40 protein-coding genes (1 of these 40 running past the window's edge) are annotated in these 57,671 nt (G+C 45.0%); 29 read left to right on the top strand and 11 right to left on the bottom strand.

The genetic code is table 11. The annotated features are described in order from the left end of the window. The 4 genes from HMPREF9331_RS10340 to HMPREF9331_RS10325 form a co-directional block, all read left to right on the top strand. Positions 1-1,353, top strand: partial view of a TonB-dependent receptor gene (locus HMPREF9331_RS10340; protein WP_016420888.1) — the 3' portion only. 984 nt of this gene lie to the left of the window's left edge; 1,353 of the gene's 2,337 nt are visible here — the last part of the coding sequence; its start codon lies beyond the left edge, outside the window; its stop codon occupies positions 1,351-1,353. A 12-nt stretch (positions 1,354-1,365) separates the two neighbouring features. Then, positions 1,366-2,055, top strand: coding sequence for an HmuY family protein (locus tag HMPREF9331_RS10335; protein WP_016420887.1), 690 nt, complete (start codon positions 1,366-1,368; stop codon positions 2,053-2,055). Positions 2,056-2,203: 148 nt separating this feature from the next. Beyond that, entirely contained in the window at positions 2,204-3,499 is a 1,296-nt protein-coding gene (gene hemL, locus HMPREF9331_RS10330; RefSeq protein ID WP_016420886.1) for a glutamate-1-semialdehyde 2,1-aminomutase, read from the top strand. Positions 3,500-3,853: 354 nt separating this feature from the next. Then, the gene (locus tag HMPREF9331_RS10325; RefSeq protein WP_016420885.1) at positions 3,854-4,684 is read left to right on the top strand and encodes a hypothetical protein; all 831 of its coding nucleotides are present in this window, start codon (positions 3,854-3,856) and stop codon (positions 4,682-4,684) included. 16 nt (positions 4,685-4,700) lie between these two features. Here HMPREF9331_RS10325 and HMPREF9331_RS10320 read toward each other — a convergent pair whose 3' ends face one another. From HMPREF9331_RS10320 to HMPREF9331_RS10300, 5 genes are all read right to left on the bottom strand, one after another. Then, positions 4,701-5,552, bottom strand: coding sequence for a glycerophosphodiester phosphodiesterase family protein (locus tag HMPREF9331_RS10320; RefSeq protein ID WP_016420884.1), 852 nt, complete (start codon positions 5,550-5,552; stop codon positions 4,701-4,703). A gap of 333 nt (positions 5,553-5,885) precedes the next feature. Beyond that, on the bottom strand, positions 5,886-7,133 hold the full coding sequence (gene clpX, locus HMPREF9331_RS10315) for an ATP-dependent Clp protease ATP-binding subunit ClpX (RefSeq protein WP_016420883.1): 1,248 nt from the start codon (positions 7,131-7,133) through the stop codon (positions 5,886-5,888). A 20-nt stretch (positions 7,134-7,153) separates the two neighbouring features. Further along, entirely contained in the window at positions 7,154-7,816 is a 663-nt protein-coding gene (clpP, locus tag HMPREF9331_RS10310; protein WP_009640912.1) for an ATP-dependent Clp endopeptidase proteolytic subunit ClpP, read from the bottom strand. A 10-nt stretch (positions 7,817-7,826) separates the two neighbouring features. Then, entirely contained in the window at positions 7,827-9,152 is a 1,326-nt protein-coding gene (tig, locus tag HMPREF9331_RS10305) for a trigger factor (protein ID WP_016420882.1), read from the bottom strand. 110 nt (positions 9,153-9,262) lie between these two features. After that, on the bottom strand, positions 9,263-10,417 hold the full coding sequence (locus tag HMPREF9331_RS10300; RefSeq protein WP_016420881.1) for a beta-ketoacyl synthase N-terminal-like domain-containing protein: 1,155 nt from the start codon (positions 10,415-10,417) through the stop codon (positions 9,263-9,265). A gap of 89 nt (positions 10,418-10,506) precedes the next feature. On the opposite strand from HMPREF9331_RS10300, the gene HMPREF9331_RS10295 reads away from it, so the two are divergent. Next, a complete protein-coding gene (locus tag HMPREF9331_RS10295) occupies positions 10,507-11,160 on the top strand; it encodes a YceI family protein (RefSeq protein ID WP_016420880.1) in 654 nt (217 codons plus the stop codon). Positions 11,161-11,169: 9 nt separating this feature from the next. On the opposite strand, the gene HMPREF9331_RS10290 is transcribed toward HMPREF9331_RS10295, so the two are convergent. Then, a complete protein-coding gene (locus HMPREF9331_RS10290; RefSeq protein ID WP_016420879.1) occupies positions 11,170-11,652 on the bottom strand; it encodes a hypothetical protein in 483 nt (160 codons plus the stop codon). 163 nt (positions 11,653-11,815) lie between these two features. Here HMPREF9331_RS10290 and HMPREF9331_RS10285 point away from each other — a divergent pair, with 163 nt between their 5' ends. From HMPREF9331_RS10285 to mnmG, 11 genes are all read left to right on the top strand, one after another. Further along, positions 11,816-13,171, top strand: a complete 1,356-nt coding sequence (locus HMPREF9331_RS10285; protein ID WP_016420878.1) for a porin family protein — start codon at positions 11,816-11,818, stop codon at positions 13,169-13,171. A 51-nt stretch (positions 13,172-13,222) separates the two neighbouring features. After that, positions 13,223-14,356: an imelysin family protein gene (locus tag HMPREF9331_RS10280; protein ID WP_016420877.1), complete on the top strand. Its 1,134-nt coding sequence runs from the start codon at positions 13,223-13,225 to the stop codon at positions 14,354-14,356. 89 nt (positions 14,357-14,445) lie between these two features. Beyond that, complete coding sequence (locus HMPREF9331_RS10275) at positions 14,446-15,840, top strand: di-heme oxidoreductase family protein (RefSeq protein WP_016420876.1); 1,395 nt, start codon at positions 14,446-14,448, stop codon at positions 15,838-15,840. Positions 15,841-16,016: 176 nt separating this feature from the next. Next, complete coding sequence (locus HMPREF9331_RS10270; RefSeq protein WP_016420875.1) at positions 16,017-17,603, top strand: L-lactate permease; 1,587 nt, start codon at positions 16,017-16,019, stop codon at positions 17,601-17,603. Between the two features lie 43 nt (positions 17,604-17,646). Further along, a complete protein-coding gene (locus HMPREF9331_RS10265; RefSeq protein ID WP_016420874.1) occupies positions 17,647-17,907 on the top strand; it encodes a hypothetical protein in 261 nt (86 codons plus the stop codon). A 70-nt stretch (positions 17,908-17,977) separates the two neighbouring features. Then, positions 17,978-19,783, top strand: coding sequence for a translational GTPase TypA (typA, locus tag HMPREF9331_RS10260; protein ID WP_009640896.1), 1,806 nt, complete (start codon positions 17,978-17,980; stop codon positions 19,781-19,783). Between the two features lie 83 nt (positions 19,784-19,866). Continuing rightward, on the top strand, positions 19,867-21,666 hold the full coding sequence (locus HMPREF9331_RS10255; protein WP_016420873.1) for a chloride channel protein: 1,800 nt from the start codon (positions 19,867-19,869) through the stop codon (positions 21,664-21,666). Positions 21,667-21,758: 92 nt separating this feature from the next. Then, positions 21,759-22,586, top strand: a complete 828-nt coding sequence (locus HMPREF9331_RS10250; RefSeq protein WP_172539822.1) for a prephenate dehydratase — start codon at positions 21,759-21,761, stop codon at positions 22,584-22,586. Between the two features lie 97 nt (positions 22,587-22,683). Further along, on the top strand, positions 22,684-23,445 hold the full coding sequence (locus tag HMPREF9331_RS10245; RefSeq protein ID WP_016420871.1) for an acyl-[acyl-carrier-protein] thioesterase: 762 nt from the start codon (positions 22,684-22,686) through the stop codon (positions 23,443-23,445). 25 nt (positions 23,446-23,470) lie between these two features. Next, positions 23,471-23,818, top strand: a complete 348-nt coding sequence (locus HMPREF9331_RS10240) for a four helix bundle protein (RefSeq protein WP_016420870.1) — start codon at positions 23,471-23,473, stop codon at positions 23,816-23,818. 183 nt (positions 23,819-24,001) lie between these two features. Continuing rightward, the gene (gene mnmG / locus HMPREF9331_RS10235) at positions 24,002-25,861 is read left to right on the top strand and encodes a tRNA uridine-5-carboxymethylaminomethyl(34) synthesis enzyme MnmG (RefSeq protein WP_016420869.1); all 1,860 of its coding nucleotides are present in this window, start codon (positions 24,002-24,004) and stop codon (positions 25,859-25,861) included. Positions 25,862-25,947: 86 nt separating this feature from the next. On the opposite strand, the gene HMPREF9331_RS10230 is transcribed toward mnmG, so the two are convergent. Beyond that, positions 25,948-27,438, bottom strand: coding sequence for a GH3 auxin-responsive promoter family protein (locus tag HMPREF9331_RS10230; RefSeq protein WP_016420868.1), 1,491 nt, complete (start codon positions 27,436-27,438; stop codon positions 25,948-25,950). A gap of 16 nt (positions 27,439-27,454) precedes the next feature. Continuing rightward, positions 27,455-28,324, bottom strand: a complete 870-nt coding sequence (locus tag HMPREF9331_RS10225) for a M23 family metallopeptidase (RefSeq protein WP_016420867.1) — start codon at positions 28,322-28,324, stop codon at positions 27,455-27,457. Between the two features lie 354 nt (positions 28,325-28,678). Here HMPREF9331_RS10225 and HMPREF9331_RS10220 point away from each other — a divergent pair, with 354 nt between their 5' ends. Continuing rightward, the gene (locus HMPREF9331_RS10220) at positions 28,679-29,293 is read left to right on the top strand and encodes a hypothetical protein (protein WP_016420866.1); all 615 of its coding nucleotides are present in this window, start codon (positions 28,679-28,681) and stop codon (positions 29,291-29,293) included. Between the two features lie 114 nt (positions 29,294-29,407). Continuing rightward, the gene (locus HMPREF9331_RS10215) at positions 29,408-29,977 is read left to right on the top strand and encodes an SH3 domain-containing protein (RefSeq protein ID WP_234945880.1); all 570 of its coding nucleotides are present in this window, start codon (positions 29,408-29,410) and stop codon (positions 29,975-29,977) included. 14 nt (positions 29,978-29,991) lie between these two features. On the opposite strand, the gene HMPREF9331_RS10210 is transcribed toward HMPREF9331_RS10215, so the two are convergent. Both HMPREF9331_RS10210 and HMPREF9331_RS10205 read right to left on the bottom strand, forming a co-directional pair. Then, on the bottom strand, positions 29,992-30,411 hold the full coding sequence (locus HMPREF9331_RS10210) for a hypothetical protein (RefSeq protein WP_040357458.1): 420 nt from the start codon (positions 30,409-30,411) through the stop codon (positions 29,992-29,994). A 20-nt stretch (positions 30,412-30,431) separates the two neighbouring features. Then, entirely contained in the window at positions 30,432-30,848 is a 417-nt protein-coding gene (locus HMPREF9331_RS10205) for a hypothetical protein (RefSeq protein WP_016420863.1), read from the bottom strand. 114 nt (positions 30,849-30,962) lie between these two features. Here HMPREF9331_RS10205 and HMPREF9331_RS10200 point away from each other — a divergent pair, with 114 nt between their 5' ends. The 6 genes from HMPREF9331_RS10200 to HMPREF9331_RS10175 all read left to right on the top strand — a co-directional run bounded on the left by HMPREF9331_RS10200 (position 30,963) and on the right by HMPREF9331_RS10175 (position 36,940). After that, positions 30,963-31,205 carry a Sec-independent protein translocase subunit TatA/TatB gene (locus HMPREF9331_RS10200; RefSeq protein WP_009643005.1) on the top strand — a complete coding sequence of 81 codons (243 nt, stop codon included), beginning with the start codon at positions 30,963-30,965 and terminating at the stop codon, positions 31,203-31,205. A 132-nt stretch (positions 31,206-31,337) separates the two neighbouring features. Continuing rightward, positions 31,338-32,474 carry an Mrp/NBP35 family ATP-binding protein gene (locus tag HMPREF9331_RS10195; protein ID WP_016420862.1) on the top strand — a complete coding sequence of 379 codons (1,137 nt, stop codon included), beginning with the start codon at positions 31,338-31,340 and terminating at the stop codon, positions 32,472-32,474. Between the two features lie 23 nt (positions 32,475-32,497). Then, positions 32,498-32,938, top strand: a complete 441-nt coding sequence (locus HMPREF9331_RS10190; RefSeq protein ID WP_016420861.1) for an OsmC family protein — start codon at positions 32,498-32,500, stop codon at positions 32,936-32,938. Next, the gene (gene recJ / locus HMPREF9331_RS10185) at positions 32,928-34,646 is read left to right on the top strand and encodes a single-stranded-DNA-specific exonuclease RecJ (protein ID WP_016420860.1); all 1,719 of its coding nucleotides are present in this window, start codon (positions 32,928-32,930) and stop codon (positions 34,644-34,646) included. Before HMPREF9331_RS10190 ends, recJ begins: the two co-directional genes overlap by 11 nt. A gap of 190 nt (positions 34,647-34,836) precedes the next feature. Beyond that, a complete protein-coding gene (gene ccoG / locus HMPREF9331_RS10180; protein WP_016420859.1) occupies positions 34,837-36,246 on the top strand; it encodes a cytochrome c oxidase accessory protein CcoG in 1,410 nt (469 codons plus the stop codon). 103 nt (positions 36,247-36,349) lie between these two features. Then, positions 36,350-36,940, top strand: a complete 591-nt coding sequence (locus tag HMPREF9331_RS10175; RefSeq protein WP_009643003.1) for a Uma2 family endonuclease — start codon at positions 36,350-36,352, stop codon at positions 36,938-36,940. A gap of 137 nt (positions 36,941-37,077) precedes the next feature. Here HMPREF9331_RS10175 and HMPREF9331_RS10170 read toward each other — a convergent pair whose 3' ends face one another. Next, entirely contained in the window at positions 37,078-38,307 is a 1,230-nt protein-coding gene (locus tag HMPREF9331_RS10170) for a type IX secretion system plug protein (RefSeq protein ID WP_016420858.1), read from the bottom strand. A 202-nt stretch (positions 38,308-38,509) separates the two neighbouring features. Here HMPREF9331_RS10170 and HMPREF9331_RS13565 point away from each other — a divergent pair, with 202 nt between their 5' ends. The 5 genes from HMPREF9331_RS13565 to HMPREF9331_RS10145 form a co-directional block, all read left to right on the top strand. Continuing rightward, on the top strand, positions 38,510-39,520 hold the full coding sequence (locus HMPREF9331_RS13565; RefSeq protein WP_074698822.1) for a PDDEXK nuclease domain-containing protein: 1,011 nt from the start codon (positions 38,510-38,512) through the stop codon (positions 39,518-39,520). Between the two features lie 104 nt (positions 39,521-39,624). Then, entirely contained in the window at positions 39,625-41,235 is a 1,611-nt protein-coding gene (gene pgi, locus HMPREF9331_RS10160; protein WP_016420856.1) for a glucose-6-phosphate isomerase, read from the top strand. Positions 41,236-41,326: 91 nt separating this feature from the next. Continuing rightward, positions 41,327-46,330, top strand: coding sequence for a DUF4132 domain-containing protein (locus HMPREF9331_RS10155; protein WP_016420855.1), 5,004 nt, complete (start codon positions 41,327-41,329; stop codon positions 46,328-46,330). A 293-nt stretch (positions 46,331-46,623) separates the two neighbouring features. Next, positions 46,624-51,603 carry a DUF4132 domain-containing protein gene (locus HMPREF9331_RS10150; protein ID WP_016420854.1) on the top strand — a complete coding sequence of 1,660 codons (4,980 nt, stop codon included), beginning with the start codon at positions 46,624-46,626 and terminating at the stop codon, positions 51,601-51,603. 374 nt (positions 51,604-51,977) lie between these two features. Continuing rightward, positions 51,978-57,671 (top strand): DUF11 domain-containing protein (locus HMPREF9331_RS10145; RefSeq protein WP_040357457.1); only part of this gene is annotated, 5,694 nt, incomplete at its 3' end.

Here is a 57,671-nt window from a genome sequence, read left to right as displayed (position 1 = left end):
GCCTTTCTGCGCCCTCCCATGGGTATAGAGGGAGTGGAACACTTAGCGGCTTCACAAAAGCTCTATTTTGAAACCAAGGATTTTAGCCTACAACTCTATGGGACAGGCTTTCTGATGAACTCCTATGATATGGTAAAAGACTTGTATTTCTCACAAACAAAGGATTTCACAGGGGGTGCGAAGTTCTCTTACCACTGGAAAGATTTCCTGACCCTACATGGAACTTATCATACCGATTTCTATGAGCGCTATAAGCGACATGAGCGCCGCGATGAGGATAAGAAAGTATATGATGCCAAAATTATGCAACCGAGTCTGAGGCTTACCTCTCAGTTTTTTAAAAAACATGACCTTATTCTAGGGATAGATTATTTTCAGGATGACCTCACCAGTGACCGCTTCGCTTCTCATAGGATGCTTACCCGTGGGCTTAAGGAATGGGAGTTCTTCTTCCAAGATACGTATTCCATTACCCCACAATGGCAAGTGGAAGCGGGCTTGCGAACCAATTATAGTTTGCAATTTGGACTAATGGCACTGCCCAAAGTGGCCATGAAATATACTCCTGATGAGGCACTTGCTTACCGACTTAACTATGCCAAAGGCTACCGTTCGCCCTCTATTAAGGAGTTGTTTTTCAATTGGGATCACTTGGGCATGTTCCAAATCATAGGCAATGAGATGCTACAACCCGAAAAAAACCACTATTTCTCTCTTGGAGTGGAATATGCCGTACCTGATTTCTTTATATCGGGCAACGCCTTTGTCAATCAGTTCTATGATAAGATAGAGGGTGTCTGGAAGATATATGAGTTTCAGTACAATTTCGAATATACCAATCTCACCTCTCAGCGTTTGCTTGGCTTTGATCTGCTCACCCGCTGGAAGATACTTCCTGCCCTAACGCTCAATGCCTCTTATTCGTATGTAGATGTAAGCAAAACCAATGGCTTACAAGTCAATACGACCTCCCCTCATGCTGCCACCGCAGGCCTTGAATACAAGTGGTACCGAGATGACTATGACTTATCGGCTAACCTGACAATGAGCATGATGGGCAAAAAAACCTTTGATGTACAAGACCGCATCACCATACAAGAGCGCGAGAGATCAGGTGGAGGAACTCGCATACGCCCTGTGAGTAAAGAGGCTTACTTTCGTTGCGAATTGCCTGCCTATGCCCTGTTTAACTTCAATGTACAACAGCACTTTCTTGGGCACTACAAGCTAAATATAGGCGTCAATAATGTTTTCAACTATGTGCCTTCTACCTTGGGTTCGGGAGTTACTATGTTCAATATTCCTGCTACAGCTGGCCGCAGGTGGTTTGCACAAGTAGAGATTGATTTTTAAAAAAATATGACTATGAAAAAGATATTTTTCTATATGCTTATAAGCATCCTTTCGGTCAGTTGTGTAAAATATGATGCACTCCCCTTCACAGGAAAAGTACTGCCTCGTCGCTCTGGATATATCAATGAGGTTACCAACGATTGGATATACTACAACTTACGTACTGGTGAGATATTTAACGCTTACCAAGTGAATGCAGATATCATAGAAGGAGGACAGAAAAATCGTCTAAACTGGGATTTGGCTTTCTGTGGTAATAAGCTGCGCACCAATAGTGGTACCAGTGGCAATGGGCATGGTGGAGTAGCTGATATGGGTTTTCAAGGGTACGACCGTTGGCAAAGCTCCTCACAGATACCCCATAATGTACAATGGGTGGTGGATACTAACAATGTATCTATTACCATGTCTCGGCGGGAGTGGGTGAGCTATACGGTGGCCAATAACATCACAGGGATTCCGTGGTTTGACCCCAACCGAGGCCCTCAGCAAACCACCACTACGGCCAATCCACTACTGAGTAAGGCTTTGGTGTTTTCCGGGCCACCACCTTCTTACGAACCTTCATTTCATACTTATATCGTACGTACTGCCGATGGATTGCACTATTTCAAATTGCAAATTGTCAGTTGGTATGACGAAAGCATCCAGATAGGAGACACAGGAGGGCGTATTAGTTTCTATTGTGATGAGTTAAAGTAAAACCCTGCATTCTCTCCAAAGCACTGCTAAAACAGTTCAAAATTCTTCACTATTCACTTTTCACTAATCACTAAAAAATTGTATCTTTGCAGTTGTTTTACCTGTCAGGCATTGACCATTGACAATTAACCATTAACAATTAAAAAAGATGTTATCATACAAAAGAAGCAGTGCGCTTTTTCAAGCAGCGCAACAGGTACTTCCTGGGGGGGTGAACTCTCCCGTGCGTGCCTTTAATTCAGTAGGGGGTAGCCCTGTATTTGTAGAACGAGCCCAGGGGGCCTACCTCTACGATGCCGACGGCAATAAGCTCATTGACTATATCGCCTCATGGGGGCCACTACTCTTCGGTCATGCGTATGCCCCTGTGATAGAAGCCGTTACCGAGCGAGCTAAAAAAGGCACCTCTTTCGGTATGCCTACCGAGGTAGAGACCCAGATTGCTGAAAAAGCACACTCTATGGTGCCCCATGTGGAAAAAATACGCTTTGTCAACAGCGGTACTGAGGCTTGTATGAGTGCCATTCGCTTAGCACGTGGCTATACCAAGCGGGAAAAGATTATCAAGTTTGCAGGCTGCTACCACGGCCATTCGGATTCTTTCTTGATTGCGGCAGGCAGTGGCGCCACTACCTTCGGCGTACCTAATAGCCCTGGGGTTACTCAAGGCACTGCCAAGGATACCCTACTGGCCACCTATAACGATTTGGATTCGGTAAAAGCCCTTTTCGCTGCCCACTCCCAGCAGATTGCTGCCATTATAGTAGAGCCTATCGCAGGAAATATGGGCTGTGTCTTGCCAGCAAAAGGCTTCTTGGAAGGTCTTCGCGCCCTATGTGATGAGCAGGGTGCCCTCCTTATCTTGGACGAGGTGATGACAGGCTTCCGATTGGCCAAAGGAGGTGCTCAAGAGGCATTGAATATCAAGGCAGACTTAGTTACCTTTGGTAAGGTCATCGGAGGCGGACTCCCAGTAGCGGCTTTTGCTGCCCGAGCCGAGATTATGGATCACTTAGCCCCTACAGGAGCTGTCTATCAGGCAGGTACCCTTAGCGGAAATCCATTGGCGATGAGTGCAGGACTGGCCATGCTCACCGAGATAGAAAATAGGCCAGAGGTATTCGATAGCTTAGAAAAGAAAACCGCCTACTTGCACGCAGGATTTGAAAAAGTATTTGCTCAGGCGGGTATCCCTGTACAGATCAATCGATTTGGCTCTATGTGTTCGGTATTTTTCAGTGAGACGCCTGTAACCGACTTTGCCTCCGCCCAGCGTGCCGATCATGGCCGTTTCAAGAAGTACTTCCATGCGCTTCTCTCTCGTGGTATCTACTTGCCACCTAGCGGTTACGAAAGCTACTTCCTCAACGATGCCCTCTCCTACACTGACCTTGACGCTACCATCGCCGCCCTTCAGGACGCTGTAGAAAAAGGGGAAATATAATAAACTATCGCAAGAAAACCTATACTCTAATTCATTAAGACGCAATAAATTGCGTTTCTACACAGGACTATGCTAGGCAAGGAACTGCCTTAGCCACCACCTATGTAGAGACGCAATTTATTGCGTCTACTTCCCTACCTCCAACGACTACTCCTTAATTCCTATCCCCTATCCTCACCTGTTAAATACTTAACACAATTTTTTATTGTATAAATTCTTACTTCTCGTCCTTCTTTTCCTTGACTTTGCCCCTTGTGATATCGTAATTTTGCCCCACATTTTTCAGGAGTCAGTATTCAGATGTCAGCATCTAACCACTAACCACCAACCACTGACCACTAACCACTTATAATTATGGAAGAGGCTTTATCAATACTTTGGACATACGCACGTCGCCAGCCGATAGAGAACAATGGGAAGACCATAGTGGCCACCATTAGCCAGAGCATCGCGGCTATTCGTATCATCATGCGTTTAGAAGGATGGCTGCGAAAAAATGAAGGACGGGAAAGTGAAGAACGAAGAATGATCAGTAAAGAGCGAAAAACAAAGCCAAGCCAAAATTTAGAGCTTGGATATGTGGAGGAAAAGAACAGAGTATATGAGCCATTTGCCCAACCCCAATTAGCACATGCTGCTGAGAGCTTGCAGCTCGTACCTACAAACGATAGCGCTTGTAGCGCTTCTATACTAACAGAGAACATCACTTTTGACCGATATGAGTTGCAATCTCACGCCAGTGAGAGAGCTACCAAATCTGCCAGCACCTACTTAGCAGCCCCCTCTCCTTCGGAGAGGGGGTTGGGGGAGAGGATTTCTGCACAGAGGGGGTTGGAGGAGAGGATTTCTGCACAGAGAGGTTTTGGGGAGAGGATTCGCCTCCCCTATCATGAAGTACTGTCTCGGTTTGCTAAGGTTTCCTATACGATGAGCAAGGCCCGTAAGCCTTATCATAGCAACCTAAGAGTGCAAGTGGCAGGCCTAAGTATACAAGCCACTTGTAACCAACAAAAAAAGCAGCGCCGTAACGCTGCTTGTAAGGTTAAGGAAAGCAAAAGCATATCCCCCTATGAGTACTCCTGTGCGGTAAGCCATAAGCACTCCAAAGCGGCAGCCCTCATGCTAGATAAAAACCGCATAAGACCCCCATGTGTGGCATTAATCATTAATGGCATTAATCATTGATTAGTGACATTAATCATTAAAATTTTGGTGCAAAAGGTCTATCAGTAGAGAATATCTGTATACCTTTCTGTGCCCATTCTTTGTAGAGATGGTCGCCACGGGCTTCAGCGCGCTTGTCTAAGTTACCAAGGGTACCGAGAATGGAGGGGATTCTAAGCTCATTGAGTTTTTTGTAAAGACTGTCATCAGCTAGGTGTACCCCAGTGAAAGCCACCAATTTGTCCTTGTGAATACCTGTTTCCAAGATACGATCCAGTTCGTCCTGATTGCGTACCGTAACCGAGATAAGCATCTCAGGAGCTACGCGATAGAGGGCTTTGGCTTGTTCCACATTGTAGCTGATAAGTACCACTTGCCCTTGCATCTGCTCGGCACGTACCAGTTCGGCTACCTTGCTATAGGAAATCCCCTTTTTGAAATCCAACATCAGGTAGGCATTGTGTTGCTTACACCAAGCCAATACGTCCTTTAGTAGCGGTATTTGAAAAGTGGTTTCTTTGCCAAAATCATCTTTGAGACGTTCCTTGAGTAGCGCCTCGGTGCTCATTTGGGAAACGATGCCTTGCCCTGTAGCAGTACGACCGAGTTTGTCATCGTGCATGAGCATAAGATCGCCATCCGTACTTTCAAAGATGTCTATCTCAAAGCTGTGGATACCCTTTTTGGAAAGATACTGAATCGTCTGCAAGCAGTTCTCTGGATAGCCTGCGATACCCTTGCCTGCACGGTGAGCAGAAACGATGGGTTTATCAGCAAAATAAATCTGGTTGGTAATCACGTCCTTCTGTGAGGCGATTTGCCCAGAAGAATTGTGCTTACAGCCTACTGCAAAAAGCAGTACAAAGAATAATAAAAAGGTTTTTTTCATGTTTTTTCTTAAAAATCTTATGTAATTATAGTCAAACAAAAATGGTTTACGAAAAATTAGCGTAAGCAATGTAGGGGCAAAGTCCGCGAAAGCGTAGTATGTGAGGCAATTCGCCTTCACTCATAAGGTAGCTCTTACATTATAGTCAAACAGAAATGGTTTACGAAAAATTAGATGAGCAGGTGTAGGGGCGAATGGCAATTCGCCCTTGAAAAAGAGCAAATAAAGAATTAATCTCTTGTTCTATTTATTCGCAATCTAAATATGATAGACTATAAAATAAGGATATAGAACCCTTTGTGATTCTATATCCTTACAAATATTCCTAAACTATTATGCACTAAGTAGGTGTTGGGTAAAGCCCGATTTGGTGAGTTTATCCTCAGCATAAGCACGGGTAACTACCAAGCTCTTTTCCCCTGTACCAGGTAGGGAGAACATCGCATCGGTGAGGATACTCTCACAGAGCGAACGTAATCCACGCGCACCAAGCTTGTACTCTAAGGCTTTTTCTACGATGAAATTTAGCGCATCTTCCTCAAAGGAAAGCGAGATATCATCCATACCGAAAAGTTTGATATATTGCTTGATAATAGCGTTCTTTGGCTCGGTGAGGATCATGCGGAGGGTTTCCTTATCCAGTGGGTTCATATAGGTAAGCACAGGAAGTCGGCCGATGATCTCAGGGATAAGCCCGTAATCTCTTAGATCCTTGTGAGTTACATACTGGAGTAGGTTCTTATCATCTACACGGGTCTCCTTGGAGGTATTGTAGCCCACTGCTTGGCGGTTCATACGCTTGGCGATGATCTGTTCTATACCATCAAAAGCACCTCCTGCAATAAAGAGGATATGCTCGGTATTGACTTCTATATACTTTTGGTCAGGGTGCTTACGCCCTCCCTTGGGGGGTACATTTACAATAGAGCCTTCCAAGAGTTTGAGCAAGGCGTGTTGTACCCCTTCGCCTGATACATCACGGGTGATAGAGGGATTGTCGCCTTTGCGCGCGATCTTGTCTATCTCGTCTATAAAGACAATACCGCGTTCGGCTCTATCCACATCGTAGTCAGCTGCTTGTAGCAGACGCGTGAGGATACTCTCCACGTCCTCCCCTACATAACCTGCTTCGGTAAAGACAGTGGCATCTACAATGGCCAAAGGTACATTGAGCATCTGGGCAATGGTACGTGCCATAAGGGTCTTACCTGTCCCTGTTTGCCCAACCATCACGATGTTACTTTTTTGTATTTCCACTTCATGCTCATCGCGCTCTTGTAGCAGTCGCTTGTAGTGGTTGTACACCGCTACAGAAAGCACCTTTTTAGTAGCCTCTTGCCCGATGACATATTGGTCAAGGAAGCCCTTGATTTCTGTAGGTTTCTTTAGCAAAAGGTCTTTGTTGAGCGCCATGATGGCCTTCTTCTTGTTGTTCTCTATCTCAGAACGCCAGATACTTGCCGCTTGCTCTATACAAAAATTACAGATATATACATTGCTCTCTACACCGCTGGAGACAAGGAAAACATCCTTTCCCGAATGCCTCCCACAGAAGGAACATACTTCAGTTGATGAACTCATAATATTCGAATGTTAAAGGGTTATTTTTGTCGGATAAGCACCTCGTCTATCATACCGAAGTCTTTGGCTTCGCTGGCGATCATCCAGTAATCGCGGTCTCCTGTACGGATAACCTCCTCAGTGGATTTGCCTGAGTGGCGTGCGATGATAAGGGCTAATTCCTCTTTGATTTTTAGGATCTCACGGGCGGTGATTTCTATATCACTGGCTTGCCCTTGTGCGCCTCCCAGTGGTTGGTGAATCATCACACGGGAGTGGGGTAGGGCTGAGCGCTTGCCATGAGCACCTGCACAGAGCAGTACTGCGGCCATAGAAGCGGCCATACCTGTACAGATGGTCGCTACATCGGGCTTGATGAATTGCATAGTATCATAGATACCCAAGCCTGAATACACCTCACCCCCTGGGGAGTTGATGTATATCTGGATATCCTTGCTAGCATCCACGCTTTCCAAGAAAAGCAATTGGGCTTGTATAATATTGGCTACATTCGAATTAACATCAGTACCCAAAAAGATAATTCTATCCATCATAAGACGAGAGAACACGTCCATCTGTGCTACATTCAGCTGGCGTTCTTCCACAATATAGGGAGTCATGCTGCTGACGATCGCATCGTAGTACATGCTGCTGATACCTCTATGTTGGGTAGCATATTTTTTAAATTCTTTTGAATAATCCATGTCTTGTTAATTAGTGATGGTGTTGGTGTGAATAGAACTTTTCTATAAAAGAGTCTATATCAATCTCTATTTTGTTCAAGTTGGCTTTTTCTTTGTAGAACTGTATGAGCTTGCCTCCGGTGAGTTCACGATGGATACGTTCTACTTCTGCACGTTCTTTTAGGGTATTGTTTACAAAGTTGTCCAACTCTTTCTTTCCGATTTCAAACAAGCCAAAGCGTGCCATCTGAGCGCGGATCGCATTTTCACAGAACTCGCGGATTTCATCGTAAGACACCTGTAGGTTGTTGTCCTTTATGATCTTACCTTCTATAAGTTGGTAGCGTAGGCCTTTTTCAGATTTTTCGTAGTCTTCAGCTGCTTCTTCTTCAGTGATAGGGTTTTCACTAGTGGTGCGAATCCAGCGCTTGAGGAAGTCAGCAGGAAGGTCGAACTTGGTTCTTTCCAAAAGTGCTTCAGTGGCATCGTCCAAAAGGCGTACATCGCAAGAGTGGTCAAAGTCTTCTTTGATACTCTTGGCTACCTTCTCGCGGAAAGCCTCTTCGGTAGTGGTATCAGGATATACTTTTTGGAAGAACTCCTCGTTCATCTCAGCCAGAATCTGCTCTTGGATTTTCTCTACAGTGAAAGTTACCTCTATATCTAGGTCGTGTACCTCATCATGTGGTTTATCAAGGGCTTGCATAAGCATATGTGCATCCTTGAAAAGGCCTTTCGTGGAGAGGGTAAGTTGGTCACCTACCTTTTTGCCTTTGAGTGCTTCTAAGGCTTTTTCGCCCAATTGTGCAGCGGTGAAAGTAAAGAATTTGTCTATATGTTCCGCTTCATTGAAGAAAGTACCTGAAATCTGGCTTTTCTCAGTGATGCTATCGCTCTCCTCATAACGGCCGAAGTGGCCACGGAGGTGCTCTATCTGAGTATCTATTTCCTTATCAGTTACTTTGATATCGTAGTAGTCAATAGGTTGGCTTAGGTCAATGGTAAATTCAGGTTCTAAGCCTATTTCAAAAACAAGCTTGTGGTGATCGCCGCCAAAGTTGGCATCTGAACCTTCCTCTTTAGGAATGGGCTGGCCTAGTAGCTGGAGCTTCTCCTGATCGATGAAATCATTCAAAGACTGACTGATGAGTTTGTTAAGCTCATCCATCTGTATGGCCTTTTCATATTGTTTTTTGATCATTCCCATAGGCACATGTCCTTTGCGGAAGCCTGGGACAGAAGCATTCTTACGATAGTTGTTCAGTGCTTCCTCTACCTTTCCTTGGTAGTCGGCCTTGTCAATCTCTAAGGTAATTACGGCATTAAGCGCGTCTATTTGTTCTTTGCTAATCTTCATTAGGATTGGTTTTTTTATGAAATAATTCAGCTGGCAAAAATACTACAAATATTTGGTATGTCCAAAACTTTTCTCAGAAAAATGAAAAACGGCTCTTCACTCTTCACTTTTCACTCTTCACTTATCAGCACGCTTACCGCATTGCCACCAAAGCCTGTGGCGTTGATAAGTATGTTTCTAAGTGGGCGCTCAGGGGCAGCGGGGAGGTAGGGAACAGGCAAAAAGTGCTGTTGCTGGAGCATCAGCACGGCCATTTCCATAGCCAAGGCACCACTGGCGGCAAAGGTGTGTCCGATTTTCCATTTGTTAGTGGTAAGCAGCGGCAGCTCTGTGCCAAAGACCTCTGCCAAAGCCAAGTATTCAGCCTGATCGCCCTTTAGTGTACCTGTGGCATGGGGGATAACCACATCTACCTCCTTGGGATCTATTCCTTCAAGGGCTTGCTGCATACTGCGGCGCAGTGCTTCGGCATCGGCGGAGATGGCCACCGGATGGGTGATGGGTTCACTGGCATAGCCAATGCCTCTGATGGTAGCCAAAGCGCGGGGAGAGCTGCCTTTCTCCAAGGCAAAAACAGCCGCGCCTTCGCCCAGTACCATGGTGTTTTTCTCCTTGCTTGTAAGCAAGGGTACGCTGGGATAGGCAGCTGCGGCATTGCCATAGATCTTTAGGGCTTTCATCTGGGCAAGGGTAAAGGGCGTTAGTGCTGCTTCACTACCACCGATAAGAAAGCCCTCGGCCATATCGGCATGCAGCCAAGCCACGGCATTGACCAAAGCATGTAGCGCCGTAGAGCACGTAATAGAGTGGGAGATAGCCACGCCATGCCCCTTGGCATCTTGCATCACCCACGAGGCTATGTTGCCCAAAGAGGTAGTAGGGGAGGCCAGCGGAGTGGTCTTACCTTGGGCTAAGTACTGTGCGTGATATTGCTCAAAAAGAGTCGTAGCACCACGGGAGGAACCTATATTGACGCCAAAGTCCTTATCCCTTGGCCAAAGAGCCTCACCAAGGGCTTGGCGCGCAGCATACATGGCATAGAGCACCGTGGGGTCTAAGTCCTTGTACTTAACAGAGGTCTGTTGCAAGAGGGCAATCTCTGCCAAAGCCTCACCTCCTAAAGCGCCTATAGGAAAAAGAGTGTCGCCAACGACCTTATTCTCAAGCAGGTGCCCCTCGGATAGGTAGGAACGCCACACCTCCTGGCGGGTATGTCCCAAAGGGGAAATACTTCCCATTCCTACAATGGAAATATGGGTTTGCATAATAGCTAAAAAAGTTTTAACATTTGATTGATGAAGAGCAAAATAAATAAATGCTATCTTTGCCCTTTATTTAATAAACAGAAATACGCATGAAAAAGATTGTACTCTCTTGTGCCGTTGTGCTTGCCCTTTCTTTGGCAAGTTGTAAGAACAACAATGCAAATGCAGAACAAGCCGCTGCTGCTGTAGAACAAGTGGCTGCCAATGTGGTTGCCTCTGGTACCTACACCGCAGAACCTTCTTCTGTAATAGAGTGGGTAGGAAAGAAACCTACTGGCCAACACACAGGAACTATTAGTTTGAAAAGCGGTAGCCTTACCGTAGATAATGGTAATATCACAGGTGATTTCACCATTGATATGAACTCCATTACTGTAACCGACATTACCGAAGCCGACGGTAAACTCGACCTTGAAGCACACCTCAAAGGTACAGGTAAGGAAGATGGGGCTGACCACTTCTTCAACGTAAAAACCTATCCTACTGGGACTTTCAAGCTTACTTCCTTCGACGGAACCAACGTAACTGGGGATCTTACTCTAAAGGGTAAAACCAAAACTATTTCTTTCCCTGCTACCCTTACCATTGCCGATGGTGAAGTAACCCTTGAGTCTAAGCCTTTTGAAATCAACCGTGTGGATTTCGGAGTGAATTACGCTTCTAAGTCTGTATTCGGTGACCTAAAGGACAAGTTCATCAATGACGAAATCGAACTTGTGGTAAAGGTAAAAGCAAAGAAATAATCATACGCTCTATTTGAGAAAACGATTATGCCAACTATGCTCCATGGGTGTTTCCCATGCATGTTGGTACTCATAAAGGTTGGTAACCAAGTTGTTAAAAACAATAGTTTGGTTATCCACCTTTTTTTGTTGGGCTAATTTCTTGAAATCTACCAAAGGTACATAGTAGATTTCCCCCTCATGGCGGTAACTTACATTCATTTTGTCCAAGAGCAAAAGATTGTGTTTGCGTTCCAAGTCTTGGATAAAGTGAGCCAAATCGTCCAAGGAGCAGCCGCCTATATGCTGGTTCTCATCAGCTGCAATGACGATAAAGCGGGCATAAGGAATCTCAAAGGCACACCGAACCGACTGTCCATGCGATGCCCATGAGCTAAGGTATGCCTTGAGGTCAGCACTGATCTGTGTGCGTTCCTCTTCGGTCAGCAAGCGATTACATGGATAGATCCATACCCGTGCTGTATCTTGTAAAGTGTTGAAATCAACTAACATAATGTATATTTTTGCAAAGGTACGAATTTAATCATTACAAGACGATATCATATTAATTATTTAGTATTTATCTTTTTGCAATTTTCTTTTATTTTTATTTGGATTTGTACCAAATAAAGCATATCTTTGCCTTCTCTAAGAAACACAAATTTAAATCTTTATAATGAAAAAGATACTCGCCGTTTGTTTCGGATTATGTGGCGCTAGTATGCTCTCGGCACAGGAGCAGCCCGATTATACTACACTGAAGGCACAACTCAAGGAGGAGATCCTGCGGGAACTAGACCAAAGGGACAGCGTGGTGAAAGCACTATCTCCCAGCCCTTTAAGTAAGGATCGCTTCTCCTTCTCTGGTTATGGAGCGGTGAATTACTACAAATATGGCACCTATGACTCCGACCCTTATATAAAGGATAAGATAGACCATGAGCGATTGAACCTCTATTTGGGATATCGCTTTAATGATTGGATCTCTATGCGATCAGAAGTTGAGTTTGAGCATGGGGGGACAGGAATTACTATGGAAACGGATATACAAGAAGAAGCAGGCGAATTTGAAAGAGAAGTAGAAGCAGGAGGCGAAGTGAAGCTCGAACAGATGTACTTAGATTTCCAGCTCCGCCCTTATTTCAATGTACGAGCAGGACGCGTAAAACTCCGATTGAACTTGGCACAGACACTTGATAGACCTACTTCATACTTTACCACTCATAAACCTGAAATGGAAAATGAAATACTCCCCTTGGGCTGGTATGAGAATGGAGTGCAGTTCTATGGAACTTTTGCCGAACGTTTCCGCTATGAACTCTCTGTTACTAATGGCTTAGACGCTACAGGCTTTAGTTCTCGTAATTTTGTAAAGGGCGGGCACCAATTGCGCTTTGAAATGGCCAATGCCAATGCTTTTGCATTTACAGGGCGTTTGGATTATCTCTTTGGGAATAACAAACATACCTTCGTAGGTGCAGGCTTTTATACAGGTAATAGTACACCAAACCGACCTGAAGATGATTTGTTCAAGGACGGACGAGTAACCCTCTTTACAGGACATCTCTCTTATGATGAGGGGCCATTGCGCTTTAATACCGCTTTTATCTGGGGAAATGTACAGAACTCCGATCATATTTCCAAGGCCAACGCACAACTACCAAAGGCTTTAGGTGTTAAGCGAACTCCTGTAGGAAAAGAGGCTATAGGTTTTGCCGCCGAAGCAGGTTATGAGATACTACATCTCTTTAATTTGAATACAGTGCAAAAAGTATATCCTTTCTTGCGCTATGACTATTATGACACTATGAGAAAGACACAGGGAATTATTCTCAAAAATCCTAAGTGGGAGAGAAATGCCTTTACAGTAGGAGCCAACTGGTTTGTCATTCCTCAAGTGGTAGTAAAGGCACATTATCAGTGGCGTACATTAGGTGCTGAATTTATTGACCTAAAACAAAAAGTACCTGTATATACAGGCAGAAATATAAAAGAAAATACTTTTTCAGTAGGGATTGCCTTTTCTTTCTAAGAATATAGCATATCCATTTTATCAAAGTAAAATTTCAAATAACAGAATGATATGAATTTTAAATCTTTAACACTTAGTATGCTTTCAGCAGCCTTCCTCGTAGGTTGTGGAAAAGACGACAAAAACGCTGATGAGAAAGGTAGCGTTACCGAAGCGGAAGAATTAGCCGTAATCCATGACATTGTAAACAATGTGGTGATTCCGACTTACAAAGATCTCAACGACAAAACAACTGTCTTGAAAGCCGCTCTTGATGCCCTTAGAGCTAATCCTACAGCAGAAACCCTCCAAAAAGCACGTGAGGCTTGGAGTACTGCTCGTTCTCCTTGGGAACAATCGGAGGCTTTCCTTTGGGGACCTGTCAAGAAACCAAATGACCTTGACGGGGCTATGGACGACTGGCCTTCTGATTTGGAAGGAATGCAAAAAGTAGTAGCAGCAAGTACTCCTATTACTCCTGAGGTGATTAAAGCCAATGATGATACACGTGGTTTCCACTTGATCGAGTTCCTTATTTGGGGTGAAGATGGTAACAACCCAATCAAAGCTGAGGCACTTATCGACAATGGAAGCAACAAGGCTGACCGTAAAAAAGAATACCTTGAGGCAGCTTCTGTAGATTTGAAAACAAATACACAAACCCTTTATAGCCTTTGGGAAGATGCCAATGGATTTAAAAAGGAATTTTTGAACCCAGCTTTGACAAATGATACTTATAAGTCTACTAAAAATGCCCTTTCTGAAATCGTTTCAGGACTATGGACTATTGCCGATGAGGTAGGAGCTTCTAAAATTACCAAATCATTTAACCCTAAGGAAAATAATGGTAATCCAGACCCTTCTAAGGAAGAATCTCGCTTTAGCAATAATACCCGTAAGGACTTTGCTGATAATATGCGAAGCATTCAGAATGTTTACCTAGGTAAGTTTGACTATGCAGGCAAGCAAGGTAAAGGACTTACTGACCTTATCAAAAAGTTAGACCCTCAGCTCGATGCCAAGATGAAGGCTCAAATAGAGAAAGCTATCGCTGATATCGAGGCAATCCCTGTATCTTATGCCGATGCTATTATCAATAATAGACCTGCTGTAGCTAAAGCACAAGCAACTGTATTGGAATTGCGTGAAATTATCCAAAAAGAATTAGGTAAATACTATAATGTAGTAGAGCCTAAAGAAGACTAATGAACTTAAAACCTTGAGCAGACGGCAAAAGAAGGTTTAGACTTCTTTTGTCGTTTGCTCATATAATCTATTTACAACAACCCTCAACGATGAAAATTATAAAAACACTTTTAGCAACCACACTGCTCCTCTCAGCTTGTAATATGGAAGAGAACGAGTATATCTACCCAGAGAATCTCCCTTCTTTGAGCGATCGTACTTACGCAGGAGGAGGAACAACAATCTTCAATGAGACAAGTTTTGCTTATGGTTTTCCTGCACCAGGCCTTACTCCTGAGGAAGATGATATGCACGGTGATGGGGATAGTATGTTCGAACAAACTTTTGTCCGTAATCCTGCTCCTAATTTTGGAGGATTAGGGCCTATTTTTAATAGTTCTTCTTGTTTTGATTGCCATCCAGGTGATGGGCGAGCTGCCTTTCCTGCCGATGATATGGTCAGAGCCAGAGGTTTTTTTATGAGAGTAAGTCTCCCCGGAGCAGATGAACATGGAGGGCCGTTGCCAGTACCTGGCTTTGGCACCCAAGTACAGAACCGAGCGCTTTTTGGCTATCAGCCCGAAGGACGTTTTGGCGTAACTTATCAAGATATAGTGGAAACCTTTAAGGACGGCACTCAGGTCGTGTTGAAAAAGCCGATCTATACTCTTACAGGAGTGACAGCTACAGTGCCTGCCAACATTCTGATTTCTCCTCGTACTAGTATGCCTATCTATGGTTTGGGGCTATTGGAGTTTATCCCCGAAGCAGACCTCTTAGCCGCTGAAGATATAGAGGATAAAAACAAAGACGGCATCTCTGGGAAAGTGAACCGCGTATGGGACGAGGCGAACCAACGTATGGGTATTGGTCGTTTTGGCTGGAAAGCCAATACTGCTACACTACTTGATGAAGCTGCGGGTTCTTACTTAGGTGACTTAGGAGTAACCAACCCTTATCATGGCTACCGTGTGGAATTAGGACATGGACAAGTAGGGGTTGATGATGGTTTGAACGATGATCCTGAGATGACTAAATACCAAGTAGATGCCACTGAAATGTATCTTAGAACTCTTGCTGTACCTGCTGCTCGCAATATGAATAAGGCTTCTGTGCGCAATGGCTCTCGTATCTTTGATGGTATTGGTTGTGCGGCCTGTCATACACCTAAGCAGCGTACATTGCAGGCGCCGATCAATGCTTTGGCCAACCAAACCTTCTATCCTTATACCGATATGCTCTTACATGACATGGGGGAAGACCTCGCCGATGGTCGTCCTGACTTCCTGGCCAATGGTCGTGAATGGCGTACCCGTCCGCTTTGGGGCATAGGTCTACAAGCCTTAGCAAGTGGGCACACGCACTTTATGCACGATGGTCGTGCTAAGAATATCACCGAGGCTATTCTTTGGCATGGAGGAGAAGCACTCCGTTCTAAAGAAATCTTTAAGAAACTCACCAAAAAGGAACGAGCCGACCTACTCGAATTCCTTAATTCTATCTAGTTTTCATAGGTCAGTAGTCAGGGGTCAGTTTCAAGCGCTGACCTCTGATGGCTGCCCTTTGATTACTGAAAAAAAATTTGTTTATATGTCTGAAATGTTATATATTTGCGCAAAATTAGAAAACCTTAATTAGTCATTAATCATTGACAATTAACAATTAATAATTAACAATTGATATGGATCTTTTTTTGAGCATCTTTCCTATTGTGCTACTGATTTACCTCATGGTAAAGCGCAATGCTTTTCCTTCGTATGTAGCACTCCCACTGATAGCAGGTTTGGTATATCTGCTACAGATGTTTTACTTCAAGAATGAGTTTGTACTACTCAATGCCAATATCGTTTCGGCGATTATTTCGGTATTCACCCCTATTTCGGTGATTTTCGGGGCGGTATTCTTCAACCGTATGATGGAAGCCTCTGGGGCTATGAATACGCTCCGCCAGTGGCTGGGCAACATCAGCCCGAATCCTGTAGCACAGCTGATGATTATCGGCTGGGCTTTTGCTTTTATGCTTGAAGGGGCTAGTGGCTTTGGTACCCCTGTGGCTATTGCAGCGCCTATCTTGGTAGGCTTAGGGTTTAAACCTATGCCAGTGGTCATGCTCGCTTTGGTGATGAACTCTGTACCTGTTTCTTTTGGAGCAGTCGGCACCCCTACTTGGTATGGCTTCAAAACCCTCTTGGATAGTGGAACAATTAACGGAGATGATGTTTCCAAAATAGGACAAATCACTGCGCTTGTTCACCTTATTGCAGGTTTTGTGATTCCAGTATTGGCTTTGCGCTTTATTGTTTCTTGGAAAGAAATCAAGCAAAATGCACTCTTTATTCTTATTAGTATCCTCTCTTGTACCGTTCCTTATTTCTTAATTGCCCAGTTCAATTATGAATTTCCTTCCTTAGTCGGAGGGGCTATAGGACTCTTTATCTCAGTATTGGTAGCAGGCAAGGGCATAGGATTGTCCAAAACAGCAGAGGTACAAGAAAAGCAATCTATACCAGGCAGTACCCTTATCAAGGCTTTTACGCCTACCCTTTTGCTTATTGTGATTCTGATCATCACCCGAGTAAAGCAGCTCCCTCTCAAGGCGATGCTCAACGATGCCACTGAGTGGTTCCAGTTCTCCTTGGGTGAAATGGGAGTGTTCAAAGTCAGCCGAGGATTGATCTTCTCCGTAGAAGATATCTTCCGAACTGGGGTAAGCGATAGCTATAAGCTCCTCTATACGCCTTCGCTCATTCCTTTTATAGTTACTGTGGTACTTTCCTTCTTTATATTCCGCTTGTCTTGGGATAAGTGCAAAGACATCTACCTCAAGAGTGCCTTCCAGATGCAGAAACCTTTCCTTGCCTTGGTAGGTGCTATGATTATGGTGAAACTCATGATGATTGGCGGAGAGGATTCCATGACCCAAGTCATTGGTAAGGGATTGGCCAATGCCACACAGCAGCATTGGGTGTCTTTTGCTTCCTACTTAGGGGCTTTGGGGGCATTCTTCTCGGGTTCCAATACCATTTCCAATGTTACCTTCGGGGCGGTACAGTATTCGGTAGCTACCGCCACAGGACTTTCCGTACCACTGATTTTGGCCTTACAGTCAGTAGGGGGTGCTATGGGAAATATGGTGTGCATCAACAATATTATTGCAGGTTGCTCCGTCCTAGGTATTGACAATGCAGAGGGTAGTATCCTTAAGAAAACGGTTATTCCTATGCTCGTCTATGGGATTATTGCCGCCATTGTAGCACTATTTTTATAATGAGTCAATCAGCAAATTCGCTCATTAAGAATATAAGAATACTATGAATACAAATATAATTCCTTTAAAAGAAAAGCTTAGTTTTACTCAGTATCAGGCAATTATTAAATTCCTAAATGATATAGGGGTTGAAGTGGCAGATTCTGAAATAGACCAATACGATAATATTCTCACTCAAGAGGATATAGAGGCTATTATGCTTTCTCGTAAGCAAATACAAATGGGATTAGGAATAAAGAATGAAGAAGCTCTAAACAGGAATCTATTGAAATCTAATGAATCAATTAGCAAATTAGCTCATTAGTTAAATAACTAAAAACTAAAAACTAAAAACTAAAAACTTTTTCGTATTTTTGCGCCCTAAAAAAAATTATATGACAGCTATTAGAAACATAGCCATTATTGCGCATGTTGACCACGGAAAAACAACCTTAGTAGATAAAATCTTACACCACTGCGCGCTCTTTCGCGATAACCAAGAAACGGGCGAGTTGATTCTGGATAACAATGATTTGGAACGCGAACGCGGGATCACTATCCTCTCTAAGAATGTATCGGTCAATTATAAGGGCACAAAAATCAATATCATAGATACCCCAGGCCACGCCGACTTTGGTGGGGAGGTGGAGCGTGTACTCAATATGGCCGACGGGGTACTCTTGCTTGTAGATGCCTTTGAGGGGCCTATGCCACAGACACGCTTCGTGTTGCAGAAGGCCATTGAGATGAAGCTCAAACCCATTGTGGTAATCAACAAGGTGGATAAGGAAAACTGTACCCCAGAGGAGGTGCATGAGGCAGTATTTGACCTTATGTTCGAACTCGGTGCAGAGGATTGGCAGCTGGACTTCCCTACTGTATATGGTTCAGCCAAGCAGAACTGGATGTCCGAAGACTGGCGCAAGCCTACCACTACCATAGAGCCACTTTTGGATATGGTAGTCAAGTATATCCCTGCTCCTGAGGTTACCCAAGGTAGCCTCCAGATGCTCATTACTTCCCTTGACTACTCTACCTTTACAGGGCGTATTGCCATAGGACGCTTGCACCGAGGTACTCTTGAGGCAGGTATGAATATCTCCTTGGTAAAGCGCGATGGTAGCATCATAAAATCAAAAATACGCGAACTCCATACCTTTGACGGCCTAGGGCGTAAGAAAGTAGAGAGCGTACAGGCAGGTGATATCTGTGCCATTGCTGGCTTGGAAGGTTTTGATATTGGCGATACCATTGCCGACTTTGAAAATCCTGAAGCACTGCCTACTATAGCTATTGATGAGCCTACCATGAGCATGCTCTTTACCATCAATGACTCGCCTTTCTTCGGCAAAGATGGAAAATTCGTTACTTCCCGACATATCAAGGAGCGTCTCGAACGCGAATTGGAAAAAAACCTTGCCCTACGGGTGGAGGCTACCGATAGTGCGGATAAGTTTATCGTCTATGGTCGTGGGGTGTTACACCTTTCGGTACTTATCGAGACCATGCGTCGCGAGGGCTACGAACTACAAATAGGTCAGCCCCAAGTTATTATCAAAGAGATAAACGGTGTGAAGTGCGAACCTGTAGAGGAACTCACTATAGACCTACCAGAGAATGTCAGTGGAAAAGCGGTGGATTTTGTTACCCTCCGCAAGGGTGAAATGCTCAGCATGGAGCCTAAGGGAGAGCGTATGGTCATCAAGTTTCTTATTCCTTCCCGTGGCATCATAGGCCTTAGAAATCAATTGCTTACTGCCACAGCAGGAGAAGCTATTATCCATCACCGCTTCTTGGAGTTTCAGCCTTTCAAAGGGGAGATTCCAGGACGTATCAACGGTTCGCTCATCTCTATGGAACAGGGTACCGCTATTCCTTACTCTTTGGATAAGTTGCAGGACAGAGGACGTTTCTTTATCTTCCCTGGGGAAGACATCTATACAGGACAGGTAATCGGTGAGAACTCCCGTAGTGGGGATATGGTGGTCAATGTAACCAAGACCAAAAAGCTCACCAACGTACGTGCTGCAGGTTCCGATGAAAAGGTGAAACTCGCTCCGCCTATTAAGTTTTCCCTAGAAGAAGCCCTCGAATATATCCAAAAAGACGAATATGTAGAGGTGACTCCTAAGAATATGCGTCTTAGAAAGATTTATTTGGACGAGAACGAGCGCAAACGCCACGAGAAAGAGTTTAAATAATGACAAGTGACTAATGACAAGTGACTAGTGACCAGTGACCGCATAGATAACTCAAAATTCAGAACTCACAGCTCAAAACTACAATGAAAACAACAGCGCAGCGTTGGTATATAAAATTCCTACAATGGAAGACACAGTACCTCACACATAGGCAGTTTATACTACTGCTTTGTGTGTTGGTAGGGGTCGCTACGGGCTTTGCTGCACTGGCGATGCGCTCCTTGACGCACTTTATTGAGGAGGTGCTGGTGGGCAATATTATCCGCTATATTAACTATGGCTTCTATGTGGTTTTCCCAGCGGTGGGTTTTCTCTTGGTCTATTTGGTAAAGAAATATGTAATCCGCAAGGACGTCAGTCATGGGATTCCCTCTATTCTCTATGCAGTAGCCAAGCAAAAGGGGATTATGAAGCGTTTCCAAGCCTATGGGAGCTTGCTTACCGCCCCTATTACCATTGGCTTTGGGGGGTCGGTAGGGCTCGAAGGACCTATGGTGGTTACAGGAGCAGGTATCAGCTCGCAGATAGCCCGCTTGTTCCATATCAACCAGTCCGACCGAATGCTCCTTTTGGCCTGTGCTTCTGCGGCGGCTTTGGCAGCGATCTTCAAGGTACCTTTGGCGGGTATTCTTTTCGCTATAGAGGTTTTTGGCTTAGACCTGACACTCTGGTCGCTGTTGCCGCTTTTTGTAGCCTCTCTTTCGGGGGTGCTGATCTCTTATCTGTTCTTTGGCAATGCAGCACTACTGCCCATTCAGGTCAGTGGTAGCTTCCTGATGCGCAACATTCCTTTCTACCTGCTCTTAGGGGTAGTAGGCGGCTTCATGTCGGCTTACTTTACCTTTGTCTATGAGTGGGTGAATCGTTTCTTTGCGCGCTTCTCCTCGCCCTATGTACGCTTACTTATAGGAGGAGCGGTGTTGGGCTTGTTGGTTTTTCTTATGCCACCACTCTATGGGGAAGGGCATGAGGTGATTAACCACCTCAAGGAAGGCCACCCAGAACTCTCCTTAGGAGACAATATCTTTGGTTGGGACTTGCATAATCCTTGGGTTATTATCCTGCTTTTAGCTGGCTTGGCTTTCTCTAAGGTAGTGGCCACCTCGGTAACCTTTGGAGCAGGGGGAGTAGGAGGTATCTTCTCGCCTATGCTCTTTATGGGTGGGGTGATGGGCAATTGTTTTGCTCGTATTATCAACCAAATAGAGTGGTTGCCACATAAGCTACCCTTGGCCAACTTTACCCTTATCGGAATGACAGCCCTGATGACTGGGGTACTTCATGCACCACTGACGGCTATTTTCCTTATAGCAGAGGTAACAGGCGGTTATGCTCTTTTTGTCCCAGCAATGGTCACAGCCGTGATTTCCTTCTCTATAGCTAAGTATTTCAACAAATATTCTATCTATACCATGGAGTTGGGTCGCAAGGGAGAGCTTGTTAATCAGGATAAAGACCAAGCCATTCTCACCCTTATGGATATGGGGCAGGTGATAGAGACCAATTTCGTCCCTGTCTATACCGATATGAATCTCAAGGGCGTGGTCTATGAGGCTGTCAGAGAGTCTTCTCGCAATATCTTTCCTGTCTTGGACAGAGAGAAAGGCAGCTTAGAGGGGGTAATTCTCTTGGACGATATTCGCCACCTGATATTTGAAAAAGAACTCTATGAGAAAGTCTCCGTCTTGGAGATGATGCAACCACCTCCAGCCCTAATACACATGGGAGTGGATAACATGAACCAAGTTATGGATAAGTTCCAGAGTACAGGTGCTTGGAACCTGCCTGTGATCAAGGAAGGGAAATACATTGGTTTTATCTCCAAATCCAAACTCCTAACGGTATATAGGAGAAAACTGATTTACTTTAGTAACAACAAATAGTTGTCAATTGTCAATTGTTAATTGTCAATTATTCAAAGTTTGTAACTACTCAGTACTTTGGCTTGAACCAACATGGGAAATAACAATTAACAATTGATATTATGGTTGCTATACAAGGGACAGAAGGCTCATTTCATTATCAAGCTGCTCAGGACTACTTTGGCAGCGGGATAGATATCTTGGAGTGCCGCTCTTTTGATGCAGTGGTCAAGGCACTCCTTACGGGTCAGGCTCAGACGGGAGTCATGGCCATAGAGAATAGTATTGCAGGGGCGATATTGCCCAACTATGCGCTAATTGATCACAACAATTTGTACATAGCAGGGGAGTATTATATGAATATTCAGCATCACCTTATGGCACTTCCAGGGCAAGCACTCTCGGATATTAAGGAGGTACATTCCCACTATATGGCACTATTGCAGTGTAAGGATTTCTTTGAAAACTATCCAGATATCAAGCTTGTAGAGGCAACCAATACCGCTCAAGCCGCTAAACAAATACAGCAAGAACAGCTAAAAGGAGTAGCAGCGATTGCCTCGACTTCGGCAGCGGCGCTCTATGGCTTAGAGATTTTGGCCGAGGGCATACAGACCATCAAGCAGAATGCGACCCGCTTTGTAGTGCTCACCACTAAAGACCCTTATACCAGCAAGGAAGGTATCAACAAGGTAACTCTCAAGTTCCAACTCTATGACCAAAGTGGGAGTTTGGCCACGGTGCTAAACGTACTGAGAGACTACCAGATTAATATGACCAAGATCCAATCTCTTCCTGTGATAGACACGCCGTGGAAATATGCTTTCTTTGTAGAGGGAACCTTTCCCAATTACCAGCAATATAAGGAAGCCCTCCGCCTGCTTGAGGTTATGAGTGAAGACCTGAAGGTGTTGGGGGAATACCAAAATAATTACAAGTGACAAATGACAAGTGATAAATTATAAGTGATGAGTCATAAAACTAATTACTAATCACTAAAAACTAACAACTAATCACTAACCACTAACAACTGAGATTATGACAATATTTACAGAAACGTATAAAGTACGTAGCACCCAAGTGAATTTGAACAACCAATTAGGCCTCTATGGCGTATTGGGTATGTTGCAAGATATAGCCGCAGAGCATGCGGCGTCCTTAGGTTTTGGCTATAAGGACTTAGTTAAACAAGGTTTTTTCTGGGCACTGATCCAGCAGAAACTCAAGATGTATCAGTGGCCACAGTGGAATGAGCGGGTAACCATTCATACCTGGTCATTGCCTATTCAGGGGGTGCATGCCTTCCGCCAGTTTGAACTCTATGTAGGTGACCGCAAGATAGGGGAGAGTACCTCCACTTGGATTACCATGGATATTGCCTCTCGCCGCCCTATTGATATGACTGACCGCCAAGCGCTTTTTCACCCCCGTCGCGATGGAGGGCTTGATATGCAAACTGAGCGTGTGATGCTACCAGAAGAGATGATTCATGTGACTGATTTCAAGGTGAGAATTAGCGACTTGGATGTTAATTCTCATGTCAATAACGTGAAATACACCCAGTGGGCATTGGATATGATGCGAGAACGAGACCATCGTGAGTGGGTGATTCAGGAATACGATATTAACTTTCTCTCTGAGACCTTCCTTGGAGATACCATGCAGGGTTACAAAAGCCGTGGTCGCTACCTCAACCCTGAAAAGACCCTTGTGGAGACCTATCTCTATGCCCAAAAGGAAGGAGGCGCCAAGCCAGCGTTTATTGCCAAATGGCGCGCCAAATCAATTGTTAATTGTTAATTATCAATTGTTAATAGCTAAGAGAATGAAAGAAAACATACTAAAGAAAAAGAGCATGGCGCTTGCTGTGAGAATGGTCAATCTTTATAAGTATTTGACAGAAGAAAAAAAGGAATATGTACTTTCTAAGCAAGTCTTGCGCAGTGGCACCTCTGTTGGAGCTATGGTATATGAATCAGAACATTCTGAAAGCACTTCAGATTTTATTCATAAGCTTACTATTGCTCAAAAAGAAATAAATGAAACCTTATATTGGTTAGAACTTCTATCAAGAACAGATTATATTGCTCCAAAAGAGTATGATAGTATAAGAACAGATGCAACTGAAGTAATTAAGTTGCTTACTAGTATTCTTGAAACAACAAAAAAATAACAGCAATAATTATTAATTGTTAATTGTTAGTTGTCAATTATACAAGAGTTGGAATCGTATAATGTCTCTGTTTAGTTTGATGTAATAGACAACTAACCATTAATAAGTGTAGCATTACGAATGCTTTAAAAATTAAGCATGCGTATCGCAGAATTAACAATTGATAATTAACAATTAAAAGAAATGTACGACGTTATAGTAGTCGGAGCGGGACATGCAGGCTGTGAAGCTGCTGCCGCTGCCGCCAATACAGGGGCGAAGACCCTACTTATTACCATGCAACTGCAGAACATGGCACAGATGTCCTGTAATCCCGCAGTAGGAGGCATTGCCAAGGGGCAGATAGTCCGTGAGATCGATGCACTGGGAGGCTATATGGGTATTATCACTGACCAAACCGCCATTCAGTTCAAGATGCTCAACAAGTCCAAAGGCCCTGCCATGTGGAGTCCGCGTGCCCAAAGTGACCGTATGCGTTTCTCAGAGGCTTGGCGCTTGCAACTGGAGAAGCTTCCTAACCTTGATTTTTTTCAAGAAATGGTTACAGAAGTACTCATAGAGGGCGACAAGGCTGTTGGGGTTAAAACCTCCCTTGGAAGCGAGATACGCGCCAAGAGTGTGGTGCTCACCAACGGTACTTTCCTCAATGGAGTATTGCATATTGGTCTAAAGACCCTTGGTGGGGGTAGGGCAGGGGAGAAAGCCGCCACAGGCATCACCGAGTGCTTGGTAGCTCATGGGTTTGAAGCAGGGCGTATGAAAACAGGGACACCTCCGCGGGTAGATGGCCGCTCTTTGGACTATTCCAAGATGACTCCCCAACCAGGGGACGATAACCCTGAGAAATTCTCCTACCTGCCACTAACAAAGCCTCTGGCACATCAACTGGATTGTTATATGACCTATACCAGTGAGCAGGTGCATGATATATTGCGTACAGGCTTTGACCGCTCCCCTATGTTTACCGGTCGTATCCAGGGAGTGGGGCCGCGCTATTGCCCTTCTATTGAGGATAAGATCAACCGCTTTGCCGATAAGGATCGCCATCAGCTCTTTGTAGAACCCGAAGGCTGGCATACGGTAGAGATGTACGTCAATGGCTTTTCCACTTCTCTCCCTGAAGAGGTACAGTATGAGGCCTTGCGCAAGGTGGCAGGCTTCGAACAGGTGAAGTTTCTCCGCCCTGGTTACGCTATAGAATACGATTATTTTCCGCCAACGCAACTCAAAGCAACCTTGGAGACCAAACTGGTAGAAAACCTCTTTTTTGCCGGTCAAATCAATGGGACGACAGGCTACGAAGAAGCAGGTGCGCAAGGGCTCATCGCAGGGATCAATGCTTCCCGTAAGGTGCAAGAGCAATCGCCCTTTGTGCTTAAGCGCAACGAGGCTTATATAGGAGTACTGATAGATGACCTTATCACCAAGGGCACTGAAGAGCCTTACCGCATGTTCACCTCCCGCGCTGAATACCGCACGCTGCTCAGGCAAGACAATGCCGATGCACGCCTAACCCCTATGGGCTATGCCTTGGGCTTGGCCAGTGAGGAGCGCATGTGTCTGCTGGAAGAGAAAGAGGCCAAAACAGCCGCTTTTGTACAGTTCTTCAAAGAGACGAGTATTACCCCCGAAGAGGCTAATCCGCTTTTGGCCAAGTATGACTCTTCCCCTATGAAGCAGGGCGATAAGATGGCTAAGGTGCTAGCACGTCCCAATATCACAGTGGCCGACTTTATGGAACTACCTCAAGTAAAGGAGTTTGCCGATGCACAACAGCTTAGCAAGGAAGTACTTGAGAACACGGAAATAGAGATCAAGTATGCGGGCTATATAGAGAAAGAAAAGAACAATGCGGACAAACTCAATCGCTTGGAGGATATTCGCATACCTGAAAACTTCAATTATGACAAACTTACCTCCCTCTCCTTCGAGTCACGGGAAAAGCTTAAGAAAATACGCCCAACGACCCTCTCCCAAGCCTCTCGTATCAGTGGGGTATCGCCAGCGGATATAAGCATATTGCTGGTGTATATGGGGAGGTAGTGATTAGTGACAAATGACAAGTGATTAGTGACAAGTGATTAGTGACAAGTGACTAATGAAAAGTGGAGAGTACCATTCTTCACTTTTTATTTTTCACTTAATTTGTCTGCAATGCTGCGGTCGTTAGCGAGGTGTTGGGTTTTGTTCTGACCTCCTAATTTGCCTTGGGATTTCATGTATTGGGCGAAGCTGCCTTTGGCCACAGGGGTAATGTGTAGGCGCTGGAGTACCTTGCCCTCTATCAGGTCTTTGTAATAGCTGTTTTGTGCTTGTAGGGCTTTGTCAAGGGTGTTGGCGAAAGCCTCCATATCCTTGGGGGCTTGCTCGAACTCAATGAACCACTCATGGTAGGGGAGTTCTCCTGCGGGGGGATTGACTTGGGGTGCCACGGTAAATTCGCTCACTTCGCCCCCTTGTTGGGCAAGGGTCTCGGCGAGGGCTTCTTCTACTTCCTTGGCGATGACATGTTCGCCAAAGGCTGATATAAAGTGCTTGATACGCCCTGTTACCACGATGCGATAGGGGGATAGGGAGGTGAACATCACCGTATCGCCCATGTTGTAGCCCCATAAGCCTGCATTGGTGGATACAATAAGCACGTAATTCACGCCCAACTGTACGTCCTTGAGGGAGATACGCTTGGGGTTTTCACTAAAGAAAGTATCCGCTTCGATAAACTCGTAGAAAATACCCGCATTGAGCAGCAGCAGCATCCCCTTTTGCGTTTGCGTATCCTGATAAGCGAAGAAACCTTCGCTGGCGGGGTATAGTTCCACACTATCTACCTTGCGACCGATGAGGTGTTCGAACTTTTGGCGGTAGGGTTCGTAATTGACCCCTCCATAGATAAACAGCTGAAAGTTAGGGAAGAGTTCCCCCACTGTCTTTTGGGATTTCTGTTGGAGACGTTCGAAATACATCTGTACCCAAGGGGGAATCCCACTGATAAGGGTCATATTCTCATGGATAGTTTCCTCCACGATGGCATCAATCTTCGTTTCCCAGTCCTCAATACAGTTGGTTTTCCACGAAGGCATACGGTTGGTTTGCAGGTATTTAGGCACATAGTGCGCAGAGATACCCGACAGCCTACCTAGGCGTATACCATTCTTCTTTTCCAAGATAGGGCTTCCTTGTAGGAAGATCATCTTGCCTGAGACAAAATCGGCCTTGCCTGTTTCAGCTATATAGCACATGATAGCATTGCGAGCCGCCTCTATATGATATGGCATGGAGTCCTTGGTCAGGGGGATATACTTCGCCCCGCTGGTAGTGCCAGAGGTTTTGGCAAAATAAAGCGGCTTGCCAGGCCAAAGGATGTTTTCTTCGCCCTTTTTTACCCGTTCTATATAGGGAGCTAGCGCCTCATAATCGCGGATGGGTACTTGGCGGACGAAATCCTCGTAGGAGTGAATCTGCTCAAAGTGATGATCGCGCCCGAAGGCAGTATGTTTGGCTTTTTGGATGATAGAGAGAAAGACTTTCTCTTGGGTTGCGATAGGGTCAGCAGCCCAGCGATCTATCTGTTTGCGTATATAGGCAGCCCACTTACGGGCGATAAAGCTCTTTAGACTCATGATAGTTGTGTTGTGATTATTTGATATTCATATAGTTAAGAGGATCCACAGGATAGCCCTCATGCCATAGTTCAAAGTGCAGATGGACACCCGTGGAGAGCTCTCCTGTATTCCCTACTTGGGCGATGACCTCCCCGGCACGCACCTTGTCGCCTTGTCTTTTAGTGATGGAGGCGTTGTGCTTATACACCGATACGAAGTTATGTGGGTGTTCTATAATCAGCACGAAGCCTGTCTGTGCAGACCATTCTGAGAAAATGACGGTACCCTCGCCTATGGCCTTGACTGGGGTGCCTTCGGCAGCGGTAAGGTCGATCCCATAATGGCGTTTGTCGGCCTTGAACTCATTGGAGATCATACCTTGGATAGGCGGGAAGAAGGCCTTACGGGTATTGGCAGTAGCCACGTCAAAGACATTGTAGCGTTCCTCATTGGCTACCTCTGAGCGGAGTTTCATTTCCTCTTCGCTGGCTTGGAGATCTACTTCCGCAGGGATTTGTTGCACCGCATTAAGCACGGAGTCCTTATTGATCTTATCGGGTTCTATATCCCCAGTGAGAACTTTTTGGAGCGAAAGGAAATAAGCGTCATTGCTGGCGATGCGCTGCTGTAGGGAGTCGGCATGGAAGGTCAGATCCACGATTTGTTTGCGTTGGTCAGCCTCGGAGAAGCCTAAGATATATTGTCTAAGCGGGGAATAGATGATCACCAAGGTCGTGAGGGTAATCATCAGGATTGCAAATAGGCTGCTATATACAAAGACATTGAGGCGGTTCAGGCGAAAGGTTTTGACCTCCTCCAAGGAAGATTCGTTCATGATCACGACTCTATACTTGAAGAGCCATTTGCCATGTATAATTTTGCTAAATCGTTCTTTAAAAGTCATTAGTGAGTTTTTAGTTGTCAGACGTCAGTGGTTAGTGGTCATCTGATAGGAAAGTGCAAAGATACAACATTTTGGGGGTGAAATCAAGGAAAAGTTTTGAGTTTTGGGTTTTGAGTTGTTTGTGGAAGTAAGGCTTTTTCCTTCATTGCTGGGTATTTCTGAATTTATGCATTAAAATAATTTTGTGAAATGGGGATAATGTGTTATCTTTGCTACATCCTTTGTAAATCATCTCTTGCAGGGGAGTGCTACGAGCGCTAAAGGGAAAGGCAGAAAGAGACTGTCCGAAAAGACTTGTTTAGTGGGTAAATTGCCATTTGCCCCTACAACAGAATCTAAAATAAATCTTGTCAAATGATTTACTATATACTATCTATCGCGATATTTTTAGCAGTATTCTTAGCTAAAGGTATTACCATAAGAAATAAGTTTTTGATACTTGTTTTATGTGGGCTGGCTTTCTTTGTGTATGTAATAGCAACTTTTGACAGCGCATATTCAGAGGATAAAATGAGAGAGCGTATCCTCTTCAGTAGAGATGTCATAGGGGAAGATAAAACAATTGTCAATGAAAAGGGGCCTATAATGTTCTATTATGATAGTATTACTTTAGATAGTCGTAAAATAGCTTTGATTAAGGACGATAAAGGTAATAATAGCATATATTATGCAGACTCTCTGTATCTTTTTCCTTATCACTTTATAGTTGATAAAGATACGATTGATGTAAGGGATATGAAGATAGATAGAGTAGTAGGTGAAAATGGATTAGAGGTATCTGTTTATCAAGGGAATAGTGGTCATTATCAGTATGATTTCATTTTGAAAGAAAGGCTCTATCTTACCAAAGTATTTATACTGGACAAGGAAGAGAAATTAGATAGTATATTGATTGATCGTTTTTTGCCAATAAGTGATAGAGAACAACGCAGAATAGATTCTTTTATCAATAGTGATTTAGACTTCTAAAAATAATTGAAACTTTCATGCGAACAAAAGAGGAAGGTATGAGCTGCCATATAAGCGCTAGCGGGGGAAGAATGACAGGCAAAACTTGAGTAAATTATGAGAACCCAGTTTATTATGTTTTTATTTTGTGTGCTTTTCTTTTTCTATAAAGGAAGCGCACAGGAGCGTTTGAGTTATGAGTTTTATAATAAGACCGAACGCCTTGGAATCGGCTTGGTAAAAATAGAAAAGCAGCTTATAACTGTCAAAAATCAAGGACTTAGTGAGCATATAGAGGAGGATATGTATAATCCTAAGCATATAGTTCCCCTATTTTTTAAGCCTGATTATAATATCTTTTATGTGGTCTGTCTTGAGAGGCAGAAGGCATATTATAAGGTGCTTTCGGCAACGGGTGATATATATTTTGTACCCAAAGCAGAAGCCAAATTTGTGTCTTGGGCAAAATTTCTAAGGAATACTACGGGAATAACCAACCTAAATTGGGAGCTGAATCCTTTGCAAGAGACGCCTTCTGAGCAATCAAAGGTGATTAGCACAAAGGATAGGGAGGCTATATACCAAGTGATAAGCGTAAAAGGAGATTGGGTAGAGATACAAAATGAGCATGATGCTCATGAAAAAGGCTGGATTCGGTGGTGCAAAGCAGATAATTTGTTGATAGAGATTTGTTTGCTGATCTAACATTTGTCATTATCTCACAAATCCTCTTTTAGACTACACAGAGCAAGACCCAATAAGCAACCTATCAGTATGATATAGGGGCTTACTAAGAACACAAACATGGAAGGGGCTACCCATATATTGCTGGGGAGATCGGAGTAGAGCAAGTGAAAAAAGCCAAACCCTAAAATGACACTTATTATAAAAATAGCATAGAAGAGAATAACCCCTATAAAGAAACGGAAAAAGCGAACAATCTTTTCAAAATGAATATATTGTCCTGCCAAATAGCCTAATACTAAAGAGATTAGTACAGCGATAGGTATGGGAATCCATAGGACTCTTGTGTTTCCTCTGTCCTTAGCTATGGGAGAGAGAATCCAATTGATAAAAATGACAATCAGCAGCATCTCTAAGGCCATAGCATTTAGTATGTAAATAGTGGAACGCTTCATAGAAGTGAAAAATGAAAAACTCAAAACTTTTTCAATTTGCTAAGATAGATGCCTAATACGCATCCAATGAGTAAGATAAAGATACTTGTAAATAAGAAAAAATCATAGAATAATCGCCAATAATCATCAGATAGGTTGCCGTATATCAGCCCCATAATATAGAATCCTAAGAGGCTGCTTATAACAAAAATAGCATAGAACACTCCAAGGCCTAACCAAAATCGCGCCCAAGGTGGTAGCTTCTCCCAAGGAAGGTACTCCCCAGCGAGGTAACCCAAGGAGAAAGAAATCAAAGAGGCGGGTAGGATGTTGGTCATTATAGGAATGCTGTCATTTCCTCCTTTCAAAAAGGCAAAAAGAAGGATGGTAAGACCTGCAAAAATTAGGGCAACCTCTAAGTGTAAGGCAATGAATAGGTAAATGGTGGGACGCCTCATATTAGTGACTAATGACAAGTGACAAACGACAAGTGTTCAAAATTTTTTTGCAAAGATACGAGTTTTTAGTACAGATATAAAAAAAATCTCGTATCTTTGCGCTCAAAAAAAGTTATGTTAGCAAATCATATTTTCTTGGGGGTGATAGGAGCACCACAAGTGATCATTATTATAGCCGTAGCCTTGTTATTTTTCGGGGGTAAGAAGATTCCTGAGCTGATGCGAGGACTGGGCGGTGGTATCCGTGAGTTCAAGGATGCCATGAAGGATGGTGAAGCAGAGAAAAAGGAAGAACTTGACAAAAGAGAAATCCTTGACAGAAGCGAGCAGCTTAAAAAGTTAGAAGAAAAAAATTAGTAAACTTTTGGAACTTACACACTAGCGGAGAGAACTTTCATTCGGTCTTATAACAAGATCGGAGGGAAGTTTTTGTGGTTAGTGATTACTGGTTAGTTGTTAGCAACTCAAAACTCAAAATTCAAAACTATTATGACTTTATTAAAATCTCAAGTAATAGAAGCCCTTCGCAAGATTACCTCTCCTGGAGAGGGGGGCAACCTGATAGATGCGGGGGTGGTGAAGAATATCGTGATTTTTGGCGACGAGGTGGTGGTAGATGCTACGATCTCCAACCCTTCCCTACAGGCGAAAAAGAAAGTAGAGGTAGAGATCATGAAGGCGATCCATGCCGAGGTATATGAAAAGGCGAAGGTGAAAGTCAATATCACCGTAGAGGCAGCACCTACATCGGATAAGAATGAGATCAAAGGCAAGCCTATAGAGGGAATCAAGAATATCATTGCTGTGGCCTCTGGTAAAGGAGGCGTCGGCAAATCTACCATTACGGCCAACCTAGCCATTGCCTTGCGTAAGATGGGCTTTCGGGTAGGCCTTTTGGATGCGGACATCTATGGACCGTCTATCCCGATGATGTTTGACGTACAAGAGGAGCGTCCTGCCTCGGTAGAGGTGGGTGGTCGCTCTAAGATGAAGCCTGTAGAGAACTATGGGGTGAAGATCCTTTCTATTGGCTTTTTTACTCACCCTGACCAAGCGGTTATCTGGCGTGGCCCTATGGCTAGCAAGGCACTGAACCAAATGATTTTTGATGCTGACTGGGGCGAACTGGATTTCTTGCTCATAGACCTACCCCCAGGCACAGGCGATATCCACTTGAGCATCATGCAGGCTTTGCCTATTACCGGTGCGGTGGTGGTAAGTACCCCGCAGAATGTAGCCTTGGCCGATGCCCGCAAGGGAATCGCGATGTTCCGCCAAGAAACCATCAATGTACCCGTATTGGGACTGGTGGAGAACATGGCCTATTTCACCCCTGCGGAGCTGCCAGAGAACAAGTATTATATCTTTGGCAAGGAAGGCGTGAAGTCCTTAGCCGAACGTACCGATACACCACTGCTGGGAGAAATCCCCTTGGTGCAGAGCCTACGCGAATCAGGTGATGTAGGACGCCCTGCCGCGCTGCAAGAAGGAACGCCACTGGCCAAGGCCTTTGAAGACTTTGCCCGCAACACCGTAGCAGAGGTGGTAACCCGTAACCAATACCTAGCCCCTACCGAGGCTATCCAGATTACTACCATGGCAGGTTGTAGTCCTAAGAAAAAGTAATGTACTAAAATTATCAAACATACATGCACGAAGTAACCGTCTATTGGGAAGGAGACATGCAGTTCACCTCCACTAACCCCAGTGGCAATTCATTCTTTATTGACACCACTCCTGAGAACGGAGGAGAAAACAATGGTATGCACCCCAAAGCCTTGATGCTTTCTGCCTTGGCAGGTTGTACAGGTCTGGATGTGCTGGCCTTGCTTAAGAAAAAGCAAATCGTATTGGACAACTTTACCCTTGATGTACAAGGGAAATTGGCCAAGAATCACCCTCGCATCTATGAAGAAGTAACAGTAAACTACTACTTTGAGGGAGAAGACTTGGATGTAGAACAAATCACTCAGGTAGTGAGCCTTTCGGTAGAGAAGTACTGCGGGGTGATTGCCATGTTCCGTCAATTTGCCACTGTACATATCAAGTTGTTCTTTAATTCCGAGGAGCACCCTTATCATGGCGAATAAGCTAGTATGGGAGTACCGACCCGAACCCCCAAAGGAAGCGGTGAAGGGACTTGCCCACACGCTTTTTAAGGAAGAACTCCCATGGCATGACACCATAGCACGCCTGCTTTTGCAAAGGGGGATTAGCTCCTTTGACCAGGCGAAGGCTTTCTTCAATCCCTCCTTGGCCGACCTACATAATCCTTACCAAATGAAGGACATGGATCTGGCCGTGGAGCGTATCCTTTCAGCCATAGACCAAGAGCAGCCGATACTTATCTACGGAGATTACGATGTAGATGGTACCTGCTCGGTGGCCGTGCTGTATCTGTTTCTCTCGGCTATCTACCCCCATGTATTTACCTATGTACCAGATAGGTATAGGGAAGGTTATGGGGTTTCTACTCAAGGGATAGACTTTGCCGATGACAACGAAATACCCCTTATCATCACCTTGGATTGTGGGATCAAGTCTCATGAGCGGGTTGTCTATGCCCGTGAGCGTGGGATAGATATGATCATCACCGACCATCATACCCCATCGGACACACTTCCTGAGGCGGTGGCAGTACTCAACCCCAAGCGAGCCGACTGCCCGTATCCCTACAAGGAACTCTGCGGTTGTGGTATAGGCTTTAAGCTCGTCCAAGCCCTCTGTACTGCTTTAAACCTTCCTTCGGAAACTGCCTATAGGTATTTGGACTTGGTGGCCTTGGCTACCTGTGCCGATATAGTTCCCCTTACGGGAGAGAACCGCATACTGGTACATGCAGGTTTGCAGCTAATCAACCAGCAACCCTCAGAGGTCATGCAGCTGCTGCTGGCCTCGGCCAAGCATCCGGTGGAGGTGAGAGACTTGGTTTTTGTAGCAGCGCCACGAGTCAATGCCGCAGGGCGTATGCAACATGCCGAAAAGGCGGTACGCTTGCTCACAGGTCAAGACTTGGATGAGGCCGACACCCTAGAATATCTCAACACCCAGCGCAAGACTACCGATGAGCAGATTACCGATGAAGCCTTGCGTATGATTGTTCTTGACAGAGAGGAAACCGCACCAGCGACAGTAGTCTTTTCGCCCCATTGGCACAAAGGGGTTATCGGGATTGTCGCCTCACGACTGATAGAGACCTATTACCGCCCTACCATTGTCTTTACCCAAAGCGGAGAGGTCTTGGCCGCTTCTGCGCGTTCGGTTAAGGGCTTTAATCTGTACGAGGCGCTTTGTGAGTGTCAGGACGAACTGATACAGTTTGGCGGACACACGGCGGCGGCAGGTATGACGCTGCACCCAGATAACTACGAGCGTTTCAAGCAGAAATTCCAAGAGGTGGTGGAGCGCACGCTTCCGCCAGCGCTTCGCGCCCCTAAGCTGCTACTCAGTGGAGAGTTACCCCTATCCGACATTACCTATACTTTCTACCGTTGTCTGCAACGTTTTGCCCCCTTTGGGCCTAAGAATATGACGCCCATCTTCTATGCGCATAATGTATTGGCCAAAGAAGTACGTAGGGTGGGTAAGGACTTTTCTCACTTGCGTATGATCCTCAATGACCCTAAGAGTAATCATGATTTTGTAGCTGTAGGTTTTGGCTTGGGCTACCAAGAATCGCTTGTAGAAAGCGGTGAACCCCTAACTGTCGCCTACCAACTGACCGAAAACTCTTGGCAGGGGAGGACAAGCTTGGAGCTGATTGTAAAAGCAGTGAAGATAATGACGAGTGACCAGTGATTAGTGACCAGTGACTAGTCCTTAACCTCTGTTCTCTAACAATTATAGGAAATCCCTATACTTCAATAGATTTTTTCTTAAAAGTAGAATGATTATAAATTTCGTTTAAGGCGTAAAAAAGAAGGGAGAAAAGCTAAAAGAGATAAAAAGAATACGTAAATTTGCGGTAGTTTTTTAACATATTATCCTTATGGAACAAGAATCCTTTCGCAATTCTATAGGTACGGTAGATACTTCAGGCAAGCGTGTATGGGTATTTCCTAAGAAACCCAAGGGGCGTTATTACCGCTATCGCAAGTATGTGAGCTATCTGCTATTGGCTATATTCTTCATCTCTCCTTTTCTGAAGATTGATGGAAATCAGTTTTTACTCTTCAATATCTTAGAGCGAAGGTTTAATATCTTTGGTTTTCCTTTTTGGCCACAGGACTTTTACCTTTTTGTGCTTTCTATGATTATAGGAGTGGTCTTTATTCTGCTCTTTACGGTGGCCTTTGGGCGTATCTTTTGTGGGTGGATCTGTCCGCAGACGATTTTCCTTGAGATGGTTTTCCGTCGCGTGGAGTATGCCATAGAGGGTGACCGCAATGCGCAGATGAAACTGGACAAACAGGCTTGGGACTGGGAAAAAATCCGCAAGAAAGGGCTGAAATGGCTCATCTTCTTTATGATTTCTTTTGTGGTGTCCAATGTCTTTTTGGCCTACCTCATCGGTAGTGATCAGCTACTGGTAGAGATCGAGGAGGGGCCACTGAAACACCTTAATACCTTTATTGCGCTGCTTATCTTCACCGGAGTATTCTACTTCGTTTTTACATGGTTCCGCGAACAGGTATGTATCATTGCCTGTCCTTATGGGCGCTTGCAGGGGGTACTTCTGGACAACAAATCCATCGTAGTGGCTTATGACTACAAGCGAGGCGAGGGCGAAAAGGGACGTAAGAAATTCCGCAAAAATGAGGACAGACAGGCCATGGGGCATGGCGACTGTATAGACTGTTTCCAGTGTGTACATGTGTGTCCGACCAATATAGACATTCGCAACGGAACGCAGCTAGAGTGTGTGAACTGTACCGCTTGTATAGATGCCTGTGATGAGGTAATGGTAAAGTCGGGTATGCCAAAGGGGCTGATACGCTTTGCCAGCGAAGAGGAAATCGCCAAGAAGGAGCCGTTCCGCTTTACCGCACGTATGAAAGGCTATGCTTCGGTACTTACTATACTCATAGGTATTCTCATAGGGCTGCTCTTCTTGCGTAGTGATGTACAGGCCAATATTCTACGTCTGCCAGGTCAGCTCTACCAGAAGCAGGGGGATATGATTTCCAATGTCTATACCTACAAGATTATCAATAAGACTACCCAGGACTTCGATCACCTTACCTTCAAGATTGTAGAGCCTAAGCAAGCACAGATAGAGGTTGTAGGGAATCCAGATATCCACTTGGGCAAGCAAGGGCTTGTGAGTGGTACCCTCTTTATCAAGATGCATCAGGCCTTTGTTACCGAACGCAAACTCAAGCTCAAAATAGAGGTTTATAGTGGTAAAAATCGTATAGAGAGCACCACGACGACCTTCTCAGGGCCGATCACATTTTAAGTGAAAAACGAAAAGTGAAGAGTGAAAAGTGAAGAACTTTTCACTTTTCGTTTTTCACTAATTTTCTTATCTTTGCCCTTGGTAATCCATAAAACAATGTATCATGAGTGGTGTAATCACAAATATAGACCAGTTAGACCTTACCCATGGGCTTTATACCTATGCTGATTATATACATTGGCAGCTCAAGGAGCGATTGGAGATCCTCAAAGGGAAGATTTTTAAAAAGAGTCCAGCACCTGCTGTCTCTCACCAGAAAATAGCTAGAAATCTTACGGGGGAACTTTATAACTATTTTAAAGGGAAAACTTGTCAGCTCTTCTCGGCACCTTTTGATGTAGTATTAGGAAATAAAGAAGGTTTGGAAGATAGTGTTGTACAGCCCGACCTCTGTGTGGTATGTGACCCCAAGAAGTTAGAGAATGACAAGCGCTGCTTAGGGGCGCCTGATCTTATCATAGAGATCCTATCTCCAGGTAATTCCAAGAAAGAGCTGCGTTATAAGTACGAACTCTATCAGGAATCAGGAGTTTGTGAGTATTGGGTGGTACGCCCTACTGATAAGGAGATCACCCAATTTGTATTGGAGAATGGTCAATACCGTGCGCTTCCCCCTATTGTAGAGGGAGATGTGATCCATTCGGTAATATTCCCAGAGTTGGGAGTTGCTACAGAGGATATTTTTAGGTTATAAAAGGAATTGATACTCATATACTTTAGGCTCAATCTCTTGCCCAAGGCGAGAGAGGGCTTGTCGCAGGGCACCGATGAGGCTGTTATAAGTTTCATCGGTGCTTTTGTTGTTCATTTTACCTTTGTCATCGTTTTTCACTACCTTGTAACTTGGGTGCTCTGTAGGCTTCCCATACCGACGACGCGGTCGTAGCGGTCGGCGGTGTCGCGGTAATAGACCAAAACGGTATAGGTATTTTCTGTTTGGTAGAAGTTGCCCCCTATGGCGTTGTAGTCGGCTTGGCCGTTGTGCTTGAGGGCAAACTTGTAGTTATAGAAACCTTGCTTTAGATAGACATTTCCTACATACACCTTTTGTTCTTCATCAAAGTGGAGCTGATAGTCCTTCGTTAGGGCATTATCGGAGAAAGCGCCATATACATATAGCTCGTCCGAGGGGTCTAAGTCCTTGGCCGAGAGGGAGAACTGTATTAAGGCATATTCGCCCTCTATGCTATTGTCGCGCCCATGGTCGCTGACAATACGGAAATTCCCGTCTATATCAGGGTTATAGGTATAGGGCAGATGAGCGCGGGGGCTTTGAGTAAAGAGCTGGCAGAAGTACTTGTCCCCTTCGCGGCGGGTGGTATATACTCCAGAGGTAGGGGAGCGCAGGTCGCGGTTCTCAAAGTAAAAATACTCATTGCCCCCCCAGAAGGAGGTTTCTCTGTCGTACTTATACACCAAGTCATTGCCCAAGATATATTGGGGAGGTACGTTCATAATAGCGTTGTCCCAGCGGTAGTTTTGTAGGATTGTAACCTTGACAGCCGTATTGGGAGAGACAAACTGTAGGGACTTGGAGGATATTTTCATCTGGACGCTTTGGCGCGTCTCGGCATACTTGACCTCACGGGACTGCTTTACAGAGAGCTGTACGGTGGCTGTAGGGCTATAGAGGAGAAAGCGACGGGTAAAGATAGGCCGTTGTTCGCTATCGGTAATAGTCAGTAGATAGTTGCCTGTAAGCAAAAAGTCAGTATCGTCGTTGGGAAGGGTTAGGTTGTAGTGCGTATAAGGCTGTAGCGTGCCATAGGAATAGCGGTACTGGGTCAGGCGCACATCGTCCATGCCACGGAGATATTCACTCTTGAGCAGGCCTGAGGGTTGCCAATCGTAATTGCAGTGCATTAAGGTATAGTAATAGTCCGTCTCTCCCCCGCGTAAGTCGTCAAAGGAGAGAGAGAAGCTGCCTCCTAGCGTAACAATAGGCAATTGGCTATAAGGGTCGTCGCCAGCGCGAAAGATAATGGTCTTGATATAGTCGGGGGCGGTCTTCTCCTGCGCTAAGGAAAGCAGTGGGAGAAGGAATAATAGGAATTTCTTCATGCGTTTTGAATTTTGAGTTGGCAAAAATACGAAAAAAAGCCGAAAAACATTTGCTAAGAGCATAAAAAAGACTATCTTTGCGGTAGATTCAGTGGTCAGTAGTCAGTGGTCAGTAGTTAGTCACTTGTCACTTGTCACTAACTAAAGATTAATATGGTGATAAGCAAGTCTATTTTGTAAGGGATATTGGGGCACAGGAGCTTTGGAGTACATTAGCGAGCAGCTACAACGCGAGCTACCAGGACTTCGTGGGTTCTCAGCAACGAACCTAAAGAGGATGCGTGTTTTCTATGAAGAATGGACAAGTAATTCGTTATCAGATAATTATAATTCGACCGTCATGACGGTCGAATTACAATCAGGCGATTCTAATTCGTCACTCACGAGTGACGAATTGGGAGAAAGCACAGAACACATTTATTCTACGGATGCGATTGTTAAGTTTTCACAGCTATCTAATTATGAGGAAGCACTCACAAAATATTTCTTGGCTATTAGCTTTACCCATCATGTACTTGTTATGAGTATGGTAAAGGATATAGAAGCGCGTTTGTTCTATATAGAATTAGCTGCTAAGGAATCCCTTTCCGTGCGTGCTTTACAGAAAGCTATTCAATTGGACGAATATAAGCATAGGGGTGCTATGCCTAATAACTTTGTTCAGACACTCCCTGCCTCTCAGCAAGCTCTTAAGGCTATAGGTATGTTCAAAGACGAATATCTGCTTGACTTTATCAATGTAGAGGAGCTTGGGGTACGTGATGTGGAGGATATAGATGAACGAGTGGTAGAGCAACAGATTGTTCAGAACATTAAGCGCTTTATTATGACCTTTGGGCGGGATTTTGCTTTCTTAGGAAGTCAGTATCAGGTAGAGGCTTTAGGGCATACCCATTTTATAGACCTTCTTTTTTATCATAGAGAACTCTCCTGTTTGGTAGCAATAGAACTCAAGACAGGTAGTTTCAAGAATGCCTACTTAGGTCAGTTGAATGCTTATCTGAATATATTGGACGATTTTGTCCGTAAGCCCAATGAGAACCCCAGTATAGGGATTATTCTTTGTAAAGATGTGGATAAGACTTATGCCGAATATATGGTGAGAACATATGACAAACCTATGGGAGTAGCTACTTTTAGAACAGCCGATGAGATGCCTGAACCCCTACGTAAAGCACTGCCTAATATAGAAGAACTGAAGAAATTACTATAGTGGTCAGTAGTCAGTGGTCAGTAGTTAGTAGTTAGTCACTTGTCACTATTACCCCCCCCTTAGAACTCAAAATTAAAAACTTAGAACTAAAAACTAAAAAATAAATGTTAGCAACACAGAATCCTACACAAACAAAGGCTTGGGCAGCCTTAGAAGCCCATTTTGCTAAGGTAAAAGAGGTTACCTTACAACAACTCTTTGCCCAAGATGCGGCACGTGCCCCCAAGTACACCCTCCAGTGGGAGGACTTCTTAGTGGATTACTCTAAGAACAACTGGGACGAGACTACCCGTAATTTGCTTTTGCAATTGGCTGAAGAATGCGACCTAAAGGCCTCCATTGAGAAGTATTTCACAGGCGATAAGATCAACGCTACCGAAGGCCGCGCCGTGCTACATACTGCCTTGCGCTCAGCAGAGAAGGAGATCCTTGTAGATGGGCAAAACGTAATCCCAGAGATAGAGGAAGTAAAAGCAAAAATCAAGGCTTTCTCGCAGGAAATCATCTCTGGCAAGCGCAAAGGTTATACAGGAAAGCCCTTTACCGATGTGGTGAATATCGGTATCGGGGGTTCAGACCTAGGGCCAGTGATGGTCTCTGAAGCCTTGAAATTCTACAAAAATCACCTCAACATTCACTTTATCAGCAATGTAGATGGCGACCATGTACATGAAGTGATCAAGCACTTGAACCCTGAGACGACCCTTTTTGTGATTGTCTCCAAGACCTTTACCACTCAGGAGACCCTCTCCAACGCCCTTACGGTGAAAAAGTGGTTCCTCAAGCATGCCAAAGAGGCCGATGTGGCCAAGCACTTCGTAGCGGTTTCCACTAACCTCAAGAAGATAGATGAGTTCGGTATTGCCCCTGAGAATGTATTCCCTATGTGGGACTGGGTAGGGGGGCGTTTCTCCTTATGGAGTGCCGTGGGGCTTACCATTGCACTTTCGGTAGGGTATGAGCACTTTGCTGCACTTCTTTTGGGTGCCCAGAAGATGGACGAGCACTTCCGTACTGCGCCCTTCAAGGAAAACCTACCGGTACTCTTGGCTTTGCTTTCAGTATGGTATACCAACTTCTACGGGGCAGAGACCGAAGCCATTATTCCTTATACCCAGTATCTACACCGCTTCCCAGCCTACTTGCAACAAGCCATTATGGAAAGTAACGGAAAGTATATAGACCGCGGCGGACAGCGCGTAAATTACCAAACGAGCGCCATCGTATGGGGTGAGCCAGGAACAAATGCCCAACATGCGTTTTTCCAACTCATTCACCAAGGTACTAAGCGCATTCCAGCCGACTTTATAGGCTTTAAGCACTCTCTCTACGGAGATCAAGATCACCAAGATAAGCTCATGGCCAACTTCTTGGCTCAGACCGAAGCGCTCATGGAAGGTAAAACACCAGAGCAGGTACGTGCTGAAGGGGTAGCAGAACACCTAGTACCTTTCAAGGTATTTGAGGGGAACAAGCCTACCACTACCCTGCTTATTGATAAACTCACCCCTGAGAGCCTAGGTAAGCTCATCGCCCTATACGAACATAAGATTTTTGTACAAGGGGTGCTATGGAATATCTATAGCTATGACCAATGGGGAGTAGAACTTGGTAAGCAATTGGCAGGCACAATTCTCAAGGACTTTTCAGCCGCTCAGCCCGCAAAACATGATAGCTCCACTTCGCAACTCATCGAGAGAGTGAAAAGTGAATAGTAAGAAATGAAAAGTGAATAGTGAGCTATTTGGTTGTTCACTTTTCACTTTTCACTATTTGTTAATCATTAATCATTAACCTCTACCCCCTATGTTAAAGCAAGAACAAGCCGACAAGTTCCTAGAAAAGTATGAGCCTAAGCAGCTCAAAGAAGCGGATTTGGCTTCTTTCTCTACTGCCTACCAACAGTTGGGCAAGTATATCACCAACCTGATAGACTATGATGAGTCATGTGTCTTCGAGCGAGAGTTTGCTTCCTACAGCTTCCCTGATAAGCTTTGGGAGAGCAAGGAGGGAAAGGCTCTGGCCTTGCTGCTCTTTGGCAAGGAAATAGCCCCTTATGTGCAGCGCGTTTGGGACTCGCTGCTGGCCTATCCCTACCAAAGATGGTGGGGGCGTCGTCCTTTCCGCTCGAAAAATCCTGCAGACTATACCGAGGTGCAACTCTCTAAGATGTGTACGCTGCATCACTATTACAGCTCAGGGGTAGGCGTGCTGCCTATAGCTGAGCAATTCCAATATGTAGTCTATAATGAGTATAATGTGGAGGCTTTCTTTGCTTTGCTCCTTGACGAAAAACCCGATGCCTATTATGAACTCTTCAAAGACATTTTCTCCAGTGAGCATGAGATAGGAGGGGTATGTCCCGTGTTGATTAAGGCAGCCCTGATAACGAACGACACCCGCTACCGCACTTTGGTAGAGCAGCTCCTTTTGGCCGCTCAGCTTCAGGAAGGCTTAAGGCAGATGATCTTGGAATCCTTGGACGAAACCTCTTTGGCCTCCTTGCAGCACTTTATAGGAGTCATTTTGGAGCACAACCTTACCCGCTTTAGCAGTGTGGTACGTGCGGTAGATGTATGGTTTGGCTTTGGTTGGGAAGCGCCCCAACAGTCGGTGATTAAGCGCACTTTGGAGCTGTCACAAACTTTTCTTTCCGACCGTGTGGCTGCCGAGAAAGCCGTAAATAGTAAGGACAACATAGAGCGCTATGTCTCCCTATGGGCAGTGGGGGTACGCAGTGTACAACAGGCACTGGACTTGGCGGTGAAGGCTATCCAAGACCCTCAGACAAGCCACGAGGGACGTATTGTTACCCTTTACTTTGTACAGCAAACCCAAATAACCTACACAGATATAGCCACTTATGCAGATGCCCATTTCGGAGAAGCTCCTGATTTGGACTATTGGCTCTTGCAGAATCTCCCAAAGGGCAACCCTTCCCCAGTGCTCTTTGACCGTATGCAGGCCGTTGCCAAGACGCTGCCTAAGGAGGGTAAACACTTTGAAGGTGTCGGCTTCCGTTGGCTCAGCTTTACCCTAAAGCCGCAGGATATCTACCGCTTTCTTATAGGCGAGGCCAATGAGGCGCAACAAGAGCGCTTGGCCGCAGAACTCTCGGAAATCCCTGTGGAGGAGCGCCAAAACCTCCTGCAAAATGTGTATCCAGTGCTGGGACGAGGACGCTACTATTATGAGAGTGAGGCAGAGAAGAAAAAGAAACCTGAAAAATATCCAGCCGACTCTTGGCAACGTGCCTTAGTACGTACAGCTCTGAATGACAAGGCGGCTATGGTAGCCGGGATTGCTTTTGATATTTTCAAAAAAATACCTTTGGTACATGAGGATATACTTGCCATAGAGCAGGTACTCTCCCGCAAGAACAAGGAGCAGCGCAAGGAGAGTGTGGCCTTGCTTATCAAGCAACCCGAAGCGGTGCTTAAGGACAGTACCTCTCGCCTTATTGTCTCCAAGAGTGCCGACCAGCGCTTGGCGGCTTTGGAAATTCTCTCTGTATTGCAGGAAGAACAAAGGCTTACCGATTATGTAACCGAGCAAGTGGAAGCCTATAGGGGGCGTAAGCTCACCAAGAACGAGCAGGTACTGATGGACAAGCTCGCTTACAACTCTGATGAGACAGGAGAAGTGCGCTATGACCTCTCCAATGGATTTGGCGTGATTGATTTTGACAGACTTACCCCTTTTGTCTTGCCTCAGCCTCAGTTTGACAAGGAGCGTAAGGAGAAAAAAGGGGGACTATTTAAGAAAAAAAGCGACTTTCTCTTTGATAAAATTGTGCGGGTAGAGAAAGTACGCGAAGCCCTCAATGATCTATTGGTGATATGGCGTAAGCACAAAGACTATGAATACCAATACGAAGGCTATCAAGGGGCTACCATAACCACTCTTTTGGGCAAAGAAATCAGGCGCCAGCACCAAGAGCAGGAAGGCGAAACCCCTATGGATAGGCTCAATGACCTGCCACTGGCAGAGCTTTGGAAAGACTGGCACCAAAAGCACCAGCTCAATGAGATAGAATACGAATACGCCATACGCTATTGCGAAAATATCTTTTATGAGAATGAGATACCTAAGCAGCTAAAGGACTATTTGGCAGGCTATTACCCTGACTTCAAGGTGGCTTTCAAGGGTGATTTGGGAAATTATTACGACAGTGAAGCCCGCCGCTTGGAAGACCTTTTAGCCCCTATAAGCGAGGCCTATGCCGAAGATAGAGTGTTTTTGGTCAGCTTTAAGCTCTCTGTCTTTGAGGATGCGTTGGCTACCTATCCGCCAGAGAAGCGTAAGGTGAAGATAGAGCGCGATTATGACGATATGGACTGGACAGAGGTGATTGATGAGTTTGTTATCTCTATGAATCAAGTTGAAAATGGAGATATAGACTATTATACCCCTGAGCAGCGCTTGAAACTTTGGCAGTTACTTTACTATGTATATGCCCAAAAACAAACCAAGGACGACCTTACTATCTATAACCCCCAAGAGGTACTGACAGACTTACGAGCCAAGGTACGTGAGAGTGAGCGCCTACCAGGGGTAAATGGAGGGCTAGCAGGGCTGACCCTGACGCTCTACCGAAAAGGACAACTCTCGGCAGATGACCTCTTATTCTTCTGTCTCTTGGAGGATGATCTCTTCACTGTTGCGCAAGGAGGGGAGAACTACTTCTACCGAAGATTGCCTGAGGCGCTCAAAACTTCGCTTACCTTCCCCGATACCCAGCTGGAACTACTCAAAACGCGTATGCTCCAAGTAGAATTGCAACGTGGCGACCTACCTACCGATGCTTCTATCTACATACGATACCTGCAAGAGATAGAGGGCATGCACTACTTCTTTGAGGCCTTGGAGCGTATGGGCAAGGAGCCTTTCGCTAAGGGCTATTACTACGGCAATGATCTTACCAAGCGCCGTACCTTCAGCCATATCTTGGAGGTGAGCCAGCCGAATGCGACGGATACTTTTGCGGCCTTTAAGGCGCATCTGGACAAGATCAAAATCACTGATAAACGCCTAGTGGAAGCCGCTTGCTATGCCCTACATTGGGCAGACTGGATAGGGGACTACCTCCAGATCAAGGACTTCAAGGAGGCTATTTGGTGGTTTATCGCCCATACGACCGATTATATGGACGCAGAGAAAGAAACGATTGTCTCCCAATACTCTACCGTACCGCGTGATGACTTCCAGCGTGGTGCTATAGATGTGGATTGGTACCATCGCGTACATAAGGCGGTGGGCAAAGAGGGCTGGAAGCTGATCCAAGAATCGGCCAAGTACCTCTCTGACGGTATGGGCTATCGCCGCGTAAAGCTCTATTCAGCGGTGCTTATAGGTGAGATTAAGTTGGGCGAAGTAATCCAAAAAATTACTGAAAAGAGAGACAAAGACTATGTCATGGCCTTAGGACTAGTGCCTATCAACAAAAAGAAGGAAGAGGAAGACTTAGTAAGGCGCTATAACCTCTTGCAAACTTTCCTCAAGGAAAGCAAACAGTTCGGTCAGCAACGCCAAGAGAGCGAGAAGAATGCGGTGGAGATAGGTCTGGACAACCTCTCCCGCAATGCAGGCTATGAGGATAGTATCCGTTTTAGCTGGGCTATGGAGGCCAAGGCAACCCAACAGATTATGGAAAAGGCAACCCTTGTACTGGACGACACCACTATTAAGTTGGTTATTGACGAACAAGGCAAGGCAGAATTGGAAGTAACCAAAGGCGACAAGACCCTGAAATCTATCCCTGATAAGTATAAGAAAGACAAGCAGGTAGAAGCGCTCAAGGATAGCAAGACCTACCTAACAAAACAGTACAGCCGTACTCGACTATCTTTGGAACAAGCCATGCTTTCCCAAACGCTCTTTACAGCTGCTGAATTGGCCAAAATCTTGGAACACCCTGTGGTAAAGGCCATGCTTAGCAAGCTCGTACTCTTCAATCCAGAGACCCAGGCTTCAGGCTTTTGGCAAGATGGCAAGCTCTTAAGTGCAGAGGGGACACTCACACCACTTAAAGCAGCCGATAAGCTGCTGATTGCACACCCAAGCCATTTGTTCTATGCGGTACAGTGGGATTTGTACCAAAAGTATCTGTTTGATAAGGAAATCAAGCAGCCCTTCAAGCAGGTATTCCGTGAACTCTATGTGCCAACCAAAGACGAACTGGAGACCAGCAACCGCAGCGAGCGCTACCAAGGTCACCAAGTACAACCTCAAAAGACGGTGGCACTGCTCCGTGGTCGTGGCTGGACAGTCAATTATGAGGAGGGACTCCAAAAAGTATATCACAAGGAAGGTTTCCGTGCGACGATCTATGCAGCAGCTGACTGGTATACCCCTTCGGATGTGGAAGCACCAACGCTAGAGTATGTAGTCTTCTACAATCTTAAGGACGGCAAGGAAGTGCCAATGAAGGAGATTAATCCTGTGATCTTCAGTGAGGTGATGCGCGATGTGGATTTGGTAGTCAGCGTAGCCCATGTAGGAGGCGTAGATCCCGAAGCCTCTCATAGCACTATGCAGATGCGCGGTGCTTTGGCTCGTGAGAGCGCACGTCTGTTCAAGCTACAGAACGTAGAGGTCAAGGAGCGTTATATTCTTGTCAAAACCGAGCATGGGGATTACAGCCTGCATCTGGGTAGTGGTATGATTAGCCGTGGTGGCTTGCAAATCAATGTAGTGGCTGTACAGAGCCAACACCGAGGCCGTGTATTCCTCCCCTTTGTAGATGACGACCCGAAGACCGCTGAGATTATCAGTAAGATGAAACTGCTTTCCGAAGGGAAAATCCGTTAATAATGATTAATGGTTAATGATTAATGCCAATAATTATTAACTATTAATATGAATCAAGGGTTAAAATCTTTTGTAGAATCTAATTTGTTAAGACACAATTTATTGTGTCTTATACAGTTAGTGAATAACATTTTAACTATTGATTCGTGTTATTAATCATTAACCATTAATCATTAACCATTAATCATTAACCATTAATCATTAACCATTAATCATTAACCATTAATCATTAACCATTAATCATTAACCATTGACAATTAATCATTAACCATTAACAATTAACCATTAATATCATGCTAAAAGACGAACAAGTAGCAGAACATTTGGCGCCCCATAAGCGGGAGTCGCTTAAGAAAGAGGCTTTTGCTTCTTTCTCTGAAGCCTACCAGCAGTTAGGGATCTATATTGCTGATATCTTCTATTATAGGGAAGAAACTAAATTTCGTGAAAAATTCACCTCCTTTGGCTTTGCTGATAAGTTATGGGAAACAGAGGAAGGCAAGCGCTTAGCCGATTTGCTTTTTGGAGAGGTACAAGCCCCATACGTACAACGTATCTGGGACGATGCCTATAAGTACCCCTACCCAAGCGATTGGTATCGCCGACCTTTCCGCTCGCCCAACCATGAGGACTATAGGGAGACCCAACTGAAGGTGCTTAAGTGGCTTTGCAGACTCCGCAATATGGGAGTTGGCGTGCTACCCATAGCCGAACAATTCCAATATGCTGTCTATAAGGGTGCCTCATCGGATATTTTTGCTCAGGTGATTTCCGAGAATCCTGATAAGTATTATTCATTGGTGGAAGAGATCTTCTTGGGCGAGGACGAGATTGGTAAGGTGTGCGCTTCCTTGGTAGAGGGCTGCCTCATGGTGGAAGATAAGCGCTATCATACTTTGGTAGAGAAGACCCTTTTGGCGGCGCAACTTCAGGAAGACCTCCGCCAGATGATTTTGGAGGCCTTGGACGAGACAACGATCCCTGTACTCCAACACTTTATAGGAGTGATATTGGAGCACAACCTCAATCGCTTTAGCAGTGTGGTACGTGCGGTAGATACTTGGTTTGGCTTTGGCTGGGAAGCCCCCCAGCAGTCGGTGGTCAAGCGTACCTTGGAGCTGGCACAGGCCTATTTGGGTGACCTTGATAAGGCACGCGAAGTAGCCGTTAGCAGTCAGGACAACCTGGAGCGCTATGTAGCCCTATGGGCGGTGGCCGTTTATAATGTAGAGGAAGCCTTGCACTTGGCCGTAACAGCACTGAACAATACCAAAACAAGCTACGAGTCTTGTGTGGTGGTACTCTATTTTATGCGTCAAACCCAAAAGAAGACCGATGAAATCCTCTCTTTTGCCGAAAACTATTTTGGCATAGAGCCCGCTTGGGATTACTGGATTTTGCAGAACCTACCACAGGGCAAGCTCACCCCAACCTTGTTTGACAAGGTACATGCCTCAGCTAAGAAGCTCCCTAAGGACGGCAAGAGCTTCGAGGGCGTAGGCTTCCGTTGGCTTAACTTTGCTATAAAGCCTTTGGATCTCTATCAGGCGATGCTCAAGGCGGCCAATGAGGAGCAACAACAGCTCTTGGCTGGGGAACTGGCAGAAATTCCTGTGGATGCCCGCCATGTCCTACTAGACGATATCTTCCCTGTGCTCTCTCGTCGTAGCGGTTATACTTATTATATTAATGATGAAGAAGATAATACTCCCCCTGAGAACTATCCAGCCGACTCTTGGCAGCGTACCTTGGTGCGTACCGCTATCAATGACAAAGGAGCTTATGTAGCCAGCAAGGCAATGGAGGTGCTCAAGAAAGTGCCTTTGGTGCATGAGGATATCCTCGCTCTAGAGCAGGTACTCTCCCGCAAGAACAAGGAACAACGCAAGGAGAGCGTGGCCTTGCTCGTTAAGCAACCCGAAGCAGTGCTTAAGGACAGTACCTCCCGTATGATTGTCTCCAAGAGTGCCGACCAGCGCTTGGCTGCCTTGGAAATTCTCACCGTATTGCAGGAGGAAGAGCGACTTGCTGACTATGTCACCGAGCAGGTGGAAGCCTATAAGGGGCGTAAGCTCTCTAAGAACGAGCAGGTGCTCATGGACAAACTCACCTACAACCCCGAAACAGCCACTGAGCTTAGGTATGACCTTACCAACGGCTTCGGAGTGCTCAACTTGGACAACCTGACCTCTTTTGACCTACCCAAACCTATCTTTGATAAGGAACGAAAGGAGAAAAAGGGCGGTTTCCTCTTTGATAAGCTCGTCAATGTAGAGAAGATAGGGGAGGGACTTAGCGAACTCTTAGCCCTATGGCGCGCCAACAAGGATTATGAATACCAATACGAAGGCTATCAGGGAGCTACTGAGACGACCCTCTTGGGCAATGATATCAGGCGACAACACAAAGGGAAGGAAGACGAGACCCCTATGGATAGGTTGAGTGACCTACCACTGGCCGACCTATGGAAAGGCTGGCACGAAAAATACCAGTTTACCGAGATAGAGTACTATTTTGCCAAGCGCTATTGTGATCATCTCTACTATGAAAATCCCAAGCCCAAAGGCTTAGATGCGTTCTTGGCGAACTACTATCCTGATTTCAAGGTACATTTTGAAGGGCAAATTCATAGCTACCGCGGAGAAGCTCGTAAGGCAGAAGACTTATTAGGGTATCTGATGAAGGCTTATAGTGAAGACAAAGCCCTCTTGGCGAGCTTTAAGCTCTCTGTTTTTGAAGACGCTTTGGCGACTTTCCCCAAGGAAAAGCGCGGGGAGATCTACAAGCGCGGTTATTCTTCCTTGGATTGGGACGATGTAGTGACGGATTATGCCGCCGTAGTCTATTATGGAGACGATGGAGACTTCCCTTATTATAGCGATGACCAGCTCTTTAGACTTTGGCAAATCCTCTATTACCTATATATAGAAGGAAAGAAGGACTTAGATGCCCAGAAGAATACGATAAAGGATGTTCTTCCTTATGTACGCAACTTTGTACGCCGAGAAGAGCGCCTGCCTCGCATCAACGAAGGCTTGCTACAATTGACCCTTATGCTTTATAACAAGGGCAGACTTACTACCGATGATCTTATTTTCTTCTGCTTGCTCAATAATGAGCTCTTTGCTATGGCACAAGGAGCAGAAAATCACTTTAGCCGACGATTGCCTAAGTGGATCAAGGATACCCTTACTTTCCCAGAAACCCTCTTGGAGGAAGTCAAGACCCATATGCTCCAAGTAGAATTACAACGTGGTGACCTGCCTACCGATGCCTCCGTATATATCAATTCGCTCAGTGAGATAGAGGGTGCCCAATACTTCTTCGAAGCCTTGGAACGTATGGGCAAGGAACCTTTCGCTAAGGGCTATGGTAGCGGAGTGGGCAAGCGCTATACCTTTAGCCATATCTTGGAAGTAAGTGCACCTAGTGCTACCGATACCTTTGCGGCCTTCAAGAAACACTTGGACGAGGTGAAGCTCAGCAAGCAGCGCCTGGTGGAAGCCGCCTGCTATGCCCCTCACTGGACAGAGTGGTTGGGTGACTACCTCAAAATCAAGAGTTTCCGTGAGGCTATTTGGTGGTTTATCGCCCATACGACCGATTATATGGACGCAGAGAAAGAAACGATCGTCTCCCAATACTCTACCGTACCGCGTGATGACTTCCAGCGTGGCGCTATAGATGTGGATTGGTACCAACGTGTCCATAAGGCGGTGGGCAAAGAAGGTTGGAAACTGATCCAAGAGTCGGCCAAGTACCTTTCTGACGGTATGGGCTATCGTCGCGTAAAGCTCTATTCTGCGGTGCTTACAGGAGAAATCAAACTCACCGAGACCATTAAGAAGATTACTGAAAAGCGCGATAAGGATTATGTAATGGCCTTAGGTTTGGTGCCTATCAATAAGAAAAAGGTAGAAGAAGACTTAGTAAGCCGCTATAACCTCTTGCAGACCTTCCTCAAGGAGAGCAAGCAGTTCGGTCAGCAGCGTCAGGAGAGTGAGAAGAATGCCGTAGAGATAGGTCTGGATAACCTCTCCCGCAATGCAGGTTATGAGGATAGTATCCGCTTTAGCTGGGCAATGGAGGCCAAGGCGACCCAACAGATTATGGATAAATCTACCCTTGTGCTGGACGACACCCAGCTCCAGTTGGTGGTAGATGAGGAGGGTAAGGCCGATATTATCGTTACCAAAGGCGACAAGACCCTCAAGTCTATCCCTGATAAGTATAAGAAAAACAAGGAAGTAGAAGCGCTCAAGGACAACAAAACCTACCTAACAAAACAGTACAGCCGTACCCGTCTGTCCTTGGAACAAGCCATGCTCTCCCAAACACTCTTTACAGCTGCTGAATTGGGCAAAATCTTGGAACACCCAGTGGTAAAGGCAATGCTTAGCAAGCTCGTACTATTTAACCCTGAGACCCAGGCTTCAGGCTTTTGGCAAGACGGCAAGCTGTTAAGTGCCGAAGGTACCCTTACCCCACTCAAGGCAACCGATAAGCTGCTGATTGCACACCCAAGTCACCTATTCTATGCGGTACAATGGGATTTGTATCAAAAGTATCTCTTTGACAAGGAAATCAAGCAGCCCTTCAAGCAGGTATTCCGTGAACTCTATATTCCTACCAAGGACGAACTGGAGACCAGCAATCGCAGCGAGCGCTACCAAGGTCACCAAGTACAACCTCAAAAGACAGTTGCCCTACTTCGTGGTCGTGGCTGGACAGTCAATTATGAGGAAGGACTTCAAAAAGTCTATCACAAGGAAGGTTTCCGTGCGACAATTTATGCAGCAGCCGACTGGTATACCCCTTCGGATGTAGAGGCGCCAACCCTCGAATACGTGGTCTTCTACAATCTTAAGGACGGCAAGGAAGTGCCGATGAAAGAGATCAACCCAGTGATTTTCAGCGAGGTAATGCGCGATGTGGATTTGGTGGTGAGTGTAGCCCATGTAGGAGGGGTTGATCCCGAAGCCTCTCATAGCACTATGCAGATGCGCGGTGCTTTGGCTCGTGAGAGCGCACGTCTCTTTAAGCTCACTAATGTAGAGGTTAAGGAGCGTTATATTCTTGTCAAGACCGAGCATGGGGATTACAGTTTGCACCTCGGTAGTGGTATGATTAGCAAGAGTGGCCTACAGATCAACGTAGTAGCCGTACAAAGCCAACATCGTGGCCGTGTATTCCTCCCCTTTGTAGATGACGATCCGAAGACTGCCGAGATTATCAGTAAGATGAAACTGCTTTCCGAAGGAAAAATATACTAATAATGACTAGTGACTAGTGACAAGTGACGAATGGTTAATTCCTGTGTATAAGGTATTAGTCGTTAGTCACTTGTCATTTGTCATCTGTAATTAATACGGTTCGTGCTTAGAAACACACCTCTCGTGATATTTTTAAAAAAACACTTTTTTTATTAAAAAATTTTTATACCTTTGCTTTTGAGAATAGGCGAGGGCTGTGATCTCTGCAAGAGAGCATAGCCTAACCCTTAATCATTTGTTTAATAATAAGTTATAAACAAAAGTTGATAACTTATGTGGATAACTAAGTTTTATAAGATAACCAAAAACATACCATCATGAGAAGGTTTTTGTATTTTTTAGTAGTATTGAGTACATGCTTTGTATCTACAAAGATGTGGGGGCAATTTGGCCCTTTTTCAGAAGATACGCCAGTGACGATGCGTTGGAATAATAATAACCAAGCTATTAAAGGTGATTTTGTGCAGATAGGTAATTATTGGGCAGGGAATGGAGCTACAACTTCAGCAACTCTGAAAATACAGTCTGCAAGTTCTTGCTTACGAGTTAAGTGGGCTGGTTTGTATTGGGCGTCAACCTCATCAGGAGGAGCTAATCCTAATGCTGCTGAGTTGACAAAGATTGATTTTAAAGTTCCTGGAGAGAATTTTGTGACTTTAGTAGCAGATGAGAGAAAGACAACTATATTTGGAGGTTTTGAGCATTTGTGGAATTGTTATAAGGATGTAACATCTTTGGTGCAGAATATAGGAGCTGCTTTTAATAATGGAGAATATTCTATAAAGAACTTTTATGGGAGTACATTTGGAATATGGACATTGATAGTAGTGTATGAGGATGTGGCACTTAGTTCATCTAAAATGCTTTACATATATGATGGATGTGAAAGGAATTTTCAAACTTATGGAACTAATCCTCCTAAGATAATACCTATTTCAGGATTTCAAACGCCACCAGCACCTGCTGCAATAAAGGCTAGAATGGCTATTTGTACAGGAGCAGGAGAAACAGGAACACCTGATGAATTGATGATTAATGGTAATAGACAAGGACAAGGAGGAAGACCTAATAACTATGATGACTATATGGATGGCTCCATAACATTTAATAACTCTTCGTCTGCAATGGTGAGAAATCCAGTTATCAATTCCTATGCAGATTTAGATATATTTGATATTGACAACCCTAATAATACTGTAATAAGAAATGGAGATACATCCTTACAGATAAAATTTACAGCACAAGATGCCTATATCACCTATACTGTAGCACTTTCTATTGATGCTATTGCTCCTTATATAGAAACCCATAAGGAGGTATTAGGTTTACAAAATGGTCAATGGAAAGACTTTACAGGAAAGACAGCTGACTTTGGAGAGGCGCTTAAGTATCGTCTTAAATTCCGTAATATAGGAAATGACAATGTACGTGATGCGGTTTTGGAAGATCTTTTGCCCCAAGGGGTAACCTATGACGATATAGAACAACCACTCCCTACGGGGGTAACTTTTGTATCGGCTACGCCTAACTATAACAATACAGGGCGTACCATGGTGAAGTTCAATGTGGATCCTTCGATTTTACCTTATTCGTCTTCGGCACCTTTCTCCGCCCCTATCACCTTTAAGGTGAAGGTGCAGCCCGATTGTGCGAACCTCATAGATTTTTGTTCCAATGAGTTCAAGAACCAAGCTGAGATGGTCTATCATGCGGCCTTGGATAATAAGGAATACCGTACAGGCTCTTTTGCTACTGCCGGGGGAGCTTGTGACCAAAACAATGAGAGTACTACCACCTTCTTTGTCAAGGACGATACCTGTGAGGTACAAGATCTGCCTTATTGTGGAAACACAGTACTCAAGGGGGGCGCTGGCTTTGGCTCTTGGAAATGGACAAAAGAGGGACAAGCTGGGGTCATAGCCACCACTCAGGATTTGTCTATTTCTTCTCCTGGGGTGTACTGGGTAGAGCGTACCCCGCCTGCTGGTGGAAACCGTTGTAACAATAAGCTCAAGATAAAGTATAATGTACAGACCCGCTCTGGGGATGATCAGCATCCTATGCGTGATGCGTCCTATGTCACTGAGCGCAAGGTGTGTAATAATACAGGGATCGAATACCTCGGTATAGGGGTATGTAATGGTACAGAGACCCTGACTATTACTAATAGTGCCCTCACCGATGGTCAAGTAACTTGGTATAAATACAAAACTCAAAGAGCACCAGGAAACTGTCCGCCCGATGTAAGTCACTCTGGTATTCAGAATGATAGCAATTGGCAATTGGTACATACAGGCAAGAGCTATGATTTGGCACCAGCCAATGTGGATGCCAACGGCTCCGAGTTCGCCGTACGCCTGGGCTATCAGAACTGTCCGCTTACCTATCACTTCCGTGCCTATAAGGGAAATGTAACCTATAGTGTAGATAAGGAGAATATCATCTGTGGAGAAGGAAAGATCAAAGTATCAGCTATTTCTTCAGGAGCCTATCAGTATAAGCTCAAAGGGCCTAATGGTTCTTCTCAATATCAAGATTTGTTGCCTGTAGGAACCACTGCCTTTGATATACCAGTAACCCAAGCAGGACAATACGAGGTGTATTTGCGTCCTAAAGTAGCTCAATATCAGGACAATGTATGTCAGTATAAGAAAACAGTAGATATAGAAGCGGTAACCGATACCGATGCGCTTACCCTTACTCAGGTGGAGGCCGTACAATGTGTGAGCAACAACCCTGGTACAGGGAAGATGCGCGTGGTGGTCAACTCCTTCGTAACCCTACCTGTAAAGGTAGTCGTTAAGAAAGGAGCTACCCATATTGTAACCTATACAGTGACCAATACCACAGAGCTTAACTCTGATAACATAGCCTCTGTAAAGAACCAACTCTATAACTTGGTAGCGGGCAATGACTATACGGTTACCCTAACCCCTACTTATAAAACAGGTTGTAACCCTACGGTAAGTAACTTCGAAATCACCCAAATACCTGAACTTAAGATCAACAATGCCGTAGCCAAGTCCCTTACTTGTGGTAGTGAAAAAGAGTTCTCTATCACTGTACAGGGAGGAAAGCTCAACCCTATCAATGGGCGCTATTCTTTCACCATCGATGGGGTAACGAGCAACAACATAAGTGTAAACTTTGAGGGCAAGACAGGCAACCCAGAGGTACATACCTATAGTGTTAAGTTTAAGGATAGCTGGGCAGGTACTCCTAACCCTAAGACCTATACGATCAATGTATGGGATCAGAACAACTGTAAGGCATCCAAGGATGTCAGCTATACTTATCAAGAGAAACCACTCTTTAAATTGGAAAAAGTAGCCGATGCCGTCTGTGGGCCTACTTCAGGGTCTTTGAAGATTACCATCACCAATGGGAATTTTAGTCAAGGAGACTATACCATAATATATAAGCTGATCAAAAAGAAAGCCGATGGTACTTGGCCAGATTGGGATGCTGCTATTAAGGCTCAAAGCAATCCTGTCTTTACAGGGCTTGAAGCAGGGGACTATAGGGCACGTATCGAATATACGAAGGGTGCCCAGAGCTGTCACTATCCTGAGGATTGTATCGTCATCACTCCAGAGATGGGGCCACCACCGCCACCGGTATGTAACCCTCCTCATACCGATCCTAAGGAACAAACGCTCGTTAGTGGTAATGGTGCCTTGCGCTTCTTCCCAGGGGTAGTACAGCTAACTTGTGAGACCCCAGCTGCCTCAGCAGAAATTGTAGTGGCCAATGTGTCAGGGGGCTTTAATAACTCATATGAATATAATATTGACGGAGGAGCTTGGCAGTCAAGCAATCATTTCCCTAATCAAGCGCCAGGGACTCATAAGGTAGGGGTGAAGAATACAGGGACTCCTTTCTGTGAGGCCTATCAGGATGTAGAGGTAAAACAACCTATAGAGAAACCACAGCTTCCCTTTGAGCTTACCTATGATTGCGATGGTAGGGCACGTATGAAGATTACTACCAACAAGGCCAACTATAGCTATAAGGTAACCAATACACCTGGGACTTTGCCAGGTACCCCTCCGGCAGGTAACTTTACCACAAGTACCGTACCCGTGGTGGATTTCCCTGATTTGGCTACCACAGGCAACCAAACTGTAAGGGTTTTCTATAAGGAAACAGCTGCACCAGAACCAATAGTGCTTATCAAGGAAGACTTTGGTACAGGATCTCCTGTATGTGGATTGCCAGGAGTGCCCTCCAACTGGGGCTGTGGTACGCCTGATAATCACCATTATATCAGTGGTTATAACAATGGCTATTTGGATTCTAATGGTTGTTGGACAACTCCTTATGACCATACCAACCCAAGCCCTACAAGCGATGGTCGTTTTGCTTTCTATAATATAGGAAATGTAGGTGGTATGGGTTCAGGAGGTATACTTTATGAAAAGCATGTAAAAGATATAGAACCAAATCAACCTATCAAGTATAAGCTCTACTTATTCAATGTGGTACATATAGGTTGTAATATCATCCGTCCTAATGTAGAGATACGTTTGGTGGATTCCGGAGGCAATGTGATTACTTCTCAGTCCTCAGGAGAGATAGCTCCTAACAATAGGAACCGTGAGGAATGGCATGAGTTCTCAGGACAGCTCAATTCTGGTACGAATACAGAGTTTTCTATCCAAATCCGCTCTATAGCCGTAGGATACAGTGGTAATGACCTTGCCATAGACGACATCTATGTATATCAAGAGCCTAAGGCTTGCCCAAGTAGTTATATAGATATTACTACCCAAATTGCTGCCTCAGCCAGTAGAAGGATGAAAGTTTCCATCACCCAAAAGACCGAAGAGACATGTTATCAGGCGAACAATGGATCAGCGCAGGCGAAGGTAGAGAATTATGGTAACAAGGACTATAAGTGGCGATTAGTAAAGGCGGGCACGGTAACGCCTATATTGCAACAGGGCACGAAGAATGAGGAGCGTTTAGATTTGCAGGGATTGACCGAGGGCAATTACAGTTTGTATATTACGGCCAATGCTGCTATAAAGAAGTTTTCTGATGGTCAGGCCTGTGATATAAAGGTAGATTTTGTTATAGTGGGTCATGACAAGGTAACGATCACCCAGCGTGGAGGTGCTTCGGCACATACCTACTTGGATTGTGGAGAAGGGCGTCGTAGGATATTGGTAGTTGATGGACATAAGACCTCACCAGATCCGTCAGCTTTGTTCCATGTAACAGGAGGCAAGCAGCCAGGAACATATAACAATTATACGATAAAGGTAAAGGATCCAGCGGGAGCGGAAGAGACATTGCCACGGGATACAGATGGCAAGTATTGGTATACATTTTCTTCAGAGGGAGACTATCAGATAAGGATAGCGGATGTGAATGGCTGTAAGGATGCGGCTGCCTTATATAATTATAAGGTAAAGAAGCGAGTAGCGCTCAGTCCGATCAAGGCCGAATTTGAGGATTGTACCAATAGTTCCAATACAGGTATAGGGTCACTTAAGATCAAGGATGCCGCAACAGGTCATACTCCTACATGGGCAGCCACACGCGACTATACCAGTACGCTCCAGTACCAATGGAAGAAGAAGAGTGAGCCAGACACAGCGTGGTCAGCACCAAGCACTTCTGATGTGATAGCTGCCTCTACGGTAAATGGCTGGGAGAAAGGCGTAGTCTATGTCATCAGAGCCAAAGATGAGTACAATTGTGGTCAGGAGATAGAGGTAACAATCTCACCAGAGATAAATAACTTAGCTCAGGCGGACTATACGGTAACTCAGCCGACAGCGGCATGTGGCACATCATTAGCTACCCAAGGAAAAATCACTGTAGATGCAGTCAGAGGCGGCAGTCCAGCAGCGACATACCACTATGCCTTTGTAGATAGGACGAATGCTACTGATCCACAGATTGCCCCAGCAGATTCGGATTATACTGGATCTAACTTCAAGAGTGGTTTAGCACCAGGCTATTGGGATGTTTACATCAAGGATGTGAATACTTCCCCTAAGACCTGTGGTAAGTTAGTAACAGGTGCTACGGGCATCAAGATAGAGAGTCCAGTAGCTCCC

The organism is Capnocytophaga granulosa ATCC 51502, from assembly GCF_000411115.1.
GTDB lineage: Bacteria > Bacteroidota > Bacteroidia > Flavobacteriales > Flavobacteriaceae > Capnocytophaga > Capnocytophaga granulosa.
This window is presented reverse-complemented; position numbering and strand designations above follow the sequence as displayed.

Excerpts from the sequence above, each read along its gene's own strand:
- HMPREF9331_RS10335 (WP_016420887.1), top strand. The coding sequence starts at position 1,366 with ATGAAAAAGATATTTTTCTATATGCTTATAAGCATCCTTTCGGTCAGT.
- hemL (WP_016420886.1), top strand. The coding sequence starts at position 2,204 with ATGTTATCATACAAAAGAAGCAGTGCGCTTTTTCAAGCAGCGCAACAG.
- HMPREF9331_RS10325 (WP_016420885.1), top strand. The coding sequence starts at position 3,854 with ATGGAAGAGGCTTTATCAATACTTTGGACATACGCACGTCGCCAGCCG.
- HMPREF9331_RS10320 (WP_016420884.1), bottom strand. The coding sequence starts at position 5,552 with ATGAAAAAAACCTTTTTATTATTCTTTGTACTGCTTTTTGCAGTAGGC.
- clpX (WP_016420883.1), bottom strand. The coding sequence starts at position 7,133 with ATGAGTTCATCAACTGAAGTATGTTCCTTCTGTGGGAGGCATTCGGGA.
- clpP (WP_009640912.1), bottom strand. The coding sequence starts at position 7,816 with ATGGATTATTCAAAAGAATTTAAAAAATATGCTACCCAACATAGAGGT.
- tig (WP_016420882.1), bottom strand. The coding sequence starts at position 9,152 with ATGAAGATTAGCAAAGAACAAATAGACGCGCTTAATGCCGTAATTACC.
- HMPREF9331_RS10300 (WP_016420881.1), bottom strand. The coding sequence starts at position 10,417 with ATGCAAACCCATATTTCCATTGTAGGAATGGGAAGTATTTCCCCTTTG.
- HMPREF9331_RS10295 (WP_016420880.1), top strand. The coding sequence starts at position 10,507 with ATGAAAAAGATTGTACTCTCTTGTGCCGTTGTGCTTGCCCTTTCTTTG.
- HMPREF9331_RS10290 (WP_016420879.1), bottom strand. The coding sequence starts at position 11,652 with ATGTTAGTTGATTTCAACACTTTACAAGATACAGCACGGGTATGGATC.
- HMPREF9331_RS10285 (WP_016420878.1), top strand. The coding sequence starts at position 11,816 with ATGAAAAAGATACTCGCCGTTTGTTTCGGATTATGTGGCGCTAGTATG.
- HMPREF9331_RS10280 (WP_016420877.1), top strand. The coding sequence starts at position 13,223 with ATGAATTTTAAATCTTTAACACTTAGTATGCTTTCAGCAGCCTTCCTC.
- HMPREF9331_RS10275 (WP_016420876.1), top strand. The coding sequence starts at position 14,446 with ATGAAAATTATAAAAACACTTTTAGCAACCACACTGCTCCTCTCAGCT.
- HMPREF9331_RS10270 (WP_016420875.1), top strand. The coding sequence starts at position 16,017 with ATGGATCTTTTTTTGAGCATCTTTCCTATTGTGCTACTGATTTACCTC.
- HMPREF9331_RS10265 (WP_016420874.1), top strand. The coding sequence starts at position 17,647 with ATGAATACAAATATAATTCCTTTAAAAGAAAAGCTTAGTTTTACTCAG.
- typA (WP_009640896.1), top strand. The coding sequence starts at position 17,978 with ATGACAGCTATTAGAAACATAGCCATTATTGCGCATGTTGACCACGGA.
- HMPREF9331_RS10255 (WP_016420873.1), top strand. The coding sequence starts at position 19,867 with ATGAAAACAACAGCGCAGCGTTGGTATATAAAATTCCTACAATGGAAG.
- HMPREF9331_RS10245 (WP_016420871.1), top strand. The coding sequence starts at position 22,684 with ATGACAATATTTACAGAAACGTATAAAGTACGTAGCACCCAAGTGAAT.
- HMPREF9331_RS10240 (WP_016420870.1), top strand. The coding sequence starts at position 23,471 with ATGAAAGAAAACATACTAAAGAAAAAGAGCATGGCGCTTGCTGTGAGA.
- mnmG (WP_016420869.1), top strand. The coding sequence starts at position 24,002 with ATGTACGACGTTATAGTAGTCGGAGCGGGACATGCAGGCTGTGAAGCT.
- HMPREF9331_RS10230 (WP_016420868.1), bottom strand. The coding sequence starts at position 27,438 with ATGAGTCTAAAGAGCTTTATCGCCCGTAAGTGGGCTGCCTATATACGC.
- HMPREF9331_RS10225 (WP_016420867.1), bottom strand. The coding sequence starts at position 28,324 with ATGACTTTTAAAGAACGATTTAGCAAAATTATACATGGCAAATGGCTC.
- HMPREF9331_RS10220 (WP_016420866.1), top strand. The coding sequence starts at position 28,679 with ATGATTTACTATATACTATCTATCGCGATATTTTTAGCAGTATTCTTA.
- HMPREF9331_RS10215 (WP_234945880.1), top strand. The coding sequence starts at position 29,408 with ATGTTTTTATTTTGTGTGCTTTTCTTTTTCTATAAAGGAAGCGCACAG.
- HMPREF9331_RS10210 (WP_040357458.1), bottom strand. The coding sequence starts at position 30,411 with ATGAAGCGTTCCACTATTTACATACTAAATGCTATGGCCTTAGAGATG.
- HMPREF9331_RS10205 (WP_016420863.1), bottom strand. The coding sequence starts at position 30,848 with ATGAGGCGTCCCACCATTTACCTATTCATTGCCTTACACTTAGAGGTT.
- HMPREF9331_RS10200 (WP_009643005.1), top strand. The coding sequence starts at position 30,963 with ATGTTAGCAAATCATATTTTCTTGGGGGTGATAGGAGCACCACAAGTG.
- HMPREF9331_RS10195 (WP_016420862.1), top strand. The coding sequence starts at position 31,338 with ATGACTTTATTAAAATCTCAAGTAATAGAAGCCCTTCGCAAGATTACC.
- HMPREF9331_RS10190 (WP_016420861.1), top strand. The coding sequence starts at position 32,498 with ATGCACGAAGTAACCGTCTATTGGGAAGGAGACATGCAGTTCACCTCC.
- recJ (WP_016420860.1), top strand. The coding sequence starts at position 32,928 with ATGGCGAATAAGCTAGTATGGGAGTACCGACCCGAACCCCCAAAGGAA.
- ccoG (WP_016420859.1), top strand. The coding sequence starts at position 34,837 with ATGGAACAAGAATCCTTTCGCAATTCTATAGGTACGGTAGATACTTCA.
- HMPREF9331_RS10175 (WP_009643003.1), top strand. The coding sequence starts at position 36,350 with ATGAGTGGTGTAATCACAAATATAGACCAGTTAGACCTTACCCATGGG.
- HMPREF9331_RS10170 (WP_016420858.1), bottom strand. The coding sequence starts at position 38,307 with ATGAAGAAATTCCTATTATTCCTTCTCCCACTGCTTTCCTTAGCGCAG.
- pgi (WP_016420856.1), top strand. The coding sequence starts at position 39,625 with ATGTTAGCAACACAGAATCCTACACAAACAAAGGCTTGGGCAGCCTTA.
- HMPREF9331_RS10155 (WP_016420855.1), top strand. The coding sequence starts at position 41,327 with ATGTTAAAGCAAGAACAAGCCGACAAGTTCCTAGAAAAGTATGAGCCT.
- HMPREF9331_RS10150 (WP_016420854.1), top strand. The coding sequence starts at position 46,624 with ATGCTAAAAGACGAACAAGTAGCAGAACATTTGGCGCCCCATAAGCGG.